This window comes from Amycolatopsis minnesotensis (assembly GCF_039529815.1).
GTDB classification, from domain to species: domain Bacteria; phylum Actinomycetota; class Actinomycetes; order Mycobacteriales; family Pseudonocardiaceae; genus Amycolatopsis; species Amycolatopsis minnesotensis.
Map to the genome: position 1 here is coordinate 1 of NZ_BAAANN010000016.1, position 55,918 is coordinate 55,918.

56 protein-coding genes and 2 pseudogenes (1 of these 58 cut by a window edge) are annotated in these 55,918 nt (G+C 69.2%); 36 read left to right on the forward strand and 22 right to left on the reverse strand.

The genetic code is table 11. The annotated features are described in order from the left end of the window. Positions 1–102: 102 nt before the first annotated feature. Positions 103–552 (reverse strand): MarR family winged helix-turn-helix transcriptional regulator, encoded by a 450-nt coding sequence (locus ABD256_RS20605; protein WP_344421011.1) that lies wholly within the window; start codon positions 550–552, stop codon positions 103–105. A gap of 63 nt (positions 553–615) precedes the next feature. Here ABD256_RS20605 and ABD256_RS20610 point away from each other — a divergent pair, with 63 nt between their 5' ends. Next, positions 616–984 (forward strand): VOC family protein, encoded by a 369-nt coding sequence (locus ABD256_RS20610; protein WP_344421017.1) that lies wholly within the window; start codon positions 616–618, stop codon positions 982–984. Between the two features lie 108 nt (positions 985–1,092). Here the strand turns inward: ABD256_RS20610 and ABD256_RS20615 are convergent, their stop codons facing one another. After that, positions 1,093–1,659 (reverse strand): CGNR zinc finger domain-containing protein, encoded by a 567-nt coding sequence (locus tag ABD256_RS20615; protein WP_344421019.1) that lies wholly within the window; start codon positions 1,657–1,659, stop codon positions 1,093–1,095. Between the two features lie 95 nt (positions 1,660–1,754). On the opposite strand from ABD256_RS20615, the gene ABD256_RS20620 reads away from it, so the two are divergent. Beyond that, entirely contained in the window at positions 1,755–2,927 is a 1,173-nt protein-coding gene (locus ABD256_RS20620) for an epoxide hydrolase family protein (RefSeq protein ID WP_344421022.1), read from the forward strand. A 47-nt stretch (positions 2,928–2,974) separates the two neighbouring features. Then, the gene (locus tag ABD256_RS20625) at positions 2,975–3,298 is read left to right on the forward strand and encodes a PASTA domain-containing protein (protein WP_344421025.1); all 324 of its coding nucleotides are present in this window, start codon (positions 2,975–2,977) and stop codon (positions 3,296–3,298) included. A gap of 52 nt (positions 3,299–3,350) precedes the next feature. Here the strand turns inward: ABD256_RS20625 and ABD256_RS20630 are convergent, their stop codons facing one another. The 4 genes from ABD256_RS20630 to ABD256_RS20645 all read right to left on the reverse strand — a co-directional run bounded on the left by ABD256_RS20630 (position 3,351) and on the right by ABD256_RS20645 (position 6,675). Then, positions 3,351–4,229 (reverse strand): amino acid ABC transporter permease, encoded by an 879-nt coding sequence (locus ABD256_RS20630; RefSeq protein WP_344421027.1) that lies wholly within the window; start codon positions 4,227–4,229, stop codon positions 3,351–3,353. Then, a complete protein-coding gene (locus ABD256_RS20635; RefSeq protein ID WP_344421030.1) occupies positions 4,226–4,873 on the reverse strand; it encodes an amino acid ABC transporter permease in 648 nt (215 codons plus the stop codon). Before ABD256_RS20635 ends, ABD256_RS20630 begins: the two co-directional genes overlap by 4 nt. Before the next feature lie 126 nt (positions 4,874–4,999). Then, positions 5,000–5,890: a glutamate ABC transporter substrate-binding protein gene (locus tag ABD256_RS20640; RefSeq protein ID WP_344421033.1), complete on the reverse strand. Its 891-nt coding sequence runs from the start codon at positions 5,888–5,890 to the stop codon at positions 5,000–5,002. Positions 5,891–5,946: 56 nt separating this feature from the next. Then, the gene (locus ABD256_RS20645; RefSeq protein WP_344421540.1) at positions 5,947–6,675 is read right to left on the reverse strand and encodes an amino acid ABC transporter ATP-binding protein; all 729 of its coding nucleotides are present in this window, start codon (positions 6,673–6,675) and stop codon (positions 5,947–5,949) included. 196 nt (positions 6,676–6,871) lie between these two features. Here ABD256_RS20645 and ABD256_RS20650 point away from each other — a divergent pair, with 196 nt between their 5' ends. Together ABD256_RS20650 and ABD256_RS20655 are read left to right on the forward strand one after the other, a co-directional pair. Continuing rightward, complete coding sequence (locus tag ABD256_RS20650; RefSeq protein ID WP_344421036.1) at positions 6,872–7,555, forward strand: response regulator transcription factor; 684 nt, start codon at positions 6,872–6,874, stop codon at positions 7,553–7,555. Between the two features lie 3 nt (positions 7,556–7,558). Beyond that, complete coding sequence (locus ABD256_RS20655; RefSeq protein WP_344421039.1) at positions 7,559–8,956, forward strand: sensor histidine kinase; 1,398 nt, start codon at positions 7,559–7,561, stop codon at positions 8,954–8,956. A 30-nt stretch (positions 8,957–8,986) separates the two neighbouring features. On the opposite strand, the gene ABD256_RS20660 is transcribed toward ABD256_RS20655, so the two are convergent. Then, positions 8,987–9,916, reverse strand: coding sequence for a TAXI family TRAP transporter solute-binding subunit (locus ABD256_RS20660; protein WP_344421041.1), 930 nt, complete (start codon positions 9,914–9,916; stop codon positions 8,987–8,989). A gap of 6 nt (positions 9,917–9,922) precedes the next feature. Here ABD256_RS20660 and ABD256_RS20665 point away from each other — a divergent pair. Further along, positions 9,923–10,818: pseudogene (locus ABD256_RS20665) on the forward strand (PP2C family protein-serine/threonine phosphatase). A gap of 45 nt (positions 10,819–10,863) precedes the next feature. Beyond that, positions 10,864–11,742 carry a GAF domain-containing protein gene (locus ABD256_RS20670; protein WP_344421544.1) on the forward strand — a complete coding sequence of 293 codons (879 nt, stop codon included), beginning with the start codon at positions 10,864–10,866 and terminating at the stop codon, positions 11,740–11,742. 188 nt (positions 11,743–11,930) lie between these two features. Here the strand turns inward: ABD256_RS20670 and ABD256_RS20675 are convergent, their stop codons facing one another. Then, positions 11,931–12,560: an ATP-binding protein gene (locus ABD256_RS20675; protein WP_344421044.1), complete on the reverse strand. Its 630-nt coding sequence runs from the start codon at positions 12,558–12,560 to the stop codon at positions 11,931–11,933. A gap of 20 nt (positions 12,561–12,580) precedes the next feature. Between ABD256_RS20675 and ABD256_RS20680 the strand changes: the two genes are divergently transcribed. Next, entirely contained in the window at positions 12,581–13,063 is a 483-nt protein-coding gene (locus ABD256_RS20680; RefSeq protein WP_344421046.1) for an NUDIX hydrolase, read from the forward strand. Positions 13,064–13,892: 829 nt separating this feature from the next. Here the strand turns inward: ABD256_RS20680 and ABD256_RS20685 are convergent. The 6 genes from ABD256_RS20685 to ABD256_RS20710 all read right to left on the reverse strand — a co-directional run bounded on the left by ABD256_RS20685 (position 13,893) and on the right by ABD256_RS20710 (position 20,802). Next, on the reverse strand, positions 13,893–14,135 hold the full coding sequence (locus ABD256_RS20685; RefSeq protein ID WP_344421049.1) for a hypothetical protein: 243 nt from the start codon (positions 14,133–14,135) through the stop codon (positions 13,893–13,895). A gap of 150 nt (positions 14,136–14,285) precedes the next feature. Beyond that, positions 14,286–15,893, reverse strand: coding sequence for a choice-of-anchor P family protein (locus tag ABD256_RS20690; protein WP_344421052.1), 1,608 nt, complete (start codon positions 15,891–15,893; stop codon positions 14,286–14,288). Between the two features lie 496 nt (positions 15,894–16,389). Next, entirely contained in the window at positions 16,390–17,172 is a 783-nt protein-coding gene (locus tag ABD256_RS20695; protein WP_344421054.1) for a GAF and ANTAR domain-containing protein, read from the reverse strand. 6 nt (positions 17,173–17,178) lie between these two features. Then, positions 17,179–17,877 (reverse strand): GAF and ANTAR domain-containing protein, encoded by a 699-nt coding sequence (locus ABD256_RS20700; protein WP_344421057.1) that lies wholly within the window; start codon positions 17,875–17,877, stop codon positions 17,179–17,181. Positions 17,878–17,979: 102 nt separating this feature from the next. Then, positions 17,980–19,050 carry a fatty acid desaturase family protein gene (locus ABD256_RS20705; RefSeq protein WP_344421060.1) on the reverse strand — a complete coding sequence of 357 codons (1,071 nt, stop codon included), beginning with the start codon at positions 19,048–19,050 and terminating at the stop codon, positions 17,980–17,982. Between the two features lie 408 nt (positions 19,051–19,458). After that, the gene (locus tag ABD256_RS20710) at positions 19,459–20,802 is read right to left on the reverse strand and encodes a hypothetical protein (protein ID WP_344421063.1); all 1,344 of its coding nucleotides are present in this window, start codon (positions 20,800–20,802) and stop codon (positions 19,459–19,461) included. A gap of 462 nt (positions 20,803–21,264) precedes the next feature. On the opposite strand from ABD256_RS20710, the gene ABD256_RS20715 reads away from it, so the two are divergent. From ABD256_RS20715 to ABD256_RS20765, 11 genes are all read left to right on the forward strand, one after another. Then, on the forward strand, positions 21,265–21,423 hold the full coding sequence (locus tag ABD256_RS20715) for a hypothetical protein (protein WP_344421066.1): 159 nt from the start codon (positions 21,265–21,267) through the stop codon (positions 21,421–21,423). 1,378 nt (positions 21,424–22,801) lie between these two features. Then, a complete protein-coding gene (locus ABD256_RS20720; RefSeq protein WP_344421069.1) occupies positions 22,802–23,743 on the forward strand; it encodes a universal stress protein in 942 nt (313 codons plus the stop codon). Next, entirely contained in the window at positions 23,736–24,662 is a 927-nt protein-coding gene (locus tag ABD256_RS20725; protein ID WP_344421072.1) for a universal stress protein, read from the forward strand. Before ABD256_RS20720 ends, ABD256_RS20725 begins: the two co-directional genes overlap by 8 nt. A 4-nt stretch (positions 24,663–24,666) precedes the next feature. Further along, entirely contained in the window at positions 24,667–25,566 is a 900-nt protein-coding gene (locus ABD256_RS20730) for a universal stress protein (protein ID WP_344421075.1), read from the forward strand. Continuing rightward, on the forward strand, positions 25,563–28,217 hold the full coding sequence (gene mgtA / locus ABD256_RS20735; RefSeq protein ID WP_344421078.1) for a magnesium-translocating P-type ATPase: 2,655 nt from the start codon (positions 25,563–25,565) through the stop codon (positions 28,215–28,217). The genes ABD256_RS20730 and mgtA overlap by 4 nt, the downstream gene beginning before the upstream one ends. Beyond that, the gene (locus ABD256_RS20740; protein ID WP_344421082.1) at positions 28,205–29,302 is read left to right on the forward strand and encodes an acetate/propionate family kinase; all 1,098 of its coding nucleotides are present in this window, start codon (positions 28,205–28,207) and stop codon (positions 29,300–29,302) included. The genes mgtA and ABD256_RS20740 overlap by 13 nt, the downstream gene beginning before the upstream one ends. A gap of 73 nt (positions 29,303–29,375) precedes the next feature. Next, entirely contained in the window at positions 29,376–29,999 is a 624-nt protein-coding gene (locus ABD256_RS20745; RefSeq protein ID WP_344421085.1) for a CBS domain-containing protein, read from the forward strand. A gap of 7 nt (positions 30,000–30,006) precedes the next feature. After that, positions 30,007–30,717 carry a universal stress protein gene (locus tag ABD256_RS20750; protein WP_344421089.1) on the forward strand — a complete coding sequence of 237 codons (711 nt, stop codon included), beginning with the start codon at positions 30,007–30,009 and terminating at the stop codon, positions 30,715–30,717. Beyond that, positions 30,714–33,125, forward strand: a complete 2,412-nt coding sequence (locus ABD256_RS20755) for a phosphoketolase family protein (protein ID WP_344421092.1) — start codon at positions 30,714–30,716, stop codon at positions 33,123–33,125. Before ABD256_RS20750 ends, ABD256_RS20755 begins: the two co-directional genes overlap by 4 nt. A gap of 173 nt (positions 33,126–33,298) precedes the next feature. Beyond that, complete coding sequence (locus tag ABD256_RS20760) at positions 33,299–33,616, forward strand: hypothetical protein (RefSeq protein ID WP_425546481.1); 318 nt, start codon at positions 33,299–33,301, stop codon at positions 33,614–33,616. 32 nt (positions 33,617–33,648) lie between these two features. After that, positions 33,649–33,840 carry a hypothetical protein gene (locus tag ABD256_RS20765; protein WP_344421095.1) on the forward strand — a complete coding sequence of 64 codons (192 nt, stop codon included), beginning with the start codon at positions 33,649–33,651 and terminating at the stop codon, positions 33,838–33,840. Positions 33,841–33,847: 7 nt separating this feature from the next. On the opposite strand, the gene ABD256_RS20770 is transcribed toward ABD256_RS20765, so the two are convergent. Continuing rightward, positions 33,848–34,060, reverse strand: coding sequence for a hypothetical protein (locus ABD256_RS20770; RefSeq protein WP_344421098.1), 213 nt, complete (start codon positions 34,058–34,060; stop codon positions 33,848–33,850). A gap of 203 nt (positions 34,061–34,263) precedes the next feature. Between ABD256_RS20770 and ABD256_RS20775 the strand changes: the two genes are divergently transcribed. Next, positions 34,264–34,692, forward strand: a complete 429-nt coding sequence (locus ABD256_RS20775) for an integrase core domain-containing protein (protein ID WP_344421101.1) — start codon at positions 34,264–34,266, stop codon at positions 34,690–34,692. A gap of 733 nt (positions 34,693–35,425) precedes the next feature. Here ABD256_RS20775 and ABD256_RS20780 read toward each other — a convergent pair. Continuing rightward, positions 35,426–36,997, reverse strand: a complete 1,572-nt coding sequence (locus ABD256_RS20780; RefSeq protein ID WP_344421104.1) for a GAF domain-containing sensor histidine kinase — start codon at positions 36,995–36,997, stop codon at positions 35,426–35,428. 161 nt (positions 36,998–37,158) lie between these two features. Here ABD256_RS20780 and ABD256_RS20785 point away from each other — a divergent pair, with 161 nt between their 5' ends. Beyond that, positions 37,159–38,061 (forward strand): hypothetical protein, encoded by a 903-nt coding sequence (locus ABD256_RS20785; RefSeq protein WP_344421108.1) that lies wholly within the window; start codon positions 37,159–37,161, stop codon positions 38,059–38,061. Here ABD256_RS20785 and ABD256_RS20790 read toward each other — a convergent pair. Beyond that, positions 38,021–38,671, reverse strand: coding sequence for a response regulator (locus tag ABD256_RS20790; RefSeq protein WP_344421549.1), 651 nt, complete (start codon positions 38,669–38,671; stop codon positions 38,021–38,023). The genes ABD256_RS20785 and ABD256_RS20790 overlap by 41 nt on opposite strands. Positions 38,672–38,791: 120 nt before the next feature. Between ABD256_RS20790 and ABD256_RS20795 the strand changes: the two genes are divergently transcribed. From ABD256_RS20795 to ABD256_RS20835, 9 genes are all read left to right on the forward strand, one after another. Further along, a complete protein-coding gene (locus ABD256_RS20795; protein ID WP_344421111.1) occupies positions 38,792–39,466 on the forward strand; it encodes a BON domain-containing protein in 675 nt (224 codons plus the stop codon). Between the two features lie 93 nt (positions 39,467–39,559). Next, positions 39,560–40,420, forward strand: coding sequence for a slipin family protein (locus ABD256_RS20800; protein ID WP_344421114.1), 861 nt, complete (start codon positions 39,560–39,562; stop codon positions 40,418–40,420). A gap of 87 nt (positions 40,421–40,507) precedes the next feature. Further along, on the forward strand, positions 40,508–41,614 hold the full coding sequence (locus tag ABD256_RS20805) for a glycosyltransferase (RefSeq protein WP_344421117.1): 1,107 nt from the start codon (positions 40,508–40,510) through the stop codon (positions 41,612–41,614). Continuing rightward, positions 41,614–42,630, forward strand: coding sequence for a hypothetical protein (locus ABD256_RS20810; RefSeq protein WP_344421119.1), 1,017 nt, complete (start codon positions 41,614–41,616; stop codon positions 42,628–42,630). The genes ABD256_RS20805 and ABD256_RS20810 overlap by 1 nt, the downstream gene beginning before the upstream one ends. Beyond that, complete coding sequence (locus ABD256_RS20815) at positions 42,627–44,117, forward strand: glycoside hydrolase family 130 protein (RefSeq protein ID WP_344421122.1); 1,491 nt, start codon at positions 42,627–42,629, stop codon at positions 44,115–44,117. Before ABD256_RS20810 ends, ABD256_RS20815 begins: the two co-directional genes overlap by 4 nt. Positions 44,118–44,217: 100 nt before the next feature. Next, positions 44,218–44,751, forward strand: a complete 534-nt coding sequence (locus ABD256_RS20820) for a DUF5994 family protein (protein WP_344421126.1) — start codon at positions 44,218–44,220, stop codon at positions 44,749–44,751. 247 nt (positions 44,752–44,998) lie between these two features. Then, positions 44,999–45,682 (forward strand): hypothetical protein, encoded by a 684-nt coding sequence (locus tag ABD256_RS20825; RefSeq protein ID WP_344421129.1) that lies wholly within the window; start codon positions 44,999–45,001, stop codon positions 45,680–45,682. Positions 45,683–46,013: 331 nt separating this feature from the next. Next, entirely contained in the window at positions 46,014–46,253 is a 240-nt protein-coding gene (locus tag ABD256_RS20830; RefSeq protein ID WP_344421133.1) for a hypothetical protein, read from the forward strand. A 282-nt stretch (positions 46,254–46,535) separates the two neighbouring features. Beyond that, positions 46,536–46,931, forward strand: coding sequence for a hypothetical protein (locus ABD256_RS20835; RefSeq protein ID WP_344421136.1), 396 nt, complete (start codon positions 46,536–46,538; stop codon positions 46,929–46,931). Between the two features lie 80 nt (positions 46,932–47,011). On the opposite strand, the gene ABD256_RS20840 is transcribed toward ABD256_RS20835, so the two are convergent. From ABD256_RS20840 to ABD256_RS20850, 4 genes and pseudogenes are all read right to left on the reverse strand, one after another. Further along, on the reverse strand, positions 47,012–47,755 hold the full coding sequence (locus tag ABD256_RS20840) for a hypothetical protein (protein WP_344421139.1): 744 nt from the start codon (positions 47,753–47,755) through the stop codon (positions 47,012–47,014). Between the two features lie 301 nt (positions 47,756–48,056). Next, entirely contained in the window at positions 48,057–48,311 is a 255-nt protein-coding gene (locus ABD256_RS44430) for a choice-of-anchor P family protein (RefSeq protein ID WP_425546485.1), read from the reverse strand. 92 nt (positions 48,312–48,403) lie between these two features. Continuing rightward, a complete protein-coding gene (locus ABD256_RS44435; protein WP_425546486.1) occupies positions 48,404–48,964 on the reverse strand; it encodes a transposase in 561 nt (186 codons plus the stop codon). A 376-nt stretch (positions 48,965–49,340) separates the two neighbouring features. Beyond that, a pseudogene (locus tag ABD256_RS20850) lies at positions 49,341–49,541 on the reverse strand (hypothetical protein); the annotation flags it as partial. Between the two features lie 88 nt (positions 49,542–49,629). Between ABD256_RS20850 and ABD256_RS44440 the strand changes: the two are divergent. From ABD256_RS44440 to ABD256_RS20860, 3 genes are read left to right on the forward strand one after another with little or no spacing between them, the layout of a single operon-like run. After that, positions 49,630–50,100, forward strand: a complete 471-nt coding sequence (locus ABD256_RS44440) for an aromatic-ring hydroxylase C-terminal domain-containing protein (protein WP_425546482.1) — start codon at positions 49,630–49,632, stop codon at positions 50,098–50,100. Between the two features lie 9 nt (positions 50,101–50,109). Continuing rightward, positions 50,110–51,636, forward strand: a complete 1,527-nt coding sequence (gene miaB / locus ABD256_RS20855; RefSeq protein WP_425546483.1) for a tRNA (N6-isopentenyl adenosine(37)-C2)-methylthiotransferase MiaB — start codon at positions 50,110–50,112, stop codon at positions 51,634–51,636. Beyond that, positions 51,624–52,106 carry an Rv2732c family membrane protein gene (locus ABD256_RS20860; protein ID WP_344421148.1) on the forward strand — a complete coding sequence of 161 codons (483 nt, stop codon included), beginning with the start codon at positions 51,624–51,626 and terminating at the stop codon, positions 52,104–52,106. Before miaB ends, ABD256_RS20860 begins: the two co-directional genes overlap by 13 nt. 77 nt (positions 52,107–52,183) lie before the next feature. Here ABD256_RS20860 and ABD256_RS20865 read toward each other — a convergent pair whose 3' ends face one another. Continuing rightward, entirely contained in the window at positions 52,184–53,503 is a 1,320-nt protein-coding gene (locus tag ABD256_RS20865; protein ID WP_344421151.1) for a DUF349 domain-containing protein, read from the reverse strand. 198 nt (positions 53,504–53,701) lie between these two features. On the opposite strand from ABD256_RS20865, the gene ABD256_RS20870 reads away from it, so the two are divergent. The 3 genes in view from ABD256_RS20870 to dapF are tightly spaced (at most 9 nt apart) and all read left to right on the forward strand, a layout consistent with a single transcriptional unit that may run on beyond the window. Then, positions 53,702–54,391: a class III extradiol dioxygenase subunit B-like domain-containing protein gene (locus tag ABD256_RS20870; RefSeq protein WP_344421154.1), complete on the forward strand. Its 690-nt coding sequence runs from the start codon at positions 53,702–53,704 to the stop codon at positions 54,389–54,391. Next, positions 54,388–55,290, forward strand: coding sequence for a tRNA (adenosine(37)-N6)-dimethylallyltransferase MiaA (gene miaA, locus ABD256_RS20875; RefSeq protein WP_344421157.1), 903 nt, complete (start codon positions 54,388–54,390; stop codon positions 55,288–55,290). Before ABD256_RS20870 ends, miaA begins: the two co-directional genes overlap by 4 nt. 9 nt (positions 55,291–55,299) lie before the next feature. Then, on the forward strand, positions 55,300–55,918 hold the 5' portion of the coding sequence (gene dapF / locus ABD256_RS20880) for a diaminopimelate epimerase (RefSeq protein ID WP_344421160.1). The gene runs 206 nt beyond the window's last position; 619 of the gene's 825 nt are visible here — the first part of the coding sequence; the start codon lies at positions 55,300–55,302; the stop codon falls past the right edge of the window.

A 55,918-nucleotide genomic window follows, 5' to 3' on the forward strand; every position in this document is an offset into this window, starting at 1 on the left:
CATCGACGGCTGGAACACCCGCTGCCACCCGTTCACCTGGACCAAGACCGCCGATCAGATCCTGCCCCACGCCACCCGTCAACGAACCTCAGACGCGCGACACTAGGAGCCGTCGCGCAGTGAGTGGATCATGCTCTGCAGGATCCGGAACGCGCCGGACCGCTCGGTCTCGGTCATGCCTGCCAGCATTCGAATCTCGACGGACCTGACCGCTGCGGTCGCCTTCTCCAGCTTCCGTCGGCCGCGAGGGGTGAGCCGCGTGGGAAGGACCTTCCCGACGGGTGCCTCGGCGGGCCTGGTCACGTGGCCCTCCCGTTCCAGGGTCTGGAGCAGCACGTTCATTGTCTGCCGGGTCACGAACGCGCCCCGTGCGAGTTCGGAGTTCGACAAGCCCGGTCGTTGGGCCAGCAGTTCGAGGCAGGAGTAGTGCGTCACGCTCATCCCGAGCGGCCGCAGCACCTCCTCCATGGCTGCGCGCAGCGTGCTCGACGCCTCTTTCAGCAGATAGCCCAGTGACGTCTCCAGGTCGACACCCACACCGTCTTGACTCATGTCAGTATTCTGACATACATTGATTCGTGTCAGAAAGCTGACACGAGCAGAAGGAGCATCACCTTGCCCGCCACCGGCCCCGACTTCATTTCGCTGCAAGCGCGTGACCTCGACGCTTCGCAGGCGTTCTACGAGCAGTACCTCGGCCTCGTCCGCTCGTCGGCCGGACCGCCGCACGCCGTCGTCTTCGAGACGAAGCCGATCGCCTTCGCGGTCCGCGAAGTCCTTCCCGGCACTGCTCTCGGCTCCGTCGCCCAGCCCGGCATCGGTGTCGCGATCTGGCTCCACGCCACGGATGTCCAGGCCATTCACGATGCTCTCGTGGCCGACGGCCACACCATCGTCTCCGCGCCGATCGACGGCCCCTTCGGCAGGACGTTCACCTTCGCCGACCCCGACGGCTACCAGGTCACGCTCCACGACCGTGCCTGAGGCGAGCACCCCGGTTTTCGGACCGTGACCCGAATCGCCTCGTTCGGCACGAGCCGGCAATCCCGGCTCGTGCCGTCCCTTCTCCCGGTCAGTGCGGGAGTCGCGCGATCATTTCGCCGATCCGGAGTTTTTGGCTTGGAAGCGCGCCTTCTTCTGGCGATTCCCGCACGTGTTCATGTCACACCATTTTCGGGTGCGACTTTGGCTGGTGTCGAAGAAGGCGGCTTGGCAGGTCGGCGATGCGCACAGGGCCAGTTTTCCGTCTCGTTCGCCCGAGATGATGCTGATCGCGTCGGCGGCGATCACGCTGAGGGCATCTTCCACGCGGGAAGCCGAGCTGAGCTGCCATCGCCGCTTGCCTTCGGGTGTCAGGATGGCCGCGGCCCGACCCTGGGCGCTGCGGTCATTGATGACTTGGACGGCAGGTGCGGGGAGAGCGTCCTGGATCGCGGCCGCCGTCGCGGCGGCGTGAATCGATTCCCTCAGTCCCCGGGCGAGGTCGAGCTGCGCGGCGGTGCAGGAGTCAACGGCGAGGCCACTCACTGCCAGCCAGTCGGCGAATCGGCGCGGCGTGGGAATGCGCTCCAGGGCGTCGCCACGACGCTCCGTCAGAGTCGCCGTGAAGCTGGTCGCCAGCACGCTACCGAGGCGAAAGTCGGGGAACTCGGCGCGCATGGAACCACCTTAGCAGGTTGCCCGTGAGTGTGACGGCCTGCTAGAACCGTCTAAGCCGGTTCGCAAGGCCGGTTCAACGATGGCCAGGAGGTCCCATGTCCCGTTCAACGAGCGACGTGCGAGCATTCGAAGCCCGCGCGACCGACGCTGACCTCGACGATCTGCGCGCGCGACTGGCCGCGGCACGGCTACCGGAGGCCGAGACGGTCCACCGCGCCGCGCCCGGCCGTCGCCGATGGGACCAGGGCGTTCCCCTCGCCGACCTCGTCGATGTCGTGAACTACTGGCGCACCGGGTACGACTGGCGGTCGTTCGAAGAGCGCCTCAACCGGATCGGCCAGTTCCGCACGACCATCGACGATCTGGGAATCCACTTCCTGCACCGCCGATCCGCGCGCGCGGATGCCACTCCGCTGATCCTGACGCACGGCTGGCCGGACAGCATTGCCCGGTTCATCGATGTAGTAGACGAACTGGCAGATCCGAAAGACGCGGACGCGCCGGCGTTCCACGTCGTGGTGCCGTCGCTGCCGGGCTTCGGCTACAGCGACAAGCCGGCCACCACCGGGTGGGGAACCGAAAAGATCGCGGCCGCATGGGTGGAGCTGATGGGGAGGCTCGGCTACGGCAAGTTCGCCGCCCACGGCGGCGACTGGGGAGGCAACATCACCACGATTCTCGGCGGCAGGTTCCCGGCGCACGTCCTCGGCATCCACACGACGTTCGCGGAGCCGCCGCCCGGGTTGCCAACGGACGGGCTGACGGCGGTGGAGCGCGAGTGGGCCGGGGAAACCCGCGATTTCTGGCGCCACCGCGCGGCGTACGCGAAGCAGCAGGCGACCCGGCCGCAGACCATCGGCTATTCGCTCGTCGACTCACCGGTCGGGCTGCTCGCCTGGATCCTGGACAAGTTCGCCGAGTGGTCGGACACCGACGACAGCCCGTTCGAGACGATTTCCCGGGACCGCGTTCTCGACGACGTCACCCTGTACTGGCTGACGCGGACCGGCGCTTCGGCGGCCCGCATCTACTACGAAAGCCACAACTCGCTGGACCCCGAACTCCGGGTCGACGTCCCGTCCGCACTCACCATGTACCCCCGCGACGTCGAGAAGTGCCCGCGCCCCTTGGCACAGGAGCGGTACCGGCAGCTCGTCCGATGGCGGACCCCCGAGAGCGGAGGACATTTCCCGTCGCTGGAGATGCCAGGTTACTTCGTCCAGGATCTGCGGGAGGGCCTCGCGGCCGTGCTGGCCGCCCATCGGTGACCGCGACTGGCCAGCGGTGGCCACGGCGCTGGTGCCACACTCGCGTGATGCCAGCAGGACGAGCGAAATCGGTCATCGTGCCCGATGTGGTGGGCCTGCCGGTGACCGTGGCGCGCCAGGTCGCCGCCGAGGCCGGTGTCGCGCTCGCCCAGCCCGATCCGGACGGCCCGCCGCTCGGCGCGCTCACCTGGCCGGGGGTGTGGGTCATCGACGAGCAGGCTCCCGCTCCGGGCGCGCGCGTGCGGCGGTGGGACAGCGTCGTGGTCCGCTTCCACGAGGAGGGCGGGGGCAGCGCGGGCGTTCGCGAGCCGCGGCGTCCTCTCCCCGAGCCGCGGGCGGCTTCGGCCGCGAAGGACCCGGAAGACGACTGAGGGGTGCGGGCTGGAAAGCCCGCACCCCTCTTCGAGTGTCCTAACGGGACGATCAGGCCGTGACGGCCGCACCGCCACCGGCGGCGTCCGCGGCGAGCTGGATGTCCTTGCCCTTGAGGTCGATCCCCGGAGTCACCTTCTTGTTGCGGCGGTTGCGCTTCTCCAGGTACTTCGCGAGCGCCGTCAGCAGCAGGCACATCGCGATGTAGATCGCACCGATCACCAGCGTGATCGGCACCAGCGGGCGCCCGAACTCGGCGATGCCGCCGAGGTAGCGGGCGTAGCGCAGCAGTTCCTCGTAGGTGATGAGGAACCCGAGCGCGGTGTCCTTCAGCAGCACCACGAGCTGGCTGATGATCGTCGGCAGCATCGCGCGCAGTGCCTGCGGCAGCAGCACCAGGTTCATCGCCTGGGTCTTGCGCATGCCCAGCGCGTAGGCGGCCTCGCCCTGCCCGCGCGGCAGCGACAGGATCCCAGCGCGGAAGATCTCCGCGAGCACCGAGCCGTTGTACAGCGTCAGGCCGAGCACGACCGAGTAGAACGGCGCGCCGAGGCTGAGTCCGTAGTGGAACGCGAAGATCATCACGACCAGCGGGATCGCGCGGAAGAACTCGACGATGATCGTCGAGGGCACCCGGAAGATCGCCCGGTCGGACAGCCTGCCCACGGCGAAGACCGCACCGAACACGATGGCGAGCACGGCACCGGCCGCGAACGCCTTCAAGGTGTTCAGCAGCGCGCTGAGCAGGTCCTCCTGCACCACGGTGTACTGGATCCAGCTCCACATCTTGCCGTCGAACTGACCGGCGTCGATGAAGCGGTAGATCACGAACCCGATGAGCGCGGCCAGCACCAGCACGCCGAGGACGGCGAGGATGCGGTTGCGCGCGCGGGCCCTCGGCCCGGGGACGTCGAACAGGACTGAGCTCATCGGGCCACGCTCCAGCGCTTCTCGAGGCTGCGCTGCAGCAGCGTCATCGGGATCACCAGGATGATGAAGAACAGCGCGACCCAGAGCATCCCGACGAACACGTTGTAACCGCGCTCGGACAGGTACGACTGGATGGCGCCCGCTTCCACGACAGAGAAGCCCGCCGCGACCGTGGTGTTCTTCAGCAGCGCGATCATCGTGCTCACCATCGGCGGCACGACCGTGCGGCCCGCCTGCGGCAGCACGACGGTGCCGAGGATCTGGCCGAAGGTCAGCCCCAGCGCGCGGCCCGCTTCGGCCTGCCCGACCGGGACGGTGTTGATGCCCGATCGCAGTACCTCGCACACGAACGCCGCGGTGTAGAGGATCAGCGCGGTCACCGCCGCCGCGAAGAACGAGATCGAAACGATCTTCAGCAGCGGGAAGGCGAATGCGAAGAAGAAAAAGAGCAACGTCAGCGGCGTGTTGCGGAACAGCGTCACGTACGTGGTCGCCGCGGCGCGGAACACCGGCACCGGGCTCACCCGGAGCATCGCGAGGATCGTGCCCCAGATCAGTGAACCCACCGCGGCGAGCGCGAACAGCTCGACCGTGGTGAGAAAGCCCGGACCGTACAGGTCAAGGTTGTCGAATAAGACGTCCATCGTGTCCTCGGTGCCTGTCTGGAATCAGCCTGTCGGAAGTTCAGCCTGGCGGGATGCCCGGCGGGGAAGTGCTGGAACAGTTCGGGCGGCGGGGCAGCCGTGCCGCCCCGCCGCCCGAACCTCGGATCAGTACCGCTCGATGGTCGGCGGGGTCGCGGGCGACCCGGACTTGCCGAGGGTGTTGTCGTAGATCTGCTTCCAGGTGCCGTCCTTGATGGCGGCATCGAGGACGTCGTTCACCTTGTCGCGCAGCGCCTTGTCGTCCTTCGCGAGGCCGATGCCGTAGGGCTCCTTCGAGAACGGCTCGCCGACGAGCTTGAACTTGTCCTGCTCCTGGGCCGCGTAGCCCTTGAGGATCGCGTCGTCCGTGGTGAGCGCCTGCACCTCGCCCTGGTCGAGCTTGGCGATGCACTGCGAGTAGTTCTGGAGCTCCACGATGTTGCCGGGCTCGGTGAGGCCCTGCTCGCGCACGCGCTGGATCGGGGTCGACCCGGTGACCGAGCAGACCTTCTTGCCCTTCAGCGTGTCCTTGCCGGTGATGTCGGTGTTGTCCTTCTTCACCAGCAGGCCCTGGCCCGCCGTGTAGTACGGACCCGCGAAGCCGACCTGCTTCTTGCGGTTGTCGTTGATCGTGTAGGTGCCGACGTAGTAGGCCACGTCACCGTTGGCGATCGCCTGCTCGCGCCCTGCGGAGGGCACGGCCTTGTAGGTGATCTTGTCCTCGCCGAGGCCCAGCTTCGCGGCGACCAGCTTCGCGATCTCGATGTCGAACCCGGTGTACTTGTTCGTCGTCGGGTCCTTGTAGCCCAGCCCGGGCTGGTCTTCCTTGACACCGATGGTGATCTTGCCCTCGGCCTTGATCTTGGCGAAGGTCGGCGAGCCTGCGACGTCGACGCCCTGCACGGCCGTCTGCTGCGGTGCCTGGGCGCCCGAATCGGTGGGGCTGCCCTCCTTGCCGCAAGCGGTCAGCGCGAGCGCACCGGCCATCAGTCCCACCGCGAGGGTGCGGATCCTCATGTGAACTCTCCTGTTTCTTCGTCGGTGCGGCACCCCCTGGAGCGCCACGGACGGTCTTAGTGGGTCAGGATCTTGCCCAGGAAGTCCTTCGCGCGGTCGGACTTCGGCTTGGTGAAGAAGTCGTCCGGCGTGGCGTCCTCGACGATCTCGCCGTCGGACATGAACACGACGCGGTGCGCGGCGCGGCGGGCGAAGCCCATCTCGTGGGTGACCACGAGCATGGTCATGCCGTCCTTCGCCAGCCCGGTCATCACGTCGAGCACCTCCTGGACCATCTCCGGGTCCAGTGCCGAGGTCGGCTCGTCGAACAGCATCACCTTGGGCCGCATCGCGAGCGCGCGGGCGATCGCCACGCGCTGCTGCTGGCCGCCGGAGAGCTGGGCGGGGTACTTGTCGGCCTGGTTGGAGATGCCGACCCGGTCGAGCAGTTCCATCGCGGTCTTGCGGGCCTCGTCCTGTTTGGCCTTGCGGACCTTGATCGGCGCGAGCATCACGTTGTCCACGATGGTCTTGTGCGCGAAGAGGTTGAACGACTGGAAGACCATCCCGACGTCGGCGCGCAGCGCCGCGAGCGCCTTGCCCTCGGCGGGCAGCGGCTCACCGTCCACCGCGATCTCACCGGAGTTGATCGGCTCCAGCCGGTTGATCGCCCGGCAGAGCGTGGACTTCCCGGAGCCCGACGGGCCCAGTACCACGACCACCTGGCCGCGGGGCACCTCGAGGTTGATCTCCTTCAGGACGTGCAGTTCGCCGAAGAACTTGTTCACGGCGGTCGCCCTGATCATCGGCGGCGCCGTCGGCGCGGCGGTCATCTGGCCTCCACGAGCGTATGCATGACGAAGTTGTGCGAGTGAGCGAGCAATGTGATGGCGGAAACCTACTCCCGCCGAACACTTTGTAAAGCCCGCTTGAGCAATACTTAGGGTCTCAACTCTGTCACACGTCTCACCAGGCCTTGCAATGGACACGAAGGGGACACGGGTGCGCGTACTTCTCGTCGAGGACGACGACCGCGTCGCGGACGCCCTGCTACCGGCGCTCACGCGGCGGGGGCTGGCCGTCAGCAGGCTCGCCTGCGGGGCCGGTGTACTCGATCGGGTGGAAGAGGTCGACGTCGTGCTCCTCGACCTCGGGCTGCCGGATGTCGACGGCTTCTGGCTGTGCCGCCAGATCCGCGAGCACAGCGACGTCGCGATCATCGTGGTCTCGGCGCGCGGGGAGGTCGACGACCGGATTCTCGGCCTCCGCGCGGGCGCCGACGACTACATGGTCAAGCCCTACGACGTCGACGAGCTGGTGGCGAGGGTGCAGGCGGTGCGACGGCGCCAGGGCGACCACCAGCCGAAGCCGCCGGAGCGCGCGGGCGTGGTCGAGCTCTCCGACGTGCGCGTCGATCTCGACCGGCACGAGGTGACCGTCGGTGGCGAACCGGTCGCGCTTTCCCGCAAGGAGTTCGGCGTGCTCGCGCTCGTCGCCGCGGCCAAGGGAGCGGTGCGCACCCGCGAGCAGATCCTCACCGAGGTGTGGGGGCACAGTGGCGCCGCGGAGAGCCGCTCGCTCGACGTCCACGTCGCGACGCTGCGGACCAAGCTCGGCCGCCCCGCGCTGGTGGAGACGGTGCGCGGGGTCGGCTACCGCCTCGCCGCCGGGCAGGACGGGGCGTAGCGGGTGCGCGTCCAGCTCCAGGCCATCGTGCTGTCCCTGGTGGTCGTGCTGGTGCTCGGGCTCGGCGTGCCGCTCGCGCTGAGCGTGGCCGCGAGCAGCCAGCAGCGGCTGTTCCTCGACCGGCTGACCGACACGAGCCGGTTCGCCTCGCTCGCCCAGCGCCCGCTGCTAGACAACCGCCCGGAACTGCTCGAATCGGAGCTGCGGCGCTACACCGACGTCTACGGCGTGCCGGTCGAGGTCCTCGACCAGGAGGGCAAGCCGTTCGTCGGGGCAGGCGACGTGGACGAGCGGGACCCGGCGATCCTGCCGCTGCTGCAGGCCGCGCTCGCGGGACGGCGGTCGGAACCGGGGTCCGTGCTGCTGCCGTGGGACGACGGCCCGCTCGTGCTCGCCGAGCCGATCCTGATCGACGGCGAGGTGCGCGGCGCGGTGCTCAGCGTGTCGCCGACCGGGTCCGCGCGCTCGGACGTGCTGCGGTGGTGGCTGCTGATCGCGGCGGGCAGCCTGCTCTCGTTCGGGCTGGCGCTGCTCGGCGCACTGCCGGTGGTGCGGTGGATCCTGCGCCCCGTACACCGGCTCGACGACGCCACGGGCGAACTCGTGTCCGCCGTGGTGAGCGGCCGCGAGGTGGCGCGGGTCGGCGACGAGCACGGCCCGCCGGAGCTGCGCCAGCTCGGGCGGTCGTTCGACCGGATGGCCGCCAGCGTCGGCACGGCGCTCGCCGCGCAGCGCGCCTTCGTCGCCGATGCTTCGCACCAGCTGCGAAACCCGCTCACCGCGCTCACCCTCCGATTGACCAATTTGGACGGTCACGTCGACGAGGCGGCGGACGAGCACCGGCGTGCCGCGGCCGGCGACGCCGAACGGCTCAACCAGATCCTCGACGGGCTGCTTTCCATGGCGCGCGCGGAATCCTCGGCCGGCGAGCTGGTGCCGGTGGACATCGACCTCGCGGTGGCCGAACGCGTGGAGGACTGGCAGGTCGTCGCCGCGGCGAGGGGGGTCGGGCTCGTGCTCCACGAGGCGGAGACCGGGGCGCGGGTGCAGGTCCCGCCGCGCGGTGTCGAGGTGGTGCTCGACGCGCTGCTCGACAACGCGATCAAGTTCTCCGCGCGGGAAACCGAGGTGGAGGTGTCCGTGCGGCGCGTGGGAGAGCTGGTGGAACTCGCGGTGCGCGACCACGGGCCCGGCCTGCGGCCAGAGGAACTGGAGCGCGCGACCGACCGGTTCTGGCGCAGCACCGCGCACCAGAACGTGCCGGGATCGGGTCTCGGGCTCGCGATCGTCACCGAGATCGCCCGCAACGGCGGCGGTGACCTGCGGCTCGCGCTGCCGGACGGGGGCGGTCTCGAAGTGATCGTCACGCTCGCGGTCGCCGAAGGCAGCAATCGCGCGTGAACCCGGCGCCGCGCTTGCCCCGCGCGGTGATCACGTCTTCTGGGCCCGGTAGTACCGAAGCGCGCCGGGGTGCAGTGCCAGCGGGGACGTCTCGATCGCGGACCGGACGTCGATCGACAGCGCCGCCCTGTTCACCTTCGCGAGCTCGCCCTGCGCCGCGAACAGGCCCTGCACCAGTGCTTCGGCCAGGTCGTCCGGCATCGAAGAGGGGACCATCAGGTAGTTGGGCACGGCGAGGGTGACCACCGGGCCGCCGGCGGTCTGGTAGGTCGAGGCCGGGATCGTCGCGGTGCGGTAGACCGGGTTGATGCGCCGCATCTCCGGCATCAGCCCACCGATGTCGACCAGCCGCAGCGGCGTGCGCTGCGCGACCGCCGTGATCGCGTTGGTCGGGAGCCCGCCGGACCAGAAGAACGCGTCGATGTCGCCGCGCTGCAACGCGGTGAGCGACGGGTCGAGGCCCAGATCCGAGGTGGTCAGCGCGCCGGGACCGGTGAGCCCCGCGGTGCGCAGGAGCTGTTTCGCGATCACCGCGACCCCTGAATCCGGTGCCCCGATCGACACCCGGTGGCCGCGCAGCATCGCCAGCGAGGTGATCGGCGAATCGGCGCGCACGACCACGTGCAGGTAGTCGTCGTAGATCCGGGCGAGCGCCTTGAGATCGCCGTTCGGCGGCGCGGTGATCGCGGCGACGTCGGCGGCGCTGAACGCGACGTCGGCCGTCCCCGCGCGCAGCCGGGCGAGGTTGTCGGGGGAGCCGCGGGTCTCCAGCACGCCGGGGCGCGCGATGCCGAGCTGGCCGCCCCACTGCGTGGCGAGCCGCTGGGAGAGCTGGTAGTACACGCCGCCGGTGTTGCCGGCCGCGATCCGCAGGTTCAGCCCGCGGAACTCGGGCGAGCACCCGGCGACGGACACGCCGAGGCCCAGTACCGCGAGTAGGACCGCCAGCACCTTGCGCACAGGGGAATGGTGCCAGAAAACCGCCCTCCGGTGGCCCGTGCACGGCCTCTGATCAGGTGCCGGATCCGGAGGCTTACCCTGAAGGGTGCCTACGAAGCACGCCCGAGGGAGACCCGTGACCCGCAGCTACCAGATCCGCACGCGGCCATCTCTCGCAAACTCGAAGACGCCCTTCGCCCGCCACCGCCGCGAGTTCGCGGCGTGGAACTGGCCGTCCGGTACAAACCTGCGGAGACCGACGCCCCGGTGGGCGGTGACCACTACGACTGGTTCGTGCTCCCCGACGGGACGTTGCACATCACCGTTGTCGATGCCGTCGGTCACGGGGTCACCTCCACCCGCAACGCGCTCAACGTCACCCACACCATCCGCACCCTGGCGCTGGAGGGCTACCCGATCGAGGAGTTGATCTCCCGTGCCGCCACCATCATCGGCTCGACCCGGCCCGGCGATGTCGCGACCGTGCTGCTGGCCCGCGTCGACCGTGTGGCTCAGCCTTGTACCTCGCCAGCGGAAGCCATCCTCCCGTACTGCTCGTTCCCACGGCGGGCCCGGTGCGCTATCTCCCGACACCGGGGAGGGGTATCGGATTCCCTGCTCCGGGCAGTATCGGTGTCCGCCGGGAACGTCTGGCGCCAGGGGACCTGGTCTTGCTCTACACCGACGGACTGACCGAAAGCCGGAAAGACTTCACCGAGGGCGAAGACCGGCTGCGCCACATCGTCAGCGGCGTTCGCGCTCTGCCGACCGCCGACATCCCGGCCACGATCGCCGAACGGATGCACGACATCGTCCTCCACACCGACGACACCGTGCTCTTGGCCATACGACTTCGCCACGACACCGACGACGACACAGCCCAGCATGCGCGCCCAACCAGTCCGCGACACCAGCGAACGTGAACAGGGGATGCCTGAACATGCGTGAGCACGACTCCGAGGACCGTCGTGTGGTTCGGCAGCTCGACGACACCACTGCTGCGTCGGCGCATCTCTCCGACGCACTGGCCCAGGACGAGGACCTCGAAATCGTGCTGCGCCGGATCTGCGGGCAGGCCAAGTCCGTCGTTCCGGAGACCACCCTGGTCAGCATCACCGTGCTGCACGACACTGTCCCGGCGACTACCGCGGTTACCGACGACGCGGCAAGGGACATCGACGACGCCCAACACCGGACTGGGCAGGGACCCTGCCTGGAGGCCGCAGGGAACTCACCAGGTCGTACGCGCGGGCTGGGCCACGTCACGACGGCGATGGCCAGACCTCATCGCCGCGATCCGTGGTCTCGGCGTCGCCAGCTATCTTTCCGCGCCTTTGTTCCTCGACACCGAATACCACGGATCGTTGAACCTCTACAGCGACCGGCCCAACGCCTACGATCGGCTCGACGCCGCGCTGCTCGAACTGTTCACCACCGCGGCCGAAGCAGCCATCCGGAGAGCACGGCGTTACGCCGCCGCCCGCCTTTCCCAGTCAGTGACCCTGTTCTGCGACGTGCCGATTCGGTCAGCGGGGACACCCTGCCTGACTCACCACAAGGAGCCGAGACTGCGGACTCCGTGCTCGAACAGCTGGACACCATGGCCGCGCTCGCTCGATGGGTTCACCGTTCGGTACCGGACGATCCACCGCGCGCTCATGGCTGGAGCCGAGCCGGCGGAAGTCGCGCGCGCCGCAGGCTGCACTGTCGCCGAAGCCCATCTCCGATGGCACACCTGGGCAGACGCCCAACTGCACGCCACACCGGCCCCGACCACAACCACCGGGACGTTTGCCCTCGCGCACTATCTGCGCGTCCACGAACTCTTCGCCACCGCGATCACCTGACGCGAAACCATCCATGCCAGCACAAGTCGGCACTCCAGAAACGAACCGGAAGTCTGTGCCGATCGCAAATAGCGGCACCCAGACCCCGTGTTGCCGCGATGCTCGCCCGGACCCCGCGGGCATCGTCGATTCATCCACACGATCGCCGTGGCACCATCCCCGAATCACAGTCAGCCGCGCCGCCTAGCTCAGCTTTGCCGATTCGGGACCACGCTCAGATGCGCGGCGCGCCCGCCGCCGACTCGGTCGAGGACGAGTTCGGCCCACACTGTTTTGTGGTGGGCGTGGCACTGGACACCCCACGCCGCGGCGAGCTGGTCGATCAAGACAAGTCCGCGTCCGCCGGTGCCATCCGGTGTCCGCTTCCGTGGTGGGTTCGGTGAGCCGTCGTCGACTTCGACCCGCAGGCGGCGCCCGCGTTGTCGCAAGCCAAGTCGGCAGGCGCGGGGCGTTTCGCCATGGCGGTGTGCGTTGCTGACCAGTTCGTCCGTCACCAGTATCGCGTCCTCGACCACCAGGTCGCCCCGGCCGGTCAGCATGCCGCGGACGAGATCTCTCACCGTCCGGTTGGGTGTTGCGTCCAAGTCGCACGTGATGTCCACCGGATCCGTGGCCTCGGCCTCGGGTTCAGCGGATCTGAGGCCCCCGTCCTGCGGTTGTAGTGACATGCCCGCCCTGCGCCTCACGTATGACAACTTTGAAACCGCTGGCCGTACCTTGAGATCGTGTACCCAGTACCCCGAGCTTGGCGAGGCTAAACCTCCGAATTCGCGGCTGCGGTGTGCCAAGCGGTAGAACGGCGCCCGCCTGGAGGTCATTGCGTGGTTGGATCGACTCTATGGCCGCGCTTCCGATCCGTGATTTCGCTGGCAACGCCCTGGTCGACTTCCGTCTCGTCACGGAAGAGGAGCTGGCGTGCCTGGCCGAGCATGGGCCCGTGCCCGCGTCGGTGGTGGTTGCCGTCCGTGCGAACGCAGTCCTGATGATGTTCGACAGCTGGCGGAAGCAGTGGGAGCTTCCCGGGGGAACGCGAGAGCCGGGTGAGAGCGCGCGGCAGACGGCGGTGCGGGAGTTGCGCGAGGAGACCGGGATTCACGCGGTGGATCTGAGCTGCGCTGCGGTGGCTGAGTTCGATCTCGTGAAGCCTGACCGCCGGGAGCTGCTCGCCGTCTATCAGATTCGCCTCCAGGCCGTGCCCAGGCTGATGGTGAACGACGAGGCCCTGGACTTCCGGTGGTGGCGGCCGTCGGAACCGGTGGACGAGAACATGAGCCCGCTGGACGCGGATATTGCCCGGCGCGTGGCCCCTTCGATCATCTGAAGGCGGCTGTTCGCCAGCGGTGTCGCTGACGGATTTCGCCTACGTATCACGGGGTTTGGGATCTGCTGATGCCCGACACTGGACCGTTACCTCGTAGCTGGCGTCGTCGAGTTCCAGGGTGAAGACGGATTCGAGGTCCGATGGTGACAGTCCGTCGACGTGCCAGGGGTACAGCGCTGGTGGCAGCGCGCTCGATGGAACGTCTGGCACAGACAGGTGCCATGCGCGGCCGTCGCGGAACTCGCGATCGCTTCGTGAACTCCGAGGACCGCGGCGAGCGTTGTAGTTGAATAACGCTGGAGTGCCGTGCTAGACCAGAAAAGCGACTGGTCGGTGTCTTCGGCGGGCACTGTCGTGAGGATCGCGGCTTCGGTGAGCAGCATCTTGCGCGGATGGTCGATCGGACAGGGCAGGTGAGGGATGTTGTCCTGGTTCGGTTCCGGTTCTCGTAGCACTGCCGGACTTCGGACCAACCGGATTCGCCTGGCGTCGCGGTCCACCGTGGTTGTTACTCGCAATGCCAAGGGGAACGTGCTGGGGGTCGAGGTCGGCGACGGTTGGGCCGACCTTTCCCGTGTTTCGCGAGAAAAAACTGCCATATCCGCCGTTCGGCAATCGGTGGCTGTGCGGGCTCATCGGACGACGAGGATACGCAAAAGATATCGGCCATGGTGTCCTCGAGTTCGGCAAGGCTCGTGTGGGCGCCGGTGTTGATGTGAGTGAGGACGAGCCTCATTGTCACAGCGACGCCGTCAGCGGACGACGGCCACGTTGGGTAGGTGCACACCCTGCTGCCGGCCGTGCCCTGGAGATCACGCGGGTTGGTGATTCACCGTCCCGTCAAAGTGTTCTTGACGGTGTTCTGGTATGAGCGCCCCGTCTGGCTCGCCCATTCGCGGTAGCGGGTGGTCAGGGGCGGTACCTCTGTGCGCTGCCGTCGAGCCACGATCGCTGCGGCCAACGGGGTGAACAGCCATATCAACCCGAGGACGAGATATACGCAGAGCATGAGAACAGCGGCGTACAAGATCACCATGAATTTGAGCATCCAGATCAGCAAGGTCCACGTCATCGTGAGCTTGCTGGCGATAGTCTTGGAGGCAGACCGCCCTAGCCCTTTTCCGTGCCGTGATCGGCCGCCGATCAAGTGTTGGCTGAACCGGAGTGGTCCTAGTCCAAATCCGATGCTGACTCGCATATGTATTCGCTCCTGGCGGGTTGGTCATGGGCAGTGGTTGATGTCGCTTTCGGCGGAGGCCACGACGATGTTCACTTTGGCCAGGCCGAGTGTGCTGACTTTGATGTGTATGGCGTTGACGGTGAGTCCGTTGTCGGGGTTGGTGAAGGGGATTTGTTCGTTGAGGATCAGTGAGACGGCGCCGAGGTTGACCGTGGTGTTGGGTGCGGGCTGGGTGGTGTGGCCGATGACGACGGTGTTGCCGACCTGGAGGAAGTCGATAGTGGTGGTGCCGGTGGATCCGGTGCAGGTCGTGGTGGAGGTGGAGCGGACGAGGCGCAGTGTGATCGCCGGGATGGTGGTGATGGTGACCGTGGTGTCGGCGACCGAAGCGGTCGCCGTGGAGGCGGCGGGGAACGCTGTCGTGGTCACGTTGGCGCAGAGAGCGTGGGCGGTCACCAGGCCGCTCAGCGTCGCCACGCACGGGTTCGGCGTGGTGGTGGAGGAGGGGGTCGAGATGGGGCCGGTGTCGGGGGTCGGTGGCACGGTGAGGAGGGGAAGGCCGAGCAGGCTGGCGGTGGCGGTGAGTCCGTAGGCCCGGCCGGTCAGGGTCTGCGCGGTGACCACTACCTGTTCGCTGCCGCACGGTGAGGTGGCCGCGCTGTTGCGGGCGTCGCCGCTGTAGACGGCTGTCCAGTTGTAGGTGCCCGCGGCGCCGGTGGTGATGGGGCCGGAGGCGGCGGTGGTGCCGCTGAGCGGGGTGGTTCTGGTGGCGATGGGGGTGGCGCAGGTGGTGTCGCCGGGGCCGAACAGGGCGAAGGCCACGGTCCCGGTGGGGGTGGCGCCGCCGGTCAGTTGTGCCGAGTCGGAGATGGTGCCGCCCGCGGGGACCGATCCCGACGGTGTGGTGGTGATGGTCGGGCTCGCCTTGCCGCTCGCGCCGGCGCAGGTGCTCACCTGGTTGGCGTCCATGGTCACCGCGCCGGTGTGCGCGTAGAGGCCGCCGGTGCCGCTGGCGCCGGCGTTGAAGGTGACGGAGGTGCCGGCCAGTACGTTGCCGGTGAAGGCGGTGCCGGTGCCGACGGTGGCGCTGGCACCGACCTGCCAGGTGATGTTGTTGTTATTGCACGGGGTGGCGCCGCCGGTCAGCACGACCGCGGCGTTGCTTCCGGTGGTCAGCGAGCTCGCGATCTGGAAGACCCAGGCGGCGTTGGGATTTCCTTGTGCGTCCAGGGTCAGGGTGCCGGTGAGCTGTGCTGAGGAGTTGAAGCAGTACACCGCGGGCGGCAGGGTCATCCCGCCGAGGTCCTGCCCGCTGAGGTTGGTGTCGCAGGGTTCTCCGGCGGCGTAGGTGATGGCCGTGCCGATATCGGCCTGGGCTTGGGCGGCGAGGGCGTCGGTGGTGTGGATGGTCCCGGTCACCGCGCCGGGCGGAAACCCGACCACCGCCGTCCCGGGGCTGACTCCCAGGTCACCGGTGACCACGGTCGGGCCGGTGTTGGTGACCGTGGCGGCACCCAGCACGGCGAAGTTCACCGCCGAGCCCAGTGGCGGGCTTGTCGCGGCCTGCGCGGGCGCCGGCACGGCGACAGCCAGCGCGGTGGCGAGGATGGTGGCACCGAACAGGACCCGGATGGTGCGAATTGTTCTCATGACGTCGGCTTTCTGAAGCTGTCCAAGGGAATCCCGCCGTGGGATCAGGCGGTGTGCTGTCCGGCGGCGGGGGCGCCAAGCACCCCGCGGCCCAGAGCGGCGATCGTGCCGGCCGCCGGGGGTGACGTCCGCTCGCGCCACACAAAAGACCCCGGTCGGGGCCACCGGGGTCTCGGGTAACACCCAGCACCATACTCGCTTCAACCAGCGCCTCCAGAGCGGAAACGGAAATTCAGCTAACGCTAACGTCACGAAAGGAATTCGTGGTAGAAATAAGGGGCCGGATAAGTGGTGGACACTGCTCGAAGATTTTTACCAGCCGGTTCAGGAATTATTTCAACCTGTGCGGTCTATTGATATCCGGTGAAATCACTGATCGGGGCTCTGGTGCACAGGGCGAGTTCGTACAGTCAAACCACGTCCAGCATGGACTCCGTGACTCAAGCCCTCGGTCGCACACGCGTTTTCGCGCCGTTTCCGTTTCGATGCAATGGGTCTAGTGGCGGGCGTGGTGGGAGAAAATGGCCTCCAAGTCCGCGGTGCCGTCGGCGACCGCGCGGGCGAGTTGGGACAGACGCTGGTTGTGGGCGCGGGCGTAGCCTCGCAGCGCGGTGAAAGCTGTCTCCATGTCGAGGTCGCTGCTCAGTGCGGAGAGCACCCCTTTGGCCTGTTCGATGATGACCCTGCTGTTGAGCGCGGTCTGGAGTTGTTCGGCGAGCAGGTCGGCGTCGTCGATGGCGCGCTGGTGCAGCATGCCGATGGTGGCGACGTCGGCCAGGGCCTGCCCCAGCCGGGTGCTGGTGTGGTCGATGCCGTTGCTCTCGGTCTTGAGCAGGGTCAGCACCCCGATGACCTGGCGGCGCAGGCGCATCGGTACCGCTTGCACCGCGTGGAATCCGCACTCGTGTGCGGCGGCGGTGAAACGTGGCCACCGAGCGGCGTCTACGGCCAGGTTCGTGCTGGCGCTCGGCTCTCCGGTGCGGATGCAGTCGATGCAGGGGCCGTCCTCGGTCTGTACCGCGAACACTTCCAGCAGTTCGGCCCGTTCGGAGGAGGCCGCGGCCATGCGCAGTCCGCCGTGCTGGTCGAGCAGGATCACCCCGGCAGCGGAGACGGTCAGCAGTTCGACGCACTGCCGGCACAGCATGTGCAGGAAGTCCAGGACGTCGAAGTCGTCGACCAGGGTGTCGGCCAGCGCCACGAAGGTGTCGGCCACACGCTGTTCGCGGCCGGCTGCGATGGTCTGCGCGGAGGGCGTGACCTGAGGCTCGTCGGACATTCTTGGTCAGTCTCCTGTCTCCAGTCGAAGGTGGTGGCCGATGATCTGCCGCGACACCTCGTCGAGGGGTGTCTGATGAGCGTAGGCGTGTGCTCGGATGCGCAGCAACGCGTCGTGCATGCTCAGGTTCAGTTGCACGGTGATGACGCCGGTGGCCTGATGGACCACGGCGTGGACGTCGGAAAGCCAGCCGATGTCCATCGGGTCCGGACCGCGCAGATCGTCGAGCACCGCGTGGGTCGCGATATCGGCCAGCGCCAGCGCGTCCCGCAGCTCCACCCGGCTCAGCGAGCCCGCGCTGCCGCGGTAGAAGTCGAGCGTGCCGACCCGCACCACGCCGACCTGTAAGGGAAACGAGAACACCGCCGCCACACCGGCGGCCCGCGCGGCGGGGGTGAAACCGAGCCAGCGAGCGTCGGTGGTGGCCAGGTCGGCGATCAGAACAGGCCCGCCAGAGTCGTGCGCCGCCAGCTTGGGCCCTTCGCCGACCGTGCGTTGCAGGTCGTCGAGTGCCAGGCTGACCTCGTCGGTGGCGTAGGCGACGGCTTGAGCTGTGCCGTCACCATTGCCCCGTACGGTCACCGCCGCACCGGAAACCGCGCACACCTCGACGCACAGCTCGCACACCCGCTTCAGCAGAGTGGTTGGGTCGCCGCCTCCGGATTCGAGCAGGACCAGCAGTTCGACGTGCCGGTTGGCGGTCACGAGGATCCTCCGTCCGCGGTGTGCGAGGTGGGCGGCCGCATCCTGGTGTGGACTGCCAGGCCCAGGGTTCCGTTACCGGGCCGGGAAGTCGGCAGTTGCTCGTCATCGCGGCTCTCCGGTTTCGGCACGGTCGCGCAGGGGTGCGCCGACGCTGTGCAGGTGTTGCAGGACGTAACCGTAGGACCGGAGAAGACCGCACTCGGTGTATTCGATGCCGTGCCGAACACAGAATTGCCGGACCAGTTTCTGGGCTGCGCGCAGGTTGTTTCGGGGCATGCTCGGGAACAGGTGGTGTTCGACTTGGTAATTGAGGCCGCCGAGGGCGAAGTCGACCAGTGGGCCACCGCGGACGTTACGGCTGCTGAGAACCTGCTTGCGCAGGAAGTCCGGTGCGGTGCCGTCGGTGTAGGTGGGCATGCCTTTATGCCCCGGCGCGAACGAGCAGCCCATGTACACGCCCCACAGCCCTTGGTGCACGGCGATGAACGCCAGCGCGAGAGGGGGTGACAAGACGAGGAAGACCGCGGCGAAGTACACGGTTGTGTGTGCCAGCAACAGGATCGCCTCGAGTCGGCGGGCTTTGACTTCGCCTTGCCAGACGGTGTGGAGGCTGGCCCAGTGCAGGTTCAGCCCTTCGAGCAGGAGCAGCGGGAAGAAGAGGAACGCCTGGTACTTGGCGGTGGAACGGACGAACCATTTCCTGCCGTGGGACTGAGCGGGGGTGAACGCCAGGATGGGGATGTCGAGATCGGGGTCGTTCTGTTCGTGGTTCGGGCTGGTGTGGTGGCGGTTGTGCTTGCCGACCCACCAGCCGTAGCTGATGCCGACGAGCCCGGCGTGGACGTAGCCGACGGCGTTGTTGGCCCGCCGGGTGCGGAAGATCTGCCGGTGACCGGCGTCGTGGCCGATGAAGGCGAGCTGGGTCGAGATTATCGCGAAGAACCCGGCGGTGATCAGCTGCCACCACGTGTCTCCCAAGAGGACGAAGACGGCGCACCCGGCGGCCAGGGCCAAGAAGGTGAGGCCGATCTTGACGGCGTAGTAGCCGCGGCGCCGCTTCAGCAGCCCGGCTCGGGACACGATTCCATGCAGGTCGGCGAAATCACCGCTCGACGCCACGGCGGGCGGGGAAGGGCTGTCGAAGGTGGCGGAGGCGGTGGGAAAGGCGTTCATGTTCGATCCTCAGCGGAGTGTGTACGCCGGGGTCTCGAGCGTATGCGGTTTCTGCGACCTTCCAGGTTTTCCTGCCGGTGTCGAAGAATTCACCTTCAGGTGAAGAGGGGACTTGGTGTGCGGGACATCGGCTCCCGACTCAACCGGCCGCTACCCGGCGGCCTGTTCGTTGTCAGCGGCCGTCTGAGCGCGGGCTCTGGGCACTTGGGCCGCTGAATCTTCATTCTACCGCGGCTGTGCCGGGGCCGGTTGCCACGGGCGGTACGGGGTGCTGCCCTGGCACGTACGGGTGAGGGTGGCTGGGAGAAGTCGTGGCGTTGTCGGAGACGGCCGGTTCCGACGTGGTCCGGCCCGGTGGGCGCGGTCGTGCCGCGCGCACCGGGCCGGGATCTTCGCGGTCGTCGTGGGTCAGCAGCCGCAGAGGATGATGGCGATGCCGCCTGCGACGCCGTTGGTCCCGTTGGTGCCGGGGGTTCCGTTCGTGGTGGCGATGGTGTCGGTGCCGCCGCCGCTGGTGACGGTGCCGGAGTTACCTACCCCGCCCGCGCCGAGGGTACCGCCGGAGCCGCCCGCGCCGCCGGCTCCGGGGGAGCACCCGGTGCCGCCGTTTCCGCCGGTGCCGCCGTTTCCGCCTTTGCCGCCGGTGATGGTGAGGCCATCGTCGCCGAGGCCGCCGTTGACGCTTCCGCTGTTGCCGACGCCGCCGGCTCCACCGGCGCCTCCGCCGCCACCGGCTCCGCCGATGTCGCCGGTGCCGAAGCCGTTTCCGCCCTTGCCCGCGGTGGAGCCGAGGCCGCCGGTGCCGCCGGTGACCTTGACGGTGTCGTTGCTCGCGTCGCCGGTGATGGCACCGGAGCTGCCGATCCCGCCCGCGCCGCCGACGCCGCCGAAGCCGCCTGCCCCGCCGCCGTGCCCGCAGCCGCCGGTGCCGCCCGCGCTCCCGGCCGCGCCGGTGCCGCCTGCGACGGTGAGGGTGTCGAGGCCGTCGTCACCGCTGACGGTGCCGGAGCTGCCGAGCCCGATGCCGCCGACGCCACCCGCGCCGCCGACGCCGCCGACGCCACCGGTGCCCGCGCTGGGGCCCGCCCTGCCGCCGAGCGCGCCGGCGCCGCTGGGTCCACCGGCCCCGCCGGTGACGGTGACGGTGTCGTTGCCGAGGTCGCCGTGGACGATGCCGGTGCTGGCGATGCCGCCCGCGCCACCGGCGCCACCGACCCCGCCCGCGCCACCGGCTCCGCCGAGCACTCCGCCACCGCCGGTCCCGCCGAGGCCACCGGTGCCGCCCGCGCCACCGAGAATGGTGACGCCGTCCGTGCCGTCGCCTCCGTTGACGACCCCGGTGCTGCCGAGGCCCAGCCCGCCGACCCCGCCCGCGGCGCCCGCTCCGCCGGCGAAACCGGCGGGATGGGTGCTGATGCCCGCGGCGCCGGGTGCGCCCGCGGCGCCGATGGTGCCCGCGGTGCCGGTGATCTTGATCGTGTCGTTGCCGCCGAGTGCGGTGATGGTGCCGTTGACGGGCGCGCCGGTGCTGATGACGATGTCGTTGCCGGCGGTGCCGGTGAGGATCTGCCCGGCGGGGATGCCTGCGGTGCAGGTGATGGTGTCGCCGGACCCGTTGGGGACGCGGGTGCATCCGACCGGGTCGGCATGGGCGGCGGTGGGGGCGATCAAGGCGAATCCGGCCGCGGTGCCCAGCCCGATCAGGGCACGGCCGGTTCGCCGGGCGGTGGTGGTACGTGCGCTTGATCTCATGTCGCAACTTCCGTTGTCGAGTGAGTCCCGGCTGACGCCATGGACCCGCGAGCGCGGCGGGCGACCGAATCGTGGGTCGCCGGCCGGTGTCACCTCTGTGAGAACACCGGATTCGCCAACACCCTCGAGCCCCACCTTCGTCCCGTTCGGACACAACTGGCAAGGCCGCGAACGGCCTGCCACTCCTCTGCGAGAAGGTCACACCGAATGCCGTTGCCGGGACGGAGACGATCGGCCCGGCACATCCCGGTGGTGACCAATGCCGGGTATTCGGTGACTTTGTGCACCAGACATCCGCGCCACCGCGAGGAGATCGTGGTGAGTGAAAACGTCAAATCATGATGCCGGACTTCGGACAACGTGGTCGCGGCACTGTGTGTCTACATTGGACACTGATTTTTGCCGATGCTCATCCGGCCTTGGCATACGAAGCACCGAGGTGGCGAATCCTATGAGGCCGATATGTCGATCTTGATCATCATCCTGCTCGTCGCGTGGCTCATCACGGCCGTCGTCGGGTTCGCGTTCCCTGGGCTCGTGTGGCTCGCCGTCATCGCGATCGTCTTGTTCGCCGGTACCGCGGCGATCGGGTTCACCCGGCGCAAGACCCTCCGACGCTGAAGACGGGGCTGACCCAGTGGCTGATCCTCACCGAGGTGGACACGCAGACGTCCTCGATCGTGTGTAGGAGAAGACTCGCTCGTGCTGGTTTTTGCCGGCCGGCTCGGTCTATCCTCATCAGGTCGTGTAGTTCACGAAGATCCCGCCCCAGCCCCCGGCGGTGCCACCGGTAGGTGGCCGGTAGCGCGGAGGTTGTGATGGTCATTGCCGCGGTCGGCTCGCCAGGTCCGAGACTTGACGGGGTTGATGCCTCATGTCCGAGGTAGGGTGGTTCCTGATACCGCTGTCCACTCCCATGGTAGTGCTGGCGATTACCCTGATTCTGCAGCGCTGGGAAGATATCGTGCTGCCTTCCGCTGACCGTTCGCGACCCGTGCGTGACGAGACGCGCGTCGCCTCCGCTGTCGGTGGCGGATCGGCCGCCGCGCGACCGCCGGACGAATCACCGGTGAGTGTCTTGGGACCGCGGACGTGAGGCGCCACGGTCCCTTGCCCGCCGCGACCACGGCGGACAGCTTCGATCTTTCCCGGGCTCAGCGCCACCGCTGTGCCCGAGTGGTCGCGTCGGCGTCGACGGGAGCCGACGAGTGCCGCACGTTGCTCGCCATGCTCGGGCTTGACCCCGCCGACGGATTCGCTCAGACACGAGAAAAGTCGCCTCCGGCTCCATAGACCTGTACCGGTTGATGCACCAGAGGGCGAGGGCTACCGTCGACAGCACAGTGCGATGCGCTCGCTGCTGTCCAGCCCTGTCGGTGTCGAGGCGGGACACTACTTGGCCTTCGAAAAGGTGCAGCCGCTGATCTCGACGAACTCACCGGTAGTGGTTGTGAAGCGCATAGGGCCGCCGTTTGGCTTCAGGTCGTTGGTGATGATCCTGGTTCCGGAGCCGTCTTTGAGGCGCGCCCAGTAGCCGTGTCCGGAGCAGGTGGTTCCTTGTCGCCAGGGCGCCAACCTACCGCGTCGTAGCTGGTGAACCGGCTGTTTTCCGGGCAGAGTCCGGTCGCGCCGCGGCCATGACGAGTTGAGCGGCTTCACCGCCGAACTGCTCCTGTCCCTGTTTGAACAGGACCTTCGGATCTACCCCCTGGGTGAGTTCGAGCAGAGGGTGTCCAGCAGGCGGAGAAGTTCGGCGTCTGCCACTTTCGGGTCAGCTCAGACGTGTTGCGACCTCGCGGTAACAGCGCGGAAGCGGGCGGCGGCGGGAACGGCCTTGCTCGATGAACGCCGCAACGTCGCTGCCCCTCAGCCGCGGTCGCGGCTGGCCGCTGGGGACGAGTGCCGGTGCCTCGGTCTTTGGGGTCTTGGTGCTCTTCCCGGCCGGTGTCCACGCGGCACATGCTGGTCGGGTCGCCGCCACCTCGGTGGCGTTGGAGCAGTGGAGAGGCCGATGGCCAGAGTCAGCGCGGAGCACACGATTGTCGTCGGGATCGATCTGACACCGGCGTGTCTGGATGCCGCTCGCTGGGCCGCGCGCGAAGCGGTACGGCGCGGGGTGGGGCTGGTGCTGCTGCATGCGTCCGCGTTCGGTCCACGAGAACCGGAGCCCGGCAGCGCGTCGGTCCGCCGGGGCGCGGATTCGCCGTCGTCGCAGGGATACCGTTGGCTCGAGCGCGCGGCGACCGAAGCCCGCAACGCCGCTCCCCGGGTGCGTCTCACCGTTGAACTGGCTTGCGGCATCGCTCCTGAACTGCTCGCGGGATGGTCGCGCACCGCGGAGCTGGTGGTGGTGGGTTCGCACGGCCTTGGCGGACTGAGTGGGGTTCTCGTCGGGTCGGTCGCGTTGAAGATCGCCGCGCGGGCGTGGTGCCCTGTGGTCGTCGTGCGTGGTTCCACCGTGCCGGAGGGAACGGTCGTGGTGGGGGTGGACGCGTCCCCGGAGAGCGATCTCGCCTGGGAGTTCGCGGTGGAGTCCGCGGCCTCGCGCATGGTGCCGCTGGTGGTCGCGCACGCCTGGCACGCGGAGCCATGGGCTGGGGCCGCCCAGGTCGCCGAAACGCGTTCGCGGGAACGGCAGGCAGTGGAAGATCGCGTGGTCGGCTGGCGCGGCAAGTACCCGGATGTCGAATTCCGGTTGCACGCGGTGCAGGACCGGGACGCGGCTCGGGTGTTGCTGGGCCTGTCCGGCTCCGCGCAGTTGATCGTCATCGGTTCGCGCGGCCGCGGGCCGATCGCGGGTGGCTTGCTCGGCTCGACCGGGAACGCTCTGCTCAGCCGGGCGCCCTGCCCGGTCGTCCTCGCCCACGAACGAAAGCGGGCGAGTCCAGCATCGCCGAGCGGCTGGTCCAGCCCGGAAACACGAGGGAGAGCTCATGCGTAGCGGTGCGGACAACCGGGTCGTGGCCGGGATCGACGGGTCCAGCTCGGCGGTCCGCGCCGCGGTCTGGGCCGGTGCCGAGGCGGTCCGCCGTGGCCGTCCGTTGCGACTGGTGCACGTGTACGCCGTGCCGCGTGGGGGTTTGCCGGGGATCACCGGGTCGCGTGATCGGATTCGGACCGGGCTGACCGAACGTGCCCATACGTGGCTGGACGAGGCGGAAGCGGCCGTCCTCGCCGCTAGTCCCGGGCTGCTCGTGGAGGTCGCCGCACGGGAGTGGGATCCGGTCGCCGCGCTGGTTCAGGAGTCGGAACGGGCCTGCCTGCTCGTGCTCGGCTCGCGCGGCCTCGGCGGTTTCACCGGTCTGCTCATGGGGTCGACCGCCATCGCGCTGGCTGGACACGGGCACTGCCCGGTTGTCGTGGTGCGCGGTGAAATCACCACCGGCACGCTCCCGGTGACCGTCGGCGTCGACGGATCCGCGCACGGTGACAGTGCGATCGGATTCGCCTGCGACGAGGCCTCGATGCGCGGTGTCGGGTTGAGGGCGGTGCATGCCGGGAACCACACCTTCACCGGGCAGCCGACGCCGCACCGGTTGCCCGCGGGTGATCGGGCCGAGATCGCGCAGGACCACGACAGCCCGCTGTCACGGCACTTGGAGGTGTGGCGGGAGAAGTACCCGGATGTCGCGATCACGGCCTCGGTGTGGCAGGGCACCGCGATCACCGTGTTGCTGGAGTACGGGAGGAAGTCGCAACTGCTCGTCGTGGGCAGCCGCGGCCTCGGCGGTTTCGCGGGCATGGTGCTCGGCTCGACGAGCCAGGCACTCGTGGAACACGCGCCGTGCCCGATCGCGATAGTCCGCCCGCACCTCGCCATGGTCACGGGCTGGCGCCAACGAGAATCCACAACGGACTGAGGAGATGACGGACGTGGCAGGCCAGGCGATCGTGGTGGGTGTCGACTACTCGACGGGAGCGGATGACGCGGTCCGGTGGGCGGCCGCGACGGCGCAGGCCAGGCGCGGCGAGCTGAAGATCGTGCACGCGCGCCGACACTCCGGGTCGTACTTCTACGACGGTGTGCTCGAAGGAGCGGGTACGGACGCCGAGGCCATGCGGGAGGACGCCGACCGGATCATCCGCGGCGCGGTCGAGCTCGCGCGCTCGCAGGCCAAGGACCTGGCGATCACCACGGAGGTCTGCGTCGAGTCACCGGCCTTGACCCTGATCGAGCTTTCGCGCGACGCGCGGACGCTCGTGCTCGGCCGCACCGGCCGTGGTGGTTTCGCCGGGATGCTGGTCGGTTCCACCACGATCGCCGTGGCCGGGCACGCCCACTGCCCGGTAGCGGTGGTCCGCGGCCGGGCCGATTCGACCACGGTGGCCGGACCGGTCGTCGTCGGCATCGACGGCAGTCCGACCAGCGAGCAGGCGATCGCCAGAGCTTTCGATGAAGCGTCGGCGCGCGGGGTCCCGTTGGTCGCGCTGCACGCCTGGCTCGACGTGACCTACGACGACCTGTATGTGACCTCACGTGTCCTGCCCGCCTGGGACTCGATCAGGGCGGAGGAGGAGCGGCTCCTCGCGCAGCGCCTCGCCGGATGGCAGGAGAAGTATCCGGATGTGGATCTCCGCCGGGTGCTCGTGCGTGATCGGCCACGGCACGCCCTGCTGGAGTGGTCCGCGAACGCGCAGTTGGTCGTCGTGGGAAGCAGGGGACGCGGTGGCTTCATCGGGATGCTGCTCGGATCGATCAGCCAGGCGCTTCTGCAGCACGCCCAGTGTCCCGTGCTCGTCGTCCGCCACGATGGTGCCGGATGACGGTGTCCGCCCCCGCACAGCCCGCCGCGGCAGGGGTGGTTCACACGGCGACTCAGCCCATTGTGGAGGTACTCGGCGACCTCGACGTCAGTCCGGAGTCCGGTTTGCCAGGGGACGAGGTGCCGCTGCGCCGTGCTCGGTATGGCCTGAACGCGGTGTCCTCGCACCGGGCCCGGTTGCTGCCGGTGCTCTGGCAGCAGCTCCGTTCGCCGCTGCTCGGACTGCTGCTGATTGCCGCGATCGTGTCCTACTTCGTCGGCGAACACAGCGACTCCGTCATCATCGGGGTGATTGTCGCCGTGTCGGTCGGACTCGGGTTCGTCGACGAGTACCGGGCCGAGAAGGCCGCTGAGGCCCTGCACTCCCGGATCCGGCACGTCGCCGTGGTCGTCCGCGACGGGCAGTCGTCCACTGTGGACGTTTGCGGGCTGGTTCCGGGTGACCTGCTCGACCTCAGGCTCGGCGATGTCGTCCCGGCCGACGTGCGGCTGATCGAGGTGACCGGCCTGGAATGCGACGAATCGGTGCTCACCGGCGAGTCCCTGCCCGTGGTCAAGGACACGGCCGCCGTGGCACCGGGCACCGTGCTGGCCGAACTGTCCTGCTGCGCGTTGATGGGCACCGTCGTGCACGCGGGCAGCGCCGCCGGTGTCGTGGTGGCGACCGGCGCGGGCACCGAGTTCGGGTCGATCGCGGCCGGGCTGGGCACACACCAGCTCGACACCGAGTTCCAAGTCGGGCTGCGGAAGTTCTCGATGCTGCTGGTGTATGTCGCGGCGGCACTGACGACGACGATCTTCGCCATCAACCTCGTGCTGCAGAAGCCGCTCCTGGACGCGTTGCTGTTCTCGCTGGCGATCGCGGTCGGCATCACCCCGCAGTTGCTGCCCGCGGTCGTGTCCACCAGCCTCGCCGCGGGCTCGCGACGCATGAGCCGTCGCAAGGTACTGGTCAAGCGGCTGGTGTGCATCGAGGACCTCGGCAACGTCGATGTCGTGTTCACCGACAAGACCGGCACCCTCACACACGGCCGGATCGACTACATGCGGGCGGTGCCCACCGACGCGGCGGACGCCGGTTCCGTGCTGCGCTGGGGATTGCTGTGTACCGAGAACGCCGCCGAATCCGCTGGCGGCAATCCGCTCGACCACGCGCTGTGGACGTCTCCGGCCGCCGCGCCCGAGCGGGCCGCGCTCGCCGCCCACACCCGGCAGGCTGTGCTGCCCTTCGACCACGAACGGCGCATGATCTCGGCCGTCGTCCGGGATCCGGCCGGGCGGGTGACCCTGGTGACGAAGGGGGCGCCGGAGACCGTGCTCGACCGGTGCGTTGGCGTCCCGGCCGCCGCGCGGTCCGCCTTGGACGCGGAATTCGCCGCGGGCAACCGGGTCGTCGCGGTGGCCACCAAACCGGCCCCGGAGCACCACCAGCCGGCTCCGGCGGACGAACACGGCCTGACTTTGCTCGGACTGCTGGTGTTCCTCGACCCGCCCAAACAAGACGCGGCGGCGGCGTTGCGGCGGCTGGCCGATCTCGGCATCGCGGTGAAGGTGGTGACCGGGGACAACGCCGCGGTCGCGGTGAAGGTCTGCCACGACCTCGGCCTCGGTGACGGCGCCGTCCTCACCGGCGCGGACCTCGACGCACTCGACGACACGCGGCTTGCCGCCGTCATCGGAGGCACCACCGTGTTCGCCCGCGTGAGCCCGGAGCACAAGGCGCGCATCGTGCGCGTCCAGCGGCTCGGTGGCGGCAGTGTCGCGTTCCTCGGCGACGGTGTCAATGACGCGCTCGCCCTGCACGCCGCCGACGTCGGCATCTCGGTGGACTCGGCGACCGACGTCGCCAAGGACGCCGCGGATGTGATCCTGCTGGAGAAGGACCTCGCCGTGCTCGCCGACGGGGTCACCGAAGGGCGGCGGATCTTCGCCAACACCATCAAGTACGTCCTGATGGGGACCTCGAGCAACTTCGGCAACATGTTCTCCGCCGCCGGCGCGTCGCTATTCCTGTCGTTCCTGCCGATGCTGCCCTCGCAGATCCTGCTCAACAACCTGCTCTACGACACCAGCCAGCTCGCCATCCCGACCGACAACGTCGACGACGAGCAACTGCGCAGGCCCTCGCACTGGGGCCTCGGGTTCATCCGCCGGTTCATGATGTTCTTCGGGCCGGTGAGCTCGGTCTTCGACTTCGTCACCTTCGGGGTCATGCTGTGGGTGTTCCACTCGGGCCCGGAGCAGTTCCGCTCGGGTTGGTTCGTCGAGTCACTGGCCACCCAGACCCTGGTGATCTTCGCGATCCGCACCCGCCGGATCCCGTTCTTCCGCAGCCATCCCAGTCTCCCGATCACCCTCGCCGCACTGGGTGCCGCCGCGGTCGGGGCGGTGCTGCCTGCCACTCCGCTCGCGCACGCCTTGGGATTCCAGCCCCTTCCCGGCGGGTTCTTCGCGGCACTGGCGGGCATGGTGCTCGGCTACCTCGTGCTGATCGAGGTCGGCAAACGGTTCTTCTACCGGATCACGGCCACCACCGCGCACACCCCGCACCGGCCCGACAGCCACCCGCGCTTCGTGCGGCGCCGAGCCGCCCGCTTCAGCATCGCCACCAGCCCACCGCGACGGAAGCAGGCACGGCGATGCGGGTACTGACCGTGAATCCCGGCTCGTCGAGCGTGAAACTAGCCGTGATCGAGAATGACGCCGTGCTCGACCAGACGAGCGTGGCGACGGCCTCGGCACAGCGATCCCGCCGCCCGCTTCTCGACCTGGTCCGGCGATGGGCACCGGTCGACGCGGTGGGGGTGCGCTTCGTGCACGGCGGCCGGCGTACCGAGCCGATTCGGCTGGGAGACAAGGAGATCGCGCGGCTGACGGCGTTGACCCCGCTGGCTCCGCTGCACCAGCCGTCGTCGCTCGCGCTGGCCGCGCTGGCCGAGGAAATCGCCCCCGGCACCGTGTTCGCCTGTTTCGACACCGCGTTCCACACGGGCATTCCCGAAGCCGCCGCGCGGTACGCGTTGCCGGCGAACTGGGTCCGCGAGCACGACTTGCGCCGGTACGGGTTTCACGGGCTCTCCTGCGCTTATGCCCTGCGCCGTACCGCTGAGCTGCTGAACACCGAACCTCGCGAATTGCGGGTCGTGTGCTGCCACCTCGGCGCCGGTGTGTCGGTGACCGCCATCCGCGGCGCGCGCAGCGTGGACACTTCGATGGGTTTCACCCCGCTGGAAGGCGCCGTGATGGCCACCCGTTCCGGCAGCGTCGACCCCGGTCTGCTGATGTATCTCCTGCGGGCCGGGATCACCGAAGCGGCGGGCCTCGAGGACACGCTGGAGCACTCCAGCGGCCTGGCCGGGATGACCGGCACCGGCGGCGACATCCGCGACGTGCTGGCCGCCCGCGCGGACGGCAGACCGGAGGCGGATCTGGCGATCGAGGTCTACCTGCACCGGTTGCGCCACGAGATCGGCGCGATGACAGCGGCGCTGGACCGGCTGGACGCCCTGGTTTTCACCGGCGGCGTCGCAGAACACCAGCCGGGACTGATCGCCGAGCTTGCGGCGAAGCTGGGCATCTTCGACGTGCGGATCGACCCCGACCGGCTGCCCGCACCGGGGGACCGCGTCCTGAGCCCGGTCCGGGCGGGCACCCGCGTGGTGCTGGTGACCGCACGCGAGGACCTGGAACTGGCCAAGCAGACCGAGGCCGCGGCCGTAGGTCCCAGGCTTGGGTGACCAACGGCCGCAGCGCCGGCGCTCCTGCCAGTCCTATCGTCGAGATCTAGCCAGGAAAGAAGGCACGTCCGCGATGCAGGCACACGACGTCATGACCAGCCCGGTGCGCACCGTGACACCGGAGACCACCGTGAAGGACGCGGCAAGCCTGCTGGCCTCGCACGGCTTCACCGCGCTGCCGGTACTGGACGACACCGAACGCCTCATCGGCATCGTCACCGAGGCGGACCTGATCCGAGGCCGGTTCCCGCGCGACCCGCGATATCACCACGGCGACGCCGCGATGCCGGCGGCCGCGCCCGCGACGGTGGGGGAGGTGATGACCACGCCGGCGATCGGGATGGGCGCCGGTGCCGATGTGGTCGATCTGGCGTCGGTGATGCTGACCGACGGCGTGCGCAGCCTGCCGATCGTGGACGGCTCGACGGTGATCGGCATAGTCACCCGCCGCGATCTGCTGCGGACCCTGGCGCGCGACGACCGGACGATTTCCGCCGATATCCGGCATCAGCTCGCCATGTACGGCGCCGCCGGCCGGTGGTCGGTGCGGGTCGACGACGGCGTGGTGGCCATCGGCGACGAGTTCGACAACGAGACCGATCGGCACGTGGCCACGGTGCTGGCCGAAGCGGTGCCGGGCGTGACCGCCGTGCACGTGGTCAGCGAAACAACGGGCAATGACCACCTCCCCGGATAATTCGGTAGTGGTCGTGGCCGATGGCTCCGGCTCGGCCGGGCACGCCGAACGCTGGGCCGCGGACGAGGCCACCCGGTGGGGCGCGCGGTTGCGGGTGACCCGCGACCTGGCTGTGCCTTCGCTGATCGAGGAATCCCGCGAGGCCAGGCTGATCGTGTTCGCGCCGGGCGGAGAACCGGTCACCGCACTCGCCCTGGTCACCGATGGGCATTGCCCGGTCGCGGTCGTCCGCGGCCGCAAGCTTGAGCAAGCCCCGCCCGTCGAGGGGCCCGTGGTCGTCGGGGTGGACGGCACCCCGGCCAGCGAACCGGCGCTCGCGCTGGCGTTCGCGGAGGCCTCCTCACGCGGGGCGGATCTGCTCGCCGTGCACACCTGGGTCCAGTTCTCCGCCACCAGCACCGACAGCTACGCCCGCGACCATCTCACCAGCACCGCCGACATCGCTGTCGAGGAGAGTGAACTGCTCGCGGAACGGCTCGCCGGGTGGCAGGAGAAGTACCCCGAAGTCACTGTTCACCGCGTCGTGTCCAGGAACCGGCCGGTGCGCTTCCTGCTGGAACAGGCCGAGCACGCCCGGCTGTTGATCGTCGGCAGCCGCGCGGGCGCCTGGTTTTCCGACCTGTCGCATGGATCGACCAGCCAAGCTCTGCTTTTCGGCACTCCGTGCCCACTGATCGTGGTCCGTGCCGCGATCACCGATGAGATGAGGACCAGATGAACCCGGCCACCCGTCCCCTGTCCGAGGCCGCGACTCTCGCTCCCCGCACCCTCGACGCGGACGCGGCGCGCGAGGTCGACGCCCTGTGGCGGGCCGCGAACTACCTGACCGTGGGCCAGATCTACCTCATGGACAACCCGTTACTGCGTGAGGAGCTGGTTTCCGAGCATGTGAAGCCCCGACTGCTGGGTCATTGGGGAACCTCTCCTGGACTGAACTTCGTCTACGCCCACCTCAACCGTGCGATCCGCGCCCACGAGCTCAACGCCATGTACGTCATCGGCCCCGGACACGGCGGCCCGGCACTGTTCGCCAACACCTGGCTGGAAGGCACCTACACCGAGACCGAGCCGGGCGTCACCCGTGACCTCGACGGCATGCACAGGCTCTTCCGCCAGTTTTCCTTCCCCGGCGGCGTACCCAGCCACGTCGCGCCCCAGGTACCGGGATCCATCCACGAGGGCGGCGAACTGGGCTACTCGCTCGCGCACGCCTACGGTGCCGCGTTCGACAACCCGGACCTGCTGGTGGCATGCGTCGTCGGCGACGGCGAGGCGGAAACCGGGCCACTGGCCACCAGCTGGCATGCCAACAAGTTCCTCAACCCGGCCACCGACGGCGCGGTCCTGCCGATCCTGCACCTCAACGGCTACAAGATCGCCAACCCCGCCGTGCTCGCCCGGATACCCCGCGCGGAACTCGACGCGCTGCTGCGCGGCTACGGTTACGAGCCCCACTACGTCGAAGGCCACGAGCCTGCCGCGATGCACGAGCTCATGGCGTCCACTGTGGACCGAGTGGTCACCGACATCCGTGCCATCCAGTGTGAAGCCCGTATCAGTGCGACCGCGCCGGTACGGCCGCGGTGGCCGGTCATCGTCCTGCGCACCCCCAAAGGCTGGACCGGTCCGTCCGAAGTGGACGGAGTCAAGGTCGAAGGGACCTGGCGGGCGCACCAGGTTCCGCTGCCAGGGGTGCGCGAGAATCCGGAACACCTGCGGCAGCTGGAACGGTGGATGCGCTCCTACCGGCCCGAGGAACTGTTCGATCTCGACGGCCGTCCGCTCGCCGAGGTGACCGCGATGATCCCGGTGGGGGATCGGCGGATGGGCGCCACCCCGCACGCCAACGGCGGCCTGCTGCTGCGCCCGCTGGACCTGCCGGACCCACGTTCGCACGCCGCGCCGTGCGAACGTCCCGGGGTGACGCTCTCCGAGCCGACGCGGGTGCTCGGCCGATACCTGCGCGAGGTGATCGAACGCGACAGCGCGCGACGGGACTTCCGGCTATTCGGGCCCGACGAGACCGCCTCGAACCGGCTCGACGCCGTGTACGAGGTGACCGGCAAGCAGTGGACGGGAGAGACACTCCCGGTCGACGAGCACCTGGTCCGCGACGGACGGGTGAGCGAAGTGCTCTCCGAACACCTGTGCCAGGGCTGGCTGGAGGGGTACCTGCTGACCGGCAGGCACGGCCTGTTCTCCTGTTACGAGGCGTTCGTGCACATCGTCGATTCCATGGTCAACCAGCACGCCAAATGGCTCAAGATCAGCCGCCACCTGCCATGGCGCCGCCCGATCGCGTCACTGAACTACCTGATCACCTCGCACGTGTGGCGTCAGGACAACAACGGCTTCTCCCACCAGGACCCCGGCTTCATCGACCACGTGATGAACAAGAAAGCCGAAGTCGTCCGGGTCTACCTGCCACCGGACACCAACACCCTGCTCTCCGTAGCGGCGCACTGCCTGGCCAGCCGGGACTACATCAACGTCATCGTGGCGGGCAAGAACGACAGCCCGGTCTGGCTCGACGCCGACACGGCGGCCCTGCACTGCGCCCGCGGCGCCGGGATCTTCACCTGGGCCGGCAACGAAGGCGACAATGAGCCGGACGTCGTGCTCGCCTGCGCCGGTGACGTGCCCACGGTCGAGGTGCTGGCCGCGACCTCACTGCTGCGCCAGCACCTTCCCTGGCTGAGGGCGCGGGTGGTCAACGTGGTCGACCTGATGCGCCTGCAACCCGACACCGAGCATCCGCACGGAATGACCGACCCCGAGTTCGACGCCCTGTTCACCACCCACACGCCAGTGATCTTCGCCTACCACGGCTACCCCTGGCTGATCCATCGGCTCACCTACCGCCGCACCAACCATCCCAACCTGCACGTCCGCGGCTACAAGGAGGAAGGCACCACGACCACCCCGTTCGACATGCTCGTCCGCAACGACATGGACCGCTTCCAGCTGGTCATCGATGTCATCGACCGGGTCACCGCGCTCGGTCCGCGTGCCGCCGCGGTACGCCAGCAGATGACCGATGCGCGGCAACGCCACCACGTCTGGATCCGCGAGCACGGCGAAGACCTACCGGAGGTCCGCGACTGGACCTGGAACCCACCCAAGTGACTTTCGCCCCTGCCGGGCCGGCACCGCTGGTTCTAGATCGCGTCGGCGATCCGTGGTCGAGTCTCGGTTCGCACAAGACCATTGCGGCATCGGGGTGACAATTTGATCTAGCTCTGACCTCCTTCACGGACCGCGCCGGGAACACGGTCCGGACCACGTGGAACAACGCGTGCTTGATCGCCACGGTCACCGACCCCAATGGCGGCACCTGGGGCTCGAACTACGACGCGAACAAGCGGTTGACGTCCCCGACCACACCGAACAAGGCGCTGGGAACGCTCACCACGAAGCTCGGCTACAACGCCAGTTCGAGCACCGAGACCGACCCGAACAACCAGACCGCGACCTTCGAATACGGCGACCAGGGTCGCCAGGTGAAAGCGACCGACGTGCTCGGCCACACCAAGTCGCAGAAGTGGAACGTCAACAGCAGCCTGCAGAGCACGACCGACGGGAAGACTGAGGTTGCCCTTGGGAGCCGGACACTCTGATCCCGGACATTGGTCTGGGGAAGGATGTCCTGGTGTCACGTTCGTCGAAGTATCCCGAGCAGTTCGGCAAGGACGCGGTTGTGTTGGCCGGGCCGTGGGGCGGCGTCTCCGCGAGCGAGCAGGAAGAGCTGTGGGCGCTGCGCGAGCGGGTGGCCGAACTGGAGCTGGAGAAGGAGATCCCGCGCAAGGCAGCCGCCTATTTCGCCAAGGAGATGGGTCGTTGACTGACAGCTACCGGTTCATCTCCGAACACCGCGCCACTTTCGGCGTCGCCCGGGGGTGTGCCGAGTCCTGGACGTGCGGCGTCCAGGCTTCTACGAGTGGCTGGCCGCCGCACCCGCGCGTGCCGGACGCGCCGCCGACGACGACCAACTCGCCGACGAGATCACCGAGGTCCACGCCGGGCACCCGGGGTGCCTGCGGCCGCCCGCGGATCGTAGCCACGCCGCGCCACCGCGGCCGCGGGGTCAACCACAAGCGCGTCGAGCGGATTATGCGCGAGCGCGGGATCACCGGTATCATCCGGCGGCGGCGCCGGTCTCTGACCCGGCGGGACCAGGCCGCCGGCCGCGACTTCACCGCCGCCGCTCCCGGCCGGGGACATCACGTACCTGCCCACGCGGGAGGGCTGGCCGTATCCGGCCACCGTGATCGATCTGCACAACAGGGGGGCGTCGGCCACGCGATGGCCGAGCACATGCGCGCTGAAGTCGTCTGCGACACGATCACGCTGGCCGCCCGGCGCGGACTGCTCGGCCAGGACGCGATCTTTCATTCCGACCGCGGCTCGCGATACACCGCCGGCCGAGTTCCGCGCCGCACTCGCCGGCTTGGGCGTGCGGCCGTCGGTGGGCCGGACCGGGTCGTGTTACGACAACGCGGTCGCCGAGTCGTTCTTCGCCACCCTCGAAACCGAGATCGGCACCACCGTCTGGACCACCCGCGCCGACGCCCACCGCGTCGTCTTTTCCTGCTTCAGCTCCTACAAGCCCGACCGTCTACATTCGACACCAGGCCACCGAACACCCCACGAAACCCGTGTCAGCTATCGTCAAGGTCCCGCCCTCGCGGCATGAAACCCCGGTGTTCGGTCTTCGGGGGCAACCTCAGACCGCGACGTGTACTTCATCGCGCAGTAGCGCGGTAGGCATGTCCAGCGGCGAGACGGCGTAGTCCGACAGCCCTGATGGACCAGACACGGGCATGTGTGGCGATCGTGTCGACGGATGTTGGGGCAGGGCTGGGGTCCACTCGTCGCGGATGGTCATGCCGATTCGTCGTCCTTTGTGGATTCCGCACTGGCTTGCTCCTCCGCCCAGCGGAGCAGTGCATTACCGTTGCGAGCCGCGCGCCCTCGGCGCCGGAGATACGGGTGATGTGACCGAAAAATCTGCGGTCACCGCAGTTTTCGCGACATTGAGCGTAGCACCAGCACGGGCGACTCGATGTGGTCTCGACGGGCGGCAGGAGGTCGTCGGCGGCGAGACGCGGCAGCGGAACGCTCGTCTCGTTCTGACGGGGAGTATCCGGAAGTCTCACTACGTACTCAAGGCCGGAAGCAGGAACGAGAGCTCGACGCACCACCGCGGTCGGCCGCGAAAGCAGTGGTCTCCCCGGTCTCGCAACCGGGTCTCGCCCTGCTCTCGGCGGACGGCAGCCACTGTTCACGTGCTTCTGCATCGTCGACTTTCCGAGCTTCAGCCTGGTGTCCTGCCACAGCTGAAGCCACTGCCCTGTGAACGGGCCGGTGACCATGATCCGCGATGGGGCATCGAGTCGTGCTTCCGGTGAGAACGAGCGCTGGGCCGGTCAGGAGAGCGGGACTGTCCACTTCAGACGGGTTCCGCCGTCCGCGCGGCGGTTGACGTGGAAGGACCCGTGCGCGTCGGTCGCACGACGTTCGAGATTGCGAAGACCGCTTCGTGTCACCGTTTCTGGCAGCCCGGTTCCGGTGTCGGAGACTTCTACGGTCAGGTCGTCGGCCACGGTGATCGCCACGGTGAGGTCGGTGGCCCGTGCGTGCCGCACGACGTTGCTGACAGCTTCGCGGACCACCGCCTCGGCGTGTTCGGCGAGTTCGGGCGGCACCGTTTCGAGCGGTCCGGACAGGTGCACCGTGGTGCGGATGCCCGCGTCGCCGGTCGCCTGGGTGACCGCGTCGCGCAGCTTCGTCCGTAGCGTGGTGGTCCCTCCTGGTTCGGGGTGCAGGTCGAAGATCGCGCCGCGGATCTCTTCGATGACCTCTTGCAACTGTCTGACGTGCTGGGCGAGGCGGTCCGTGACGGTGGATGAACCCGCCTCGCGGCGAGTGGCCTGCATGGCGAGGCCGACCGCGAACAGTCGTTGGATCACGTGGTCGTGCAGGTCGCGTGCGATCCGGTCGCGGTCGGTCACGACGTCGAGGTCACGCCGGGCGGACTGGCTTTCGGCGTCCCGCAGCGCCAGCGCGGCCTGATCGGCGAACGCCGACACGATCTGGAGTTCGTGTTCGCCGAACGCGGCGCCACCGGGCCCGCGGATAGCCAGGAGCACCCCCGCGGTCGACTCGCCCGACCGCAGCAGCACCGCGAGCGCGGGACCGAGATCGCCGGGCAGGTCGAACACGAGACTGGGCACGCTGCGCGGCACGTGATCGTGTAGCACGGCACCCGAGATCGAGGTGGCGACCGGGATCCGGCCACCGGTCAAGGCATCGGCGTCCGGTCCGGCGCACACGGTGACCACGAGTTCCCCGTCGCCAGTGCCGGGTTCGTCGAGGTACTCCGGTAGTGCGATGAGCGCGTTTTCGGCATCGGTGAGCTCGGCGGCGCGGCTCGCGATGAGGCGCAGCACCTCGGTGACCCCCGTGCCGCCGAGAAGTTCCGCGAAGATCTGCCCCGTGGCCTCTACCAGCCGCTGCCGTCGCCGGGTCTGCTCGTAGAGGACGGCGTTGTCCACGGCGATCCCGGCGGCGGCCGCCAACGCCACCACCGCCCGTTCGTCGTCCGCGGTGAAACCCCGTCCGGTGTTCTTCCCGGCCAGGTGCAGCCGTCCGACGACAGCGCCGCGCGCGAGGAGCGGGACGTCCAGGAAATCTCGGGTCACCGCCCCGTCCTCCGGAGGGGCGGGCTCGCCGGTACCGGCGACGACGAATTGGGTCACCGTGCCGTTGTCGTCGAAGACGCTGAGCGTGCCGAGACGCGCGTCCACGAGGCCGCGGGCCGCGGTCACGATCTGGTGGAGGGTTTCGTCCAGCTCCAGGCTGGCGGAGAACACAAGCATGGCGGCCAACAGCGCGTCCATTTTGGACCGGGTCGCGAGGGCTTCCTCGCGCAGCTCGGCAGGCGAAGCCCCGGCATCTCGCTGGGCTGGTGGGGGACCGCGGCCCTGATCGGCTGGCATCCCGCAACGATGTCACAGAAACGGCCAGCGGCCGAGCCCCGACCGGCGACCTTGGGCCGGTCTCCGAGGGCCGTTCGGCCCTGGGGCTCGCCCGCCTGCCAGGCGGACCGTGGGGGACGGCGGAGCCCCTCCGCCCACCCGACCACATCCGGAGCCGCCGTATGAAGACCGGTGTCATGCCCGTCGGACAGTTGAGCGCGGACCAGGTGCGGTCGGTGCTGCTGGCCGCGACGACTCCGCCGCCGGTCGGGGGCGGCACGCCGTGGCGTTTCCACTGCACACCGGAGGCCATCACGCTGTACGCGGACCCGCCGCCCCTCGCGCGGGACAACGGCCCCGAAAACCGGGCACAGTTCCTGGCTTGCGGAGCCGCGTTGCTGAACCTGCGGCTGGCGATCAGGGCGCTGGGGATCTACCCGGAGACCCGGTTGCTCCCGGCGCCAGACCGGCCGGACCTGCTGGCCGTGGTGCTGCCGTACGGCCGCGAACCCGCCACGCCGGTGGACCGGCTGCTGGCGGAGTCCATCGGGATTCGCGGCGGCCATCAGCGCCCCTTCACCGCGGCGACCGTCGTCGCGTCGACGCAACGAGAACTGCGGCGCGCCGCAGAGATCGAACGGGCTTGGCTCGCCGCGATCTCACCGGCGCAGCTGCCGCGACTGCGCGAGATCCTGCACCGCGCGCAAAAGGGCAGCGGCCGCGACGACGGCATGGCCGATTTCGGCACCGAGCCCGACCGGCTGCTGGCGGTCGTGGGCTCGCTGCACGACGCTCCGCTGTCGCGCGTCCAGGCGGGGCAGGCGCTGCAACGGGTCCTGCTGACCGCGGCCGCGGCCGGTCTTTCCGCCGCGTTCCCCGGCGAGATCCTGGCGGCGCCGACGTCGCGAAGGGAGCTGCGGCACCTGCTCGGAGGTGGTCTCTGGCCGCAGGCGATGGTGCGGCTGGGACACGGCGCGCCGGTACCGGTGGCCGCGCGGGCGTCGCTGGCGGACGTCGTGACCAGTGACGAGCGGCCGTTCCCGGTCAGTTCGGCTGACGGCGCGCTTCGTCGTGGACCTCGGTGACCAACACCGCGGCTTGGCTCCGCCGCTCCAGCCCCAGCTTGGCGAGCAGCCGGGACACGTAGTTCTTCACGGTCTTCTCCGCCAGGAACATCCGGTCGGCGATCTGCCGGTTCGTCAGGCTTTCCCCGAGCAGGTCCAGCAGGGTGCGCTCCTGGTCGGTCAGCCCCGCCAGCGGTCCCGGTTCCGCCGTGTCCGCGCGCAGCCGGGTCATCAGTGCGGTGACGGCGCGCTCGTCGAGCAGGGTGTGCCCCGACCCGACCCGGCGGATCGCGTCGATCAGCCGCAGCCCCTCGATGTCCTTGATGACGTAGCCGTCGGCACCAGCCAGCACCGCGTTGACCATCGCCCGTTCGTCGGTGAACGAGGTCAGGATCAGGCAGCGCAGCCCGGGGAGCCGGTCGCGCAGTTCGCGGCACAGCTCCACGCCGTTGCCATCCGGCAGCCGCACGTCCAGCACTGCCACGTCCGGGCGCAGCGCGGGCACCCGCGCCAGCGTGGTCGCGACGGACGGGGCCTGCCCGACCACCGTCATGTCAGCTTCTCCGTCGACGAGGTCCGCGACGCCGCGGCGCACGACCTCGTGGTCGTCCACCAGGAAGACGGTGATCACGTCCGCATCGTGCTGATCGGGGTCCGGCACAGCTCCACGCTACGCCGGTCGCCGAAAGGCCTTGCCGAAAAGGTCGGGCGACTCTGGCCCGCGGGTGGCCGGAGGGAACACCGTTGGCCCATGACACAGATCCAGCACAGGGCAGATCATGAGCTCGAGACCGCGATCACCGATGAGCTGGCCTGGACTCCCAGCATCGACGCGCAGGAGATCGGCGTGACCGTCACCGGCGGCGAAGCGACCTTATCGGGAAGTGTCGGGACCTACCCGGAAAAGGAAGAAACCCTGCGCGCGACCACCCGTGTGCACGGCGTGACCGTCACCGTGGACGACATCGTGGTGCGGTCCAACGGAAACGCGCCGGACGACGCGGACCTCGCCCGCGAGGCCGCGATCATCTTCGACCGCCGCACGGTCGTCGTGCCGAAGGGGGCGGTCCAGGTCGAGGTCGAAGACCACGTGGTCGCCCTGCGGGGTTCGGTGGACTGGCAGTACCAGCGCGAAGCCGCCCGGAACGCGGTGGCCGTGCTGCCGGGGGTGACGGGGGTGCGGAACCTGATCACCCTGACGGCTTCAGCGGTGATCCCGGCCGCCGAAACGCAGGCGAAGATCATCACCGCGCTGGAGCGGCATTCGCCGGTGGGCGCGCAGCACGTCCAGGTCGGCGTGGCCGGGAACGAGGTCACGCTTTCGGGCGCGGTTGCCTCCTCGGCGGAGCGCCGCGCGGCCGAGCAGGCGGCCTGGTTCGCCCCGGGCGTGGCCGCGGTCGACAACCAGCTGACCCTAACCGGCTGAGGGGGCACCCAGTCCGCGGGCACCCGCGCCGGCGCGGGTGCCCGCACACCGGCGGACCAGTCCGCCGGCGCGGTTCGCGAATTCAGGAGCATCATGGTCGTTCTCGTGATCATCGCCGTCATCGTCGTACTGCTGGTCCTGCTGGGATCAACGGTGCGCGTCGTCAAGCAGTACGAACGGGGTGTCCTGTTCCGGCTCGGCAGGGTGCTGGGCGTCCGCGAGCCGGGACTGCGGGTGATCATCCCGTTCGTCGACGTGCTGCGCCGGGTTCCATTGCGGATCATCACCATGCCGATCCAGTCCCAGGGCATCATCACGCGCGACAACGTGAGCGTCGACGTGTCGGCGGTCGCGTACTTCCGGGTGATCGAGCCGGTGACGTCCGTGGTGGCGATCGAAAACGTCTACGCGGCGATCGACCAGATCGCCCAGACGACGCTGCGGAAGGTCGTCGGCCAGCACACGCTGGACCAGACCCTGTCCGAGACCGACAGCATCAACGTCGACATCCGGCGGATCCTCGACGTCACCACGCTCGACTGGGGTGTGGAGGTGACTTTGGTGGAGCTGAAGGACATCCAGCTTCCCGAGACGATGAAACGCGCGATGGCAAGGCAGGCCGAAGCGGAACGGGAAAAGCGGGCCAAGATCATCAGTGCCGAAGGGGAGTCCCTCGCCGCGGCCGCGCTCGGCGACGCCTCGGACACCATGATGGCGCACCCGTTGGCGTTGCAGCTGCGCAACCTGCAGAGCCTCGTCGAGATCGGCGTGGACAAGAACACCACCGTCGTGTTCCCCGCCCCGTTGATGAGCACCATCGGCGAGCTCGGTGCCTTCCTCGCCCGCGAGGCGGGCGCTGCCACCGGCACGAGCACCCCGAAGCCGGCCGAAACCGCCGCCATCACCCCGGTGGTCGCGCCTGCCAACGGCTCGGCCGCGCCCGGCGACCGCTGAGCCGCCGGGACCCGAACACCCACCTGGCGGCCGCGCCCCACGCGCGGCCACCGACCCGAAGGGCTCCGAGTGATCACGTTCGGCTTCTTGAGCACTTACCCGCCCACGCTCTGCGGGCTCGCCTCGTTCACCGCGGCATTGCGGGCCGCGTTGCCGTCCGGAGCCGTCGGCGGGGTGGTCAGGGCCGTTGACGCGGAAAGCCCGGCCCGTCCGGCGGAGCCCGGCGGAGTGGTCGGCGATCTCGTCGCGGGCTCCGCGGCGAGCTGCCGCCAGGCGGCGGCTCTGCTCAGCAGGGAAGACGTCGCGATCGTGCAGCACGAGTACGACATCTACGGCGGCCGGGACGGTGACGACGTCCTGCGTGTGCTGGCGGGCTTGCCCGTCCCGGTGATCGTGGTGCTGCACACCGTGCTCACCGCTCCGACGGCGCACCAGCGCGCGGTCCTCAACGGCGTCCTCGCGGCGGCGGCCGCGGTGGTGGTGATGAGCGAGATCGCGCGGGCACGGCTCGTCGCGGGCTACGACGTCCCCGAAGGACGGCTCGTGGTCATCCCGCACGGCGCCGTGGTCCCGCGCGACGCCGGAACAGTCGTGCCGCACCGGAGCCAGCACCGGCAGATCCTGACCTGGGGGCTGCTCGGGCCGGGGAAGGGCATCGAGGCGATGGCACTGCTCCCGAGGCGGGAGCCGGCGCCGCGCTATCTGATCGCGGGCCGGACCCATCCCAAAGTCCTCGCGTGGCAAGGGGAACGCTACCGGCGGTCATTGCGCCTCCGGATCGAACAGCTCGGCGTCACCGACCTCGTGCGGTTCGACTCGCGCTATCTCGACCCCGTTTCGCTGAGCCGCATGATCTCCCACGCCGAAGTGGTCCTGCTGCCCTACGACTCGCGCGAGCAGGTCACCTCGGGTGTGCTCATCGAGGCGGTCACCGCGCGCACACCGGTCGTGGCGACCCGGTTCCCGCACGCCGTCGAACTGCTTTCCGACGGTGCGGGGCTCCTCGTCAACCACCAGGACCCGGCGGCGATCGCGGCCGCGGTCCACACCGTGCTCGCCGATCGTGCGGTGGCCGACGCGATGGCGGCCGCGGGCGGGATCGCGGCTCGTCGCCTCGGCTGGGCGTCGGTGGCGAAGCAGTACTGCGGGCTCGCCGCCGAGGTCATGGCGGCGCGCGCGCCGGTCGTGGCGTGATGATCGACGAACGCCACCTGTTGCGCCTGTCCGACGACGCCGGCCTGTTCGAGCACGCGTGCGGGCCGATCCCGCGCCGTGAGCACGGATACTGCCTCGACGACGCCGCGCGCGGCCTGGTGCTGCTCAGCCGCGAGCCGGACCTGACCCCGGATCTGGCGCGGTTGCAGGAAACTCTCTTCGCGTTCACCGCGCACGCGCACGAGGAGGGGTACTTCCACAACCGCCTCGGTTACGACCGCGACTGGCAGGACACGCCAGGGGCCGGTGACTGGTGGGGCCGCGCGGTGTGGGGGCTCGGCAGCACAGCCGCGCACGCCGGTCGGTCCTGGCTGCGCGCGGAAGCGCGGCTCCTGTTCGACTCGGGCGCGCGCCGGCGGTCGCCGTCGCCGCGCTCCATGGTGTTCGCCGGACTGGGTGCGGCGGAACTGCTCCTCCGCTGGCCGTCCGACGAAACCGCGAAGGACCTGCTGGCGGCCGCGGTGGCGGCGGTCGGGCCGATCCCGCTCGGCCGTGGCTGGCCGTGGCCCCACCCCCGGCTGACCTACGCCAACGCCGCGGTCGCCGAGCTCCTGATCGCGGCGGGGGAGTCGCTGTCCGTGCCCGCGGCGCTCGCCGACGGGTTGCGCATGCTGGACTGGCTGGTGGACCTGCAGACCCTGGACGGCCACCTGTCGGTGGTGCCCGTCGGCGGGTGGGCGCCGCGCGAGACGCCGCCGGGATTCGACCAGCAGCCGATCGAAGTGGCCGCGCTCGCCTCGGCCTGCGCCCGCGCCCAGGCCGTGACCGGCACCGGGCTGTGGGCGTCCACAGTGGACCGTGCGATGGGCTGGTTCCTCGGCGCGAACGACGCCGGGGTGGCCCTGCTCGACCGGGACACCGGTGGGTGCGGCGACGGTCTTCGCGGCGACGGTGTGAACCGGAACCAGGGTGCGGAATCCCTGCTGGCGTCGCTGTCGACGTTCCAGCTCGACCGGCTGAGCATCGGCGTGCTTGCGGGCACGGACGCGGCATGATCGGTGAGACGCCAGATCTGGTGTCCCGGCACTCGACCGTGTTTCGGCCGGAATCCGCGCGGGTGGTGACCAAGTTGTTCGTGCCGGGCGAGGAAAGCCCGAAGACCAAGTCGCGGGCGAGTGCGCTGGTGCGGCGTGTGCTGGCGCTGCCGGAGAACGCCGTCACGGCGGCGCTCACCAGGGTACTCGCGGATTTCTCCGGCAGGCATCAGGACTTCGCCTCGGTACTCGAACGGAACGGGGCGATCATGAGCCATCGGCTCGTCGACCCTGGTTCTCTCGGCTCTCAGCGCAAACTGCTGCTCGGTGCGTGCTTCACGCACGAATACGCCGTCGAAGCAGCCGCCCTGTGCAACCCTTCCCTCGTGCCGCACCACCGGCAGGACGGCCTGGCGCCGGGGGAGACGCGGGTGGTGCTCAGCCTGCGTGGCATCGGCGAAGGCCACCTTTCTTCGATCGGTTTCGCCACCGGCGTGCTGGGGCTGGGGCCGTCGGCGACGTGGGATCCCCGCACCGGACCGCTGAGCACCGGTGAGCACCGGCCCGGTTCGTGGCACCGGGCCTGGTTGCGCGCCGCGCTGACGCACGACGGCTGTGACAACGAGATCGCGGCGACGGTGACCGCGACGCTCCCGGAGTACTTCGGCCAGCGCGACCTCGACCGCGAACTGGCCGCGCTCGATTCGCGGCTGCTCGGACGCGCGGGCGCGGGTGGCACGGTGTCCCGGATCCGTGAACTCGTCACCGCTAGCTACACCGTGCGGTTCCCGGCCCGGACCTCACTCGCGCAACGCGTGCTGTGGCCCGGCTGCGCACCAGAAAGCCACGGCATGGAAGACGCGCGCTTCGTCCGTTTCACCGACGGTGCCGAGTGGACCGGCTATCGGGCGACCTACACCGCGTACAACGGCAGCACGGTAGCGCCCCGGCTGCTGGAGAGCGCCGATCTGACGTCCTTCACCGCGTGCTCCCTCACCGGTCCCGCGGCGCGCAACAAGGGCATGGCGCTGTTCCCCCGTCCCGTCGGCGGCAGGCAGCTCGCGCTGTGCCGCGGGGACGGGGAGACCACGAGCCTCGCGGCGTCGCCCGACGGCCGGTACTGGTCCGACGAGGTTCCGCTGCGCGGCCCCACCGCGGACTGGGAGCTGCTGCAGGTGGGCAACTGCGGTTCTCCGCTGGAGACCGCGGAAGGCTGGCTCGTGCTCACCCACGGCGTCGGTCCGATGAGGACATACGCGATCGGTGCGCTCTTGCTCGACCGCACCGATCCGGCTCGTGTCGTGGCCGCGCTGCCCGCGCCGCTGCTGGTGCCCGACGATGGCGAGCGGAACGGGTACGTGCCCAACGTCGTGTACTCCTGTGGCGGCCTGATCAACGGTGGCACGCTGTGGATCCCTTACGGCTGCAGTGATTCCAGGGTCGCACTGGCCACCGTGCCGGTGGCGGCACTGCTCGCGCGTCTCCGCGAGGCCGGTGCCGCGGTGTAGGATGGGGATACCGAGAGCACCCCGTGTGCCGGCGGCCAAGCCGGTGCCGTCCTCGGCGCACCCCTCGTCGATCGGTCGCGATCGGGACGGGAGTTCCGGTATGGCACCGGATCCGCGCGTCCAGCCCGGAATCACCACGTGGCCGCCGAGCCCGGCCAGCACCCACCACCGCCTGCGGCTGCGGCTGAAGCCCAAGGACGCGCCACCGGGCGGGCTCGACGGAGCCTGGTGGCCGCGGTCGCGCGAGCTGCGGGCGGAACTGCCCGCGCTGGTCGAAGTCCTCGCCATCCGGCTCGGGTACATCGCGAAGGTGGTCTACGTGCGGGGTGAATGGGAAAACGTTCCCCGCCGCGCGGAAATCGACGGGCACATCGTGCTGCTGGACGCCTCCCGCGCCCATGACGAGAACCTCGTGGTCGTGACCGGACCCGAACCGCATCGGGTCCGCCTTCTGGTGATCCCGCCGGACACCACCGCTGAGTGTGGTCACGCCGCCCTCATGGCCGCGTCGCGACGGGACAACGCCGACCGGCCGGGCGATCTGCTCGCCGCGAACGACGTGCTGGTCCCTGGCCGCGACGACGCTCAGGACACGTGGGACACCGAAGGCGGCAGGCTCGACCGGCGGTGGTGAGGAACCCGGTTGAATCGGGCGCGTAAGGGGTACTATCAGCCCGACAGCGCCGGAGCGCCCAGACTCTGCTCTCACGACGACCGACATCCAGCGTCCCGCCGCGCAGCGTCCGGTGTGGACAGTAGGGTACCGCCGGGAGCAGACTCATGAGAGTGAAAATGCGCGCTTCGCGCCGTAATCAGGACCCTCGGCCGGAGATCGTGGCCGTCTCCGGTCGTGACGTCCCGGCACCCGAATCGGCACTGTGGTGAGCACGCCGCGAACCGGCGGCGCGGGTGATCCCCGGTTCACGCGGCGCGCGATGCTCGTCCGGACGCTGTCGATGATGTCGGTTCTGGTGGGTTTCCTGTTCGCGGCCGTCGGCGCCGTCACGCTCGCCGCGGTGATCACCTGGACCCTGCCCTCGGTGATGATCGGCTGCGCGGTGTGGCAGACCGCGGCGCACGCCCCGGCGGACCGGCTGGTGATCGACCCCGGCAGGTCGTGCGCCAAGACGGGCGTCGTCGCGGGCGTCGCCTTCCTGGTGCTGCGCCTCGCGGTCGACGGTTTCGCGAGCGTTTTCGGCGCCGAAGTGGCCGCGTACGTCGTGCTGCTGTGCTTAAGCGTGCTGGCGGGGGCAGCGTGGCGAGTCTGGTCCGGTCCCGCTTCCGCGTCGGCACCTCCCGCGGCCAAGCCCGTGCCGGTGCCGATCCTGTCGTGCCCGGCCCCTGCCGCCGACCTGCCGACCGACGAGTTGTGCGTGGCCTGGCGGCGAAGTTACCTCAACCTGCAGCAGACCGCCGACGGGGAGGTTCGCCGGGAGATCATTCGTCTTCGACGGGACTACCTCGACGAAATCGAGCGCCGCGACCGCCCTGGTTTCGCGCGCTGGCTCGACAGCGGCGCGCGAGCGGGTAGCGATCCCAGACGTTTTCTGAGCACCGAAGAATGAGCGGTTCGGCCAGACTCCTCGCATGCCAACCCTCTCACATCGTGGAAGTGTCACAAGGAACGCGCCTTGCCGCCCCGTTGAATCGCAGCGAAACGGTCCCGTTTTCGAATAATCGTTACCTGATTGCTGCAACAATAATCGGTCCGTGTGCGATGAATCAGCACACATGTAAGTTTCGCAGTAGGGTATATGCATATTCGCAGTGTCATCCTTGGTAAGCGTTACGCTTGTCATCGCCCGGTCGGCGATCGTCGGTGTCGACTCGCGAACATCTAGCGGCAAAGTGAGAAGTGGAGAACAAATGGCAAGTACCCGGCATGATGTCAGGTCGGTGAAGATCGACAGTCTCAATCTCTGGGCCGACGAGTTCGGCGTCATTCACTTGACCACCGATGACAAGGACGTCCAGGCCAACTTCCACACCTTCATCTCGAACGATCCGCGTTCGACCCGTTACCACCCCACAGCCTTCCGGCAGCTCGCCCGTACCCTGTACCGGTTCGGCAAGAAGGTGCCGGGTTACGATCCCGGCAACGACCACGACACCGGTCGCCGTGGAGTCGCTCGCTGAGCCGCTCCGCCGTTGGCGGTCGTTTCCCGGCGGTGAATTGTTACCTGGTTTGCCGGGAAAATCATGGCGGAAGGGTTCAGGTTTTCACGGGTGGTTTCCGCGGCGAACCGGTCCGGGCTTTGATCGACTTTCCGGAGAATGTGCACGAACGGGTGCCTTCTCGTATTTGGAACTCGTGCGGTGCTTTACTCTATGGTATGAGCCGGTTCTTGTTCCACCGGCTTTGTTTCCACGGTCCGGCTGTTTGCCGGGCTCGTCCTTGACCGTGACTGGAGTTCACCCATGAAGATTCGCCGCATTGTAACCTCGTCCCTTGCCGTCGGCAGCCTCGCCGTACTGGCCATGGCGCCGGTCAGCGCCGCCGCGTCCACGACGAGCCTGGCGGCGGCGAACGCCCCGCCGGCCGGCTGTGCGACCGCCATCGCCGCTGCCGTCGACACCGCCAACGCCGCCACGGTGGCCGCGGCCAACGTCGTCGACTCCGCTGCCGCGGCCGCTGCTGCCAAGGCGTTCGCCGAGGGCGTCCTCACCGGGACACCCGCCGCCATCAGTGACGCCGCCGCCAACCTGGGTGCGTTCACCACCGCTGCCGCCACCGCTGCGGCGGCGAGCGCGGCCGCGCATTCGACCGCCGCCGCGGCGACCATCGGCGTCATCGTCGCCTGCGTCAAGGCGTAGCCGCCGAAGACCCGTCAGGAAGGGAAACTGGGCCGTCCGCGGGTGCGGGCGGCCCAGCCTGGGGGAATGGCGCGGCGTGCCTATCCGATGCAGCCGGGAACGGGTGAGGGGCTGCCGGTGCAGTTGGTCGCGATGTTGGCGGTGACGGTGGAGGTGTTGAGCGTCGCCGAGCCTGCGACGTAGTAGATCCCGCCGGGATTCACGGTGGCCGTGTTGGCGTTGACCACGCTGCTGGTGAGGGTGAGCGTCCCGTTGACGCTGGCGATACCGGCGGCCCGGTTGGCGGTGTTGGCCTTGACCGTGCTGCTGGTGAAGGTCGCCGCGGCAGGCGTGCCGGTGCTGTAGACGGCACCGCCGAGGCCACCCGCGGTGTTGCCGGACAGTTCGCTGCCGGTGAGCGTGACCGCACCGTAGTTGAGGATGCCGCCGCCGTCGTTGTGGCCGGTGGCGCTCGCGTGGCCACCGCTGAGGGTGACCGCCTTAAGCGTGATGCCGCCGGTGGGGTCCACCTGGGCGATGCGGAACGCGGGTGCCGTAGTGGCACGGGCGATGGTGTTGGCGTTGCCTTCGAGCGTGATGGGTGTGGTGATGATCGGCAGACCGGCCGGGCCGTGCACGCCGTCGTCGCCATGGCTCGCGGTGAGGGTGTAGACGCAGCCGGGGGTCAGGATCACCGTCCCGCCGCCCGCGGCGTTGGCCGCGGTGATCGCGGTGACCAACGCCGTTTCGGTGCAGGCGACGGAAGTGGCCTCGGCCTGCGCGGCCGTGGGAAGGAGCGCGCCGGTACCGGCGGCCAGTATGGTCACGCCGGCAAGGGTCAGCATGGTGCGATTGTGCCGCATAAGGACTTTCCTGGAACTGAGACCGATGGTGGAGGAGCAAGAAGCTCAAACGTTCCGCAGGAGCGGTCACCGGCGGTCAATGTACAACCATCCCGGACGCTACACCGATATTCTGGGAATAGATAGCCTGCGCGGATCCTGTGCCCACGACGAGAGCGCTTGTTTCGTCATATTGCGGAAATCGCGGCCGGGTTGATCTGTCACCTTTTCCGATCTTCCTCGCGGTGCACCGGATTTGACGATGGTGCGGTGGCGGCCCGGTGCGCGGGCCGCCGCCGGTACGTCATGAGCAGTGGTTGATGTCGCTTTCGGCGGAGGCCACGACGATGTTCACTTTGGCCAGGCCGAGTGTGCTGAATTTGATGTGTATGGCGTTGACTGTGAGTCCGTTGTCGGGGTTGGTGAAGGGGATTTGTTCGTTGAGGATCAGTGAGACGGCGCCGAGGTTGACCGTGGTGTTGGGTGCGGGCTGGGTGATGTGGCCGATGACGACGGTTTCGTGATCTTGGTCGGGTGATCTTGGGTTGAGGCTGTTGATCTGTGGTGGGGTGGGTGAGGGTGTGGGCTATTGCCCGCTCGGCTGGTTCTGCGGGTGCTCCGGTGGGTTCTGGTCAGGGTGGGTTCGGGGGTTCAGGGTGTGGAAAGTGCGCGGAGTTGGTGGTGGGCGCGGATGAGAATGTCTGTCCAGGGCCAGGTTTCGGGGATTTTGAGGGTGTTTCGGCGGGCGGTGCGGACGAGGTGTCCGGCGACGGCGAACAGGCGCAGCCGGAGGCGTTTGGGTTCGGCGACGGCGGCCCAGCCGGTGCAGGTCAGGCGTTGCAGCCCGGCGGTGAGGTCGGCGGCGAGGGCGCAGATTTCCAGCCAGAGCTGGTTGTGTGCGGCGTCGTGGAAGGGCAGGTTACGCAGGCCGGTGTCTTTGGCGGCGCGGATGCGGTCCTCGACCCGGGCGTGGCGGCGGTGCTGCAACTCCAGATCGGCGGGTTGCCCGCTGGTGGTGTTGGTGAGGAACACCCGGTCACGCGTAGCCCGTCGGTGTCGGTGAAGCGCAGTTGCGCGCCGGGATGGGGACGTTCTTTGCGTAGGATCAGCCGGGTGCCCTCGGGCCAGGCCGACAGATCTGTCAGGCCGGTGACCTCGGTGACCCAGGCGCCGTCGCGCGGATGTCCGTCGGCGTTGTAGGCGGGTGTCCACGCTGTCTTCGGCAGCAGGGCCAGCACGGTGGGGATGCCGAAATGCTGCAGCGACGCACCGAGCGAGAACTGCGCCCGGAGTGCGTGGATCCGGGCGGCGAACCCGTGGGTGGGGGCGTCGGTGCGCACCAGGATCGCAAGATCCTCCTCCGTGCCGATGTCGGTGACCTGGCTGGGCAGTTGCGCGAGCGCCTGGTCGAGAACGGTGATGTGGTCGGCGGTGGTGTTCGACCCGGCGTTGCCTTTACGCAGCAGCCCGGCCACCGGCTCCCCGGTGCCGCCCTCGCCATGATCGACGAACCCGAGCACTGTCAGATCAACGGCTGGCGCCACCAGTGGCGCTACAAACACAGGTACCTGGAGCTTCAACGCCAGGTTCAACACATTGCCGAACCCGGAGAGGAAGGTGAGCCCGACAACGAGCATGACGAACCCCCACCCGAGCGCCGAAGCTCGAAGCTCGCCTCGACCACCAACGTCGTGTTCACTCGTTCGTGGCCGAGGAAGTCGGTGATCTCGCGGGGGCTCAGCCCGGCGCGTTCGAGTACATCGGCTACGTAGTGGCGCCAGTCGTGCGGGTGGAGCCCCTTCGTGAGGCGTCCCGGCGATCACCTTCACGAAAAACGACGCTGCAGCGTACCTCGCTGTGCGGCTCAACGGTGGTGGGTGCGGCGCGAGCTTCCGGACGAGTACTCGCTGACCGGCAGCAGCACCCCGGGCCTCGGACTTACCGACGGCGGCCGCCTCGCGAACCACCTTCACGGTGGTCGGGCGCTCCTGCTCGACCTCGCCGACGACTCGGAAGTCCGGGGCGTCGCTGCGGGGTATGCCGGCCGCGTCGACGCCCTGACGGCTGGCTGCCCCTCTCGCCCGAAACTGGCGGCGGTCCTCGTCCGTCCGGACGGCTTAACTGCCTGGGCGGCCGACGCGGGGCGCGGGCGCCGGCGTCGCCGGTCGGGCTGGTGGAGGCGCTGGAGGAGTGGTTCGGAGTGCCCGAGGGCGCGGTGGTGCCCGGCTGATCCGCCGCGTTGCCGACTGACTGGAACCACAAGCCGATTCCACCTGCGCCCACCCGGGGCGGGCGGCTGCGGGCGAGGTGATTCAGCCCTAGGTCGGAACGGTGACGGCGGCGTCTAGGCTGGAGGGATGCAAGAGATCAGCGGAGGCGGTGTTGGCGTGAGCACGCACGATGTTCGCAAAACCTATCAAATCCGCACCTTCGGCTGCCAGATGAACGTGCACGACTCCGAACGGCTCGCCGGGCAGCTCGAGGAAGCGGGCTATGTGCCTGCCGACGGAACGGCGCCCGACGTGGTCGTGTTCAACACGTGCGCGGTGCGGGAGAACGCCGACAACAAGCTGTACGGCAACCTCGGGCAGCTTCGGCCCGCGAAGACCTCGAACCCGGACATGCAGATCGCGGTCGGCGGCTGCCTCGCGCAGAAGGACCGCGGCGAGATCGTCAAGCGCGCGCCGTGGGTGGACGTCGTGTTCGGCACGCACAACATCGGCTCGCTGCCCGCCCTGCTCGACCGCGCCAGGCACAACGCGAAGGCCGAGGTGGAGATCCTCGAATCGCTCGAGACCTTCCCGTCGACGTTGCCCGCGCGCCGCGACTCGGCGTACTCCGGCTGGGTGTCGATCTCGGTCGGCTGCAACAACACCTGCACGTTCTGCATCGTGCCCTCGTTGCGGGGCAAGGAACGCGACCGGCGGCCGGGCGAGATCCTCGCCGAGGTCGAGGCGCTGGTCGCCGAGGGCGTGCTGGAAGTGACGCTGCTGGGCCAGAACGTCAACTCCTACGGCGTCGAGTTCGGCGACCGCCTCGCGTTCGGGAAGCTCCTGCGCGCCTGTGGTTCCGTCGACGGCCTGGAGCGCGTCCGGTTCACCTCGCCGCACCCCGCCGCGTTCACCGACGACGTGATCGACGCGATGGCGCAGACCCCGAACGTGTGTCACCAGCTGCACATGCCGCTGCAGTCCGGTTCGGACCGGGTGCTCAAGGAAATGCGCCGCTCGTACCGGTCGGCCCGGTTCCTGTCCATTTTGGACAAGGTGCGCGACGGCATGCCGGACGCGGCGATCACCACCGACATCATCGTCGGCTTCCCCGGTGAGACCGAGGAAGACTTCCAGGCCACGCTCGACGTCGTGCGCGAGGCCAGGTTCTCCAGCGCGTTCACGTTCCAGTACTCGAAGCGGCCGGGCACGCCCGCCGCCGAGATGCCGGGCCAGCTACCGAAGGAGGTCGTGCAGGAGCGGTACGACCGCCTCGTCGCGCTGCAGGACGAGGTGGCCTGGCAGGAGAACAAGAAGCTCGTCGGCAGGAAGGTCGAGTTGCTGGTGGCCACCGGCGAGGGCCGCAAGGACGCCGAGACGCACCGCATGAGCGGCCGTGCCCGTGACGGCAGGCTCGTGCACTTCACCCCGGTCGGCGGCGCGATCGACCGCGCGATCCGGCCGGGCGACATCGTGGAGACCGTGGTGACCTACGGCGCGCCGCACCACCTCGTCGCCGACGGCGACCTGCTCTCGCACCGGCGGACCAGGGCAGGCGACAACGCCGAGGCCGGACTGCGCCCGAAGACCAACGGCGTCACGCTCGGGCTGCCGTCGTTCGGCGCGCCCGCCGCACCGGCACCGGCCTCGGCCGCGGAAGGATGTGCGCTGTGAGCGAAGCGGGCACCGACAAGGAGCTGACCGAGCTCGAAGCGGAGATCAACGAGGTCGGCCAGCGCGCGGCGAAGACCGTCGAGCTGGGCAGGCGCGGGTTCGTCATCGCGGTCGCGGTGTTCGTGCTGCTCGTCGGCCAGGTGCTGCCGTGGGTCGGCGACCACGTCGGCTGGCAGGTGCTCCTCGGCGACGGCGGGCCGATCCCGCAGCTGTTCGCCGCGACCTCGGCCGGCTTCGGCGTGCTGGCGTCGGTGCTGGCGCTCGGCACCCGGCGCTGGTGGCTGTCGTGGGTGTGCGCGGTCGGCGGCTGGTTCTCGTTCGTCGACGGCATGCTCGCGGTGTGGTCGCAGCAGTCCTCGCACGCGAACAACGCGGTCGGCGGCGGCCCCGGCATCGGCATGATCGTGGCGCTGGTGACGATGATCGTGCTCGGCGTCAACTGGATGCGCACCGCCTGGTCGCACTCCTGACTTCGCGGGAGCCAGGCCCCCGAAGGTGACCTTCGGGGACCTGGATGCCCCGAAGGTCACCTTCGGGGCATGAACGATCAGCGGTCGGCGATCGCGTTCTCCGCGGTCTCCATCCATTCGCGCCACTGCGCGGCCTGCTCGTCGGCCTTCTTCGCGCGACGCTCGTCGCCCGCGGCCCGTGCCTTCTCCGCCTGCGCTTCGAACTGCTCCACGCGCTCGCGGAACTGGGCGGCCCTCGCCTGCGCCTCCGGGTCGGTGCGGCGCCACTTGCTGTCCTCGGCCGACTTGACCTTGTCCTGGACGGTCTTCAGCCTGCCGTCCAGCTCGCGGATCCGCTCCCGCGGCACCTTGCCGATCTCGTCCCACTGGTCCTGGATGCGGCGCAGGTGGGCCTTCGCCGCGTCCAGGTTCGCCGCCGGGTCGATCTTCTCGGCTTCGGCCAGCAGCTCTTCCTTCTTCGCCGCGTTGCCCGCGAACTCGGCGTCACGCTCGGAGAACGCGGCCGAACGGCGTGCGAAGAACTGATCCTGCGCGCCGCGGAAGCGCTGCCACAACGCGTCGTCGGTGTCCTTCGGCGCGCGACCGGCCGCCTTCCACTCGGCCATCAGGTCCTTGTAGCGGCCCGCGGTCGGCCCCCAGTCGGTCGAGTCGACGAGCGACTCGGCCTCGGTGATCAGCTCCTCCTTGCGCGCCTTCGCGCCGGCGCGCTGCTTGTCCAGCTCCGCGAAGTGGGAACCCCGCCTGCGGTTGAACCCCTCGCGCGCCTTCGAGAACCGCTTCCACAGCTCGTCGTCGGTCTTGCGGTCGACGCCCTTGACGGTCTTCCACTCGTCGAGGATCGCGCGCAGGCGATCGCCGGCGGCCTTCCACTGCGTCGACTCGGCGGCGAGCGTCTCCGCCTCCTCCGCGAGCGCCTGCTTACGGGCGACGGCGGCCGACCTGGCCTTCTCACGCTCCTGCTTCGCCGTCGCCAGCGCCGCCTCGGCGTGCGTGATCACCTGCTCGATCCTGGCCCCGAGCGCGGGGAGGTCACCCACCACGGCCGCTTCGGCAAGGCTGTCGCGAAGCTGCGTCGCGGTCGACAGCGCGTGCTTCGGATCGCCGGCCCCCGAGCCGAGCCGCGTCTCGAGCAGCTCGACCTCGGTGCGCAGGTCGTCGAAGCGGCGCGCGTAGTGCACGAGGCCCTCGTCCGGGGTGCCGGCCTGCCACACGCCGACCTTCCGTTCCCCGTCGGGCGTCGTGACGTAGACGGTGCCTTCCTCGTCGACGCGGCCCCAGCGCGTGGGGTTCGGCTCGGCTGGTGGCACCGGCGCCGCGTGGCCGGCGACCGCGTGCACCTGCGGTACCGGGTGCGGTGCCGCCGGTGCGGTGCCGTTGTCTGTGGTCTCGTCGGCCATCGCAGGCTCCTTATCGCCTGTAAGCCCGCCGGTCGGCGGGCGCCCCACCGGAATGGGGCCGGATCGTGCTGGGTGGGGTGTCGGTACCCCTTGCCGCATTCAAGCAGTTCAGCGCGGCTCGTGGTACAGGGTAATGACACTCTTGACGTCGGGCGGGTGATCTCGGCACGCGAGCAGCGCCCGGTAACGTCGTCCGGCGTGATCACGCACGTCGCCATGGTGCCGCAGCCACCGTTGCTGGTTCCCGGGATCGGCACGGCCCCCGTCGGCCTCCGCGCTGCCTGCCGCACGGCCGCGCGCACGCTCTCGCGGGTCAGTGGTCACTGGCTGGCGGTGGGCGGCCACCGTGAGCGAATCACCCTTTCCGGTGTCAGCGGATCGTTCGCCGGGTTCGGCCGGGATATCCGGGTCTCGCTGGCGCGGGACGTCGCGACGGCGATGCCGGACATGCCGGACATGCCGGACATGCCGGACATGCCGCTGCCCGCCCTCGTCGCGGGCTGGCTCCGCGCCGAGGCCGACGCCGTCGACGTGCGGGTCGAGCTGTTCGACGAGGTGCCTCCGGCCGTGCGCGAGGAGGGCCGCGCCTGCCTGCTGGTGCTCGGGGACGGCTCGAACCGCCACGGCCCGAAGTCACCGGGCAGCGAAGACGGCCGTGCGCCCGGCTTCGACGAAGAGATCAGGAAGGCGGTGTCCTCGGCCGACACCGCCGCGCTGCGCCGCCTCGACCGCGAACTGTGCGCCGAGCTGGGCGTCGGCGGGAGGGTGCCGTGGCAGGTGCTCGCGAACCTCGCGGACGGCGCCGACTGGCGGGCCGAGCTGCTCTACAGCGACGCGCCGTACGGCGTCGGCTACCACGTGGCCGTGTGGGAACGGGTGGGCTCGTGACGCCGCCGATCGCGGTGGTCGGGCCGACCGCGACCGGGAAGTCCGACCTCGCCGTCACGCTGGCGGAGCGCCTCGGCGGCGAGGTCGTCAACGCGGACGCCATGCAGCTCTACCGCGGCATGGACATCGGCACCGCCAAGGTCACCGCCGCCGAGCGGAGGGGAGTGCCGCACCACCTGCTCGACGTGCTCGGCGTGACCGAGACGGCCTCGGTCGCCGCGTACCAGCGCGAGGCGCGCGCCGTGGTCGAGCGCCTGCTCGGCGAGGGAAAGGTGCCGATCCTCGCGGGCGGGTCCGGGCTCTACGTCCAGGCTGTGCTCGACGACCTGCGCTTCCCCGGCACCGATCCCGAGGTGCGGGCCCGCCTCGACGGCGAAGCGGAGCGGGTCGGCCCGGCGGAGCTGCACAACCGGCTCGTCGCGCTCGACCCGGCGGCCGCGGCGGCGATCCTGCCGACCAACGTGCGCCGGATCGTGCGCGCGCTGGAAGTCATCGAAATCACCGGCGACCCGTTCTCGGCCAACCTCCCGGTGCCGGGACCGGCCCGCTACGGCACCGTGCTCGTCGGCGTCGACCGCGCGGTGGAGGACCTGGACGAGCGCGTGGACATCCGGGTCGGGCGCATGTTCGGGGCGGGTCTCGTCGACGAGGTCCGCCACCTCGAACGCGAGGGCCTCCGCGACGGGAAGACGGCATCGCGGGCGCTCGGGTACCAGCAGGTGCTCGCCGAACTCGACGGGGAGCAGGACTTCGACGCCGCCGCCGCGGCGACCGCGCAGGCCACCCGGCGCTTCGTCCGCAGGCAGCGGTCGTGGTTCCGGCGCGACGGCCGGATCCGCTGGTTCGACGGCGCCGATCCGGCACTGGCCGGGAAAGTGCTCGCCGGGCTCGCCCCGTAATCTGGGGTCATGGCTGGCATCGAGTTCCTGAAGGGGCACGGCACGCAGAACGACTTCGTGCTGCTCCCCGACGCCGACGGCGCGCTCGACCTCACCGAGGCGAGGGTCGCGGCGCTGTGCGACCGCCGCCGGGGGCTCGGCGCCGACGGCGTGCTGCGCGTGGTGCGCACGGCGGCGATCGGCCTGCCGAGCGAGGGCGAGTGGTTCATGGACTACCGCAACGCCGACGGCTCGATCGCCGAGATGTGCGGCAACGGCGTGCGGGTGTTCGCGCGGTACCTGGTCGAGGCGGGGCTCGTGGCAGGGCGCGAGTTCGTCATGGGCAGCAGGGCTGGCGACCGGCCGGTGCGCGTGCACGACGACCTCTCCGTGACCGTCCACATGGGACCGGCCACGGTCACCGGCAGCTCGGTGACCACGGTCGCGGGCAGGCCGTTCTCCGGTGTCGCGGTCGATGTCGGCAACCCGCACCTGGTGTCCGCTGTGGACGAAGACGTGTCCTCGCTCGACCTGCGCGACCAGCCCGGTTTCGACAGGGACTTCTTCCCGCACGGCGTCAACCTCGAGTTCGTCAACATGCTCGGCGACGGCGCGCTGCGGATGCGCGTGCACGAACGCGGCGTCGGCG

Excerpts from the sequence above, each read along its gene's own strand:
- ABD256_RS20605 (WP_344421011.1), bottom strand. The coding sequence starts at position 552 with ATGAGTCAAGACGGTGTGGGTGTCGACCTGGAGACGTCACTGGGCTAT.
- ABD256_RS20615 (WP_344421019.1), bottom strand. The coding sequence starts at position 1,659 with ATGCGCGCCGAGTTCCCCGACTTTCGCCTCGGTAGCGTGCTGGCGACC.
- ABD256_RS20620 (WP_344421022.1), top strand. The coding sequence starts at position 1,755 with ATGTCCCGTTCAACGAGCGACGTGCGAGCATTCGAAGCCCGCGCGACC.
- ABD256_RS20625 (WP_344421025.1), top strand. The coding sequence starts at position 2,975 with ATGCCAGCAGGACGAGCGAAATCGGTCATCGTGCCCGATGTGGTGGGC.
- ABD256_RS20630 (WP_344421027.1), bottom strand. The coding sequence starts at position 4,229 with ATGAGCTCAGTCCTGTTCGACGTCCCCGGGCCGAGGGCCCGCGCGCGC.
- ABD256_RS20635 (WP_344421030.1), bottom strand. The coding sequence starts at position 4,873 with ATGGACGTCTTATTCGACAACCTTGACCTGTACGGTCCGGGCTTTCTC.
- ABD256_RS20640 (WP_344421033.1), bottom strand. The coding sequence starts at position 5,890 with ATGAGGATCCGCACCCTCGCGGTGGGACTGATGGCCGGTGCGCTCGCG.
- ABD256_RS20645 (WP_344421540.1), bottom strand. The coding sequence starts at position 6,675 with ATGATCAGGGCGACCGCCGTGAACAAGTTCTTCGGCGAACTGCACGTC.
- ABD256_RS20675 (WP_344421044.1), bottom strand. The coding sequence starts at position 12,560 with ATGACCTCCAGGCGGGCGCCGTTCTACCGCTTGGCACACCGCAGCCGC.
- ABD256_RS20680 (WP_344421046.1), top strand. The coding sequence starts at position 12,581 with ATGGCCGCGCTTCCGATCCGTGATTTCGCTGGCAACGCCCTGGTCGAC.
- ABD256_RS20685 (WP_344421049.1), bottom strand. The coding sequence starts at position 14,135 with ATGACGTGGACCTTGCTGATCTGGATGCTCAAATTCATGGTGATCTTG.
- ABD256_RS20690 (WP_344421052.1), bottom strand. The coding sequence starts at position 15,893 with ATGAGAACAATTCGCACCATCCGGGTCCTGTTCGGTGCCACCATCCTC.
- ABD256_RS20695 (WP_344421054.1), bottom strand. The coding sequence starts at position 17,172 with ATGTCCGACGAGCCTCAGGTCACGCCCTCCGCGCAGACCATCGCAGCC.
- ABD256_RS20705 (WP_344421060.1), bottom strand. The coding sequence starts at position 19,050 with ATGAACGCCTTTCCCACCGCCTCCGCCACCTTCGACAGCCCTTCCCCG.
- ABD256_RS20710 (WP_344421063.1), bottom strand. The coding sequence starts at position 20,802 with ATGAGATCAAGCGCACGTACCACCACCGCCCGGCGAACCGGCCGTGCC.
- ABD256_RS20715 (WP_344421066.1), top strand. The coding sequence starts at position 21,265 with ATGTCGATCTTGATCATCATCCTGCTCGTCGCGTGGCTCATCACGGCC.
- ABD256_RS20725 (WP_344421072.1), top strand. The coding sequence starts at position 23,736 with ATGCGTAGCGGTGCGGACAACCGGGTCGTGGCCGGGATCGACGGGTCC.
- ABD256_RS20730 (WP_344421075.1), top strand. The coding sequence starts at position 24,667 with ATGACGGACGTGGCAGGCCAGGCGATCGTGGTGGGTGTCGACTACTCG.
- mgtA (WP_344421078.1), top strand. The coding sequence starts at position 25,563 with ATGACGGTGTCCGCCCCCGCACAGCCCGCCGCGGCAGGGGTGGTTCAC.
- ABD256_RS20740 (WP_344421082.1), top strand. The coding sequence starts at position 28,205 with ATGCGGGTACTGACCGTGAATCCCGGCTCGTCGAGCGTGAAACTAGCC.
- ABD256_RS20745 (WP_344421085.1), top strand. The coding sequence starts at position 29,376 with ATGCAGGCACACGACGTCATGACCAGCCCGGTGCGCACCGTGACACCG.
- ABD256_RS20755 (WP_344421092.1), top strand. The coding sequence starts at position 30,714 with ATGAACCCGGCCACCCGTCCCCTGTCCGAGGCCGCGACTCTCGCTCCC.
- ABD256_RS20780 (WP_344421104.1), bottom strand. The coding sequence starts at position 36,997 with ATGCCAGCCGATCAGGGCCGCGGTCCCCCACCAGCCCAGCGAGATGCC.
- ABD256_RS20785 (WP_344421108.1), top strand. The coding sequence starts at position 37,159 with ATGAAGACCGGTGTCATGCCCGTCGGACAGTTGAGCGCGGACCAGGTG.
- ABD256_RS20795 (WP_344421111.1), top strand. The coding sequence starts at position 38,792 with ATGACACAGATCCAGCACAGGGCAGATCATGAGCTCGAGACCGCGATC.
- ABD256_RS20800 (WP_344421114.1), top strand. The coding sequence starts at position 39,560 with ATGGTCGTTCTCGTGATCATCGCCGTCATCGTCGTACTGCTGGTCCTG.
- ABD256_RS20810 (WP_344421119.1), top strand. The coding sequence starts at position 41,614 with ATGATCGACGAACGCCACCTGTTGCGCCTGTCCGACGACGCCGGCCTG.
- ABD256_RS20815 (WP_344421122.1), top strand. The coding sequence starts at position 42,627 with ATGATCGGTGAGACGCCAGATCTGGTGTCCCGGCACTCGACCGTGTTT.
- ABD256_RS20820 (WP_344421126.1), top strand. The coding sequence starts at position 44,218 with ATGGCACCGGATCCGCGCGTCCAGCCCGGAATCACCACGTGGCCGCCG.
- ABD256_RS20835 (WP_344421136.1), top strand. The coding sequence starts at position 46,536 with ATGAAGATTCGCCGCATTGTAACCTCGTCCCTTGCCGTCGGCAGCCTC.
- ABD256_RS20840 (WP_344421139.1), bottom strand. The coding sequence starts at position 47,755 with ATGCTGACCCTTGCCGGCGTGACCATACTGGCCGCCGGTACCGGCGCG.
- miaB (WP_425546483.1), top strand. The coding sequence starts at position 50,110 with ATGCAAGAGATCAGCGGAGGCGGTGTTGGCGTGAGCACGCACGATGTT.
- ABD256_RS20860 (WP_344421148.1), top strand. The coding sequence starts at position 51,624 with ATGTGCGCTGTGAGCGAAGCGGGCACCGACAAGGAGCTGACCGAGCTC.
- ABD256_RS20865 (WP_344421151.1), bottom strand. The coding sequence starts at position 53,503 with ATGGCCGACGAGACCACAGACAACGGCACCGCACCGGCGGCACCGCAC.